General features: G+C 49.1%; 41 protein-coding genes, 1 tRNA gene and 2 pseudogenes. 29 read left to right on the top strand and 15 right to left on the bottom strand.

The genetic code is table 11. The annotated features are described in order from the left end of the window. The 8 genes and pseudogenes from AAX04_RS12290 to AAX04_RS06735 form a co-directional block, all read left to right on the top strand. Positions 1–243: pseudogene (locus AAX04_RS12290) on the top strand (transposase); the annotation flags it as partial. A 242-nt stretch (positions 244–485) separates the two neighbouring features. After that, positions 486–1,163 (top strand): deoxyribose-phosphate aldolase, encoded by a 678-nt coding sequence (gene deoC / locus AAX04_RS06765; protein ID WP_066795934.1) that lies wholly within the window; start codon positions 486–488, stop codon positions 1,161–1,163. Between the two features lie 69 nt (positions 1,164–1,232). Next, the gene (locus tag AAX04_RS06760) at positions 1,233–1,811 is read left to right on the top strand and encodes a hypothetical protein (RefSeq protein ID WP_066795931.1); all 579 of its coding nucleotides are present in this window, start codon (positions 1,233–1,235) and stop codon (positions 1,809–1,811) included. 89 nt (positions 1,812–1,900) lie between these two features. Next, a tRNA-Met gene (locus AAX04_RS06755) sits at positions 1,901–1,977 on the top strand. A 65-nt stretch (positions 1,978–2,042) separates the two neighbouring features. Beyond that, the gene (gene speE, locus AAX04_RS06750; protein WP_084761246.1) at positions 2,043–2,978 is read left to right on the top strand and encodes a polyamine aminopropyltransferase; all 936 of its coding nucleotides are present in this window, start codon (positions 2,043–2,045) and stop codon (positions 2,976–2,978) included. 45 nt (positions 2,979–3,023) lie between these two features. Continuing rightward, positions 3,024–3,584, top strand: coding sequence for a 30S ribosomal protein S4 (locus tag AAX04_RS06745; RefSeq protein WP_066795928.1), 561 nt, complete (start codon positions 3,024–3,026; stop codon positions 3,582–3,584). A gap of 47 nt (positions 3,585–3,631) precedes the next feature. Next, complete coding sequence (locus tag AAX04_RS06740; RefSeq protein ID WP_066795926.1) at positions 3,632–6,196, top strand: Ig-like domain repeat protein; 2,565 nt, start codon at positions 3,632–3,634, stop codon at positions 6,194–6,196. Between the two features lie 65 nt (positions 6,197–6,261). Next, positions 6,262–6,924, top strand: a complete 663-nt coding sequence (locus AAX04_RS06735; protein ID WP_066795923.1) for a hypothetical protein — start codon at positions 6,262–6,264, stop codon at positions 6,922–6,924. 46 nt (positions 6,925–6,970) lie between these two features. Here AAX04_RS06735 and AAX04_RS06730 read toward each other — a convergent pair whose 3' ends face one another. The 3 genes from AAX04_RS06730 to AAX04_RS06720 all read right to left on the bottom strand — a co-directional run bounded on the left by AAX04_RS06730 (position 6,971) and on the right by AAX04_RS06720 (position 10,172). Then, positions 6,971–8,389: a radical SAM protein gene (locus tag AAX04_RS06730; RefSeq protein ID WP_066795920.1), complete on the bottom strand. Its 1,419-nt coding sequence runs from the start codon at positions 8,387–8,389 to the stop codon at positions 6,971–6,973. Positions 8,390–8,395: 6 nt separating this feature from the next. Continuing rightward, positions 8,396–9,901 (bottom strand): radical SAM protein, encoded by a 1,506-nt coding sequence (locus AAX04_RS06725; RefSeq protein WP_066795918.1) that lies wholly within the window; start codon positions 9,899–9,901, stop codon positions 8,396–8,398. Between the two features lie 85 nt (positions 9,902–9,986). Then, entirely contained in the window at positions 9,987–10,172 is a 186-nt protein-coding gene (locus AAX04_RS06720) for a hypothetical protein (RefSeq protein ID WP_066795915.1), read from the bottom strand. A 90-nt stretch (positions 10,173–10,262) separates the two neighbouring features. Between AAX04_RS06720 and AAX04_RS06715 the strand changes: the two genes are divergently transcribed. From AAX04_RS06715 to AAX04_RS06700, 4 genes are all read left to right on the top strand, one after another. Next, positions 10,263–10,658 carry an NAD(P)-binding domain-containing protein gene (locus AAX04_RS06715; RefSeq protein ID WP_084761244.1) on the top strand — a complete coding sequence of 132 codons (396 nt, stop codon included), beginning with the start codon at positions 10,263–10,265 and terminating at the stop codon, positions 10,656–10,658. Between the two features lie 137 nt (positions 10,659–10,795). Next, on the top strand, positions 10,796–11,404 hold the full coding sequence (locus AAX04_RS06710; RefSeq protein ID WP_084761243.1) for an NAD(P)-dependent oxidoreductase: 609 nt from the start codon (positions 10,796–10,798) through the stop codon (positions 11,402–11,404). A gap of 30 nt (positions 11,405–11,434) precedes the next feature. Then, on the top strand, positions 11,435–12,364 hold the full coding sequence (locus tag AAX04_RS06705) for an MBL fold metallo-hydrolase (protein WP_066795912.1): 930 nt from the start codon (positions 11,435–11,437) through the stop codon (positions 12,362–12,364). Between the two features lie 50 nt (positions 12,365–12,414). Further along, on the top strand, positions 12,415–13,677 hold the full coding sequence (locus tag AAX04_RS06700) for a mandelate racemase/muconate lactonizing enzyme family protein (protein WP_066795909.1): 1,263 nt from the start codon (positions 12,415–12,417) through the stop codon (positions 13,675–13,677). Positions 13,678–13,718: 41 nt separating this feature from the next. Here the strand turns inward: AAX04_RS06700 and AAX04_RS06695 are convergent, their stop codons facing one another. Then, positions 13,719–14,837 carry a VIT1/CCC1 transporter family protein gene (locus AAX04_RS06695; RefSeq protein ID WP_066795906.1) on the bottom strand — a complete coding sequence of 373 codons (1,119 nt, stop codon included), beginning with the start codon at positions 14,835–14,837 and terminating at the stop codon, positions 13,719–13,721. Between the two features lie 85 nt (positions 14,838–14,922). On the opposite strand from AAX04_RS06695, the gene AAX04_RS06690 reads away from it, so the two are divergent. Both AAX04_RS06690 and AAX04_RS06685 read left to right on the top strand, forming a co-directional pair. Next, positions 14,923–16,362 carry an acetate--CoA ligase family protein gene (locus tag AAX04_RS06690; RefSeq protein WP_084761242.1) on the top strand — a complete coding sequence of 480 codons (1,440 nt, stop codon included), beginning with the start codon at positions 14,923–14,925 and terminating at the stop codon, positions 16,360–16,362. Position 16,363: 1 nt separating this feature from the next. Beyond that, positions 16,364–17,068 (top strand): acetate--CoA ligase family protein, encoded by a 705-nt coding sequence (locus tag AAX04_RS06685; RefSeq protein WP_066795903.1) that lies wholly within the window; start codon positions 16,364–16,366, stop codon positions 17,066–17,068. A gap of 178 nt (positions 17,069–17,246) precedes the next feature. Here AAX04_RS06685 and acnA read toward each other — a convergent pair whose 3' ends face one another. The 3 genes from acnA to AAX04_RS06670 all read right to left on the bottom strand — a co-directional run bounded on the left by acnA (position 17,247) and on the right by AAX04_RS06670 (position 25,033). After that, entirely contained in the window at positions 17,247–19,928 is a 2,682-nt protein-coding gene (gene acnA / locus AAX04_RS06680) for an aconitate hydratase AcnA (RefSeq protein ID WP_066795900.1), read from the bottom strand. Between the two features lie 311 nt (positions 19,929–20,239). Beyond that, a complete protein-coding gene (locus tag AAX04_RS06675; protein WP_066795897.1) occupies positions 20,240–22,660 on the bottom strand; it encodes a valine--tRNA ligase in 2,421 nt (806 codons plus the stop codon). Positions 22,661–22,765: 105 nt separating this feature from the next. Further along, positions 22,766–25,033 carry a DEAD/DEAH box helicase gene (locus AAX04_RS06670; RefSeq protein ID WP_066795894.1) on the bottom strand — a complete coding sequence of 756 codons (2,268 nt, stop codon included), beginning with the start codon at positions 25,031–25,033 and terminating at the stop codon, positions 22,766–22,768. A 310-nt stretch (positions 25,034–25,343) separates the two neighbouring features. Here AAX04_RS06670 and AAX04_RS06665 point away from each other — a divergent pair, with 310 nt between their 5' ends. From AAX04_RS06665 to cyaB, 4 genes are all read left to right on the top strand, one after another. Then, a complete protein-coding gene (locus AAX04_RS06665) occupies positions 25,344–26,387 on the top strand; it encodes a 50S ribosomal protein L3 (protein WP_084761241.1) in 1,044 nt (347 codons plus the stop codon). A 1-nt stretch (position 26,388) separates the two neighbouring features. Continuing rightward, complete coding sequence (gene rpl4p / locus AAX04_RS06660; protein WP_066795892.1) at positions 26,389–27,222, top strand: 50S ribosomal protein L4; 834 nt, start codon at positions 26,389–26,391, stop codon at positions 27,220–27,222. A 1-nt stretch (position 27,223) separates the two neighbouring features. Further along, positions 27,224–27,484 carry a 50S ribosomal protein L23 gene (locus tag AAX04_RS06655; protein ID WP_066795889.1) on the top strand — a complete coding sequence of 87 codons (261 nt, stop codon included), beginning with the start codon at positions 27,224–27,226 and terminating at the stop codon, positions 27,482–27,484. Between the two features lie 67 nt (positions 27,485–27,551). Continuing rightward, positions 27,552–28,097, top strand: a complete 546-nt coding sequence (cyaB, locus tag AAX04_RS06650; protein WP_066795886.1) for a class IV adenylate cyclase — start codon at positions 27,552–27,554, stop codon at positions 28,095–28,097. Between the two features lie 400 nt (positions 28,098–28,497). Here the strand turns inward: cyaB and AAX04_RS06645 are convergent, their stop codons facing one another. Next, positions 28,498–28,986: a hypothetical protein gene (locus tag AAX04_RS06645; RefSeq protein WP_066795883.1), complete on the bottom strand. Its 489-nt coding sequence runs from the start codon at positions 28,984–28,986 to the stop codon at positions 28,498–28,500. 614 nt (positions 28,987–29,600) lie between these two features. On the opposite strand from AAX04_RS06645, the gene AAX04_RS06635 reads away from it, so the two are divergent. Both AAX04_RS06635 and AAX04_RS06630 read left to right on the top strand, forming a co-directional pair. Beyond that, complete coding sequence (locus tag AAX04_RS06635) at positions 29,601–31,412, top strand: ribosome biogenesis/translation initiation ATPase RLI (protein WP_066795877.1); 1,812 nt, start codon at positions 29,601–29,603, stop codon at positions 31,410–31,412. A 43-nt stretch (positions 31,413–31,455) separates the two neighbouring features. After that, positions 31,456–32,031: a hypothetical protein gene (locus AAX04_RS06630; RefSeq protein ID WP_066795874.1), complete on the top strand. Its 576-nt coding sequence runs from the start codon at positions 31,456–31,458 to the stop codon at positions 32,029–32,031. Here the strand turns inward: AAX04_RS06630 and cdd are convergent. Beyond that, positions 31,986–32,372 (bottom strand): cytidine deaminase, encoded by a 387-nt coding sequence (cdd, locus tag AAX04_RS06625; RefSeq protein ID WP_066795871.1) that lies wholly within the window; start codon positions 32,370–32,372, stop codon positions 31,986–31,988. The genes AAX04_RS06630 and cdd overlap by 46 nt on opposite strands. Positions 32,373–32,775: 403 nt before the next feature. Here cdd and AAX04_RS06620 point away from each other — a divergent pair, with 403 nt between their 5' ends. The 3 genes from AAX04_RS06620 to AAX04_RS06610 all read left to right on the top strand — a co-directional run bounded on the left by AAX04_RS06620 (position 32,776) and on the right by AAX04_RS06610 (position 34,972). Beyond that, on the top strand, positions 32,776–33,558 hold the full coding sequence (locus tag AAX04_RS06620; RefSeq protein WP_156519735.1) for a hypothetical protein: 783 nt from the start codon (positions 32,776–32,778) through the stop codon (positions 33,556–33,558). Positions 33,559–33,654: 96 nt separating this feature from the next. Then, positions 33,655–34,347, top strand: a complete 693-nt coding sequence (rpiA, locus tag AAX04_RS06615; protein ID WP_066795867.1) for a ribose-5-phosphate isomerase RpiA — start codon at positions 33,655–33,657, stop codon at positions 34,345–34,347. 49 nt (positions 34,348–34,396) lie between these two features. Then, on the top strand, positions 34,397–34,972 hold the full coding sequence (locus tag AAX04_RS06610; RefSeq protein WP_066795865.1) for a UbiX family flavin prenyltransferase: 576 nt from the start codon (positions 34,397–34,399) through the stop codon (positions 34,970–34,972). Between the two features lie 67 nt (positions 34,973–35,039). On the opposite strand, the gene AAX04_RS06605 is transcribed toward AAX04_RS06610, so the two are convergent. Next, entirely contained in the window at positions 35,040–35,612 is a 573-nt protein-coding gene (locus AAX04_RS06605; protein WP_066795863.1) for a phosphoribosyltransferase, read from the bottom strand. Positions 35,613–35,904: 292 nt separating this feature from the next. Here AAX04_RS06605 and AAX04_RS06600 point away from each other — a divergent pair, with 292 nt between their 5' ends. The 3 genes from AAX04_RS06600 (at position 35,905) to aspS (ending at position 39,448) form a co-directional block, all read left to right on the top strand. Next, the gene (locus AAX04_RS06600; RefSeq protein WP_066795856.1) at positions 35,905–37,287 is read left to right on the top strand and encodes an MFS transporter; all 1,383 of its coding nucleotides are present in this window, start codon (positions 35,905–35,907) and stop codon (positions 37,285–37,287) included. 304 nt (positions 37,288–37,591) lie between these two features. Further along, a complete protein-coding gene (locus tag AAX04_RS06595; RefSeq protein WP_066795854.1) occupies positions 37,592–38,125 on the top strand; it encodes a DUF309 domain-containing protein in 534 nt (177 codons plus the stop codon). A gap of 30 nt (positions 38,126–38,155) precedes the next feature. Continuing rightward, the gene (gene aspS, locus AAX04_RS06590) at positions 38,156–39,448 is read left to right on the top strand and encodes an aspartate--tRNA(Asn) ligase (RefSeq protein WP_238377824.1); all 1,293 of its coding nucleotides are present in this window, start codon (positions 38,156–38,158) and stop codon (positions 39,446–39,448) included. 165 nt (positions 39,449–39,613) lie between these two features. On the opposite strand, the gene AAX04_RS06585 is transcribed toward aspS, so the two are convergent. Together AAX04_RS06585 and AAX04_RS06580 are read right to left on the bottom strand one after the other, a co-directional pair. Further along, positions 39,614–40,690 carry a Gfo/Idh/MocA family protein gene (locus AAX04_RS06585; RefSeq protein ID WP_066795851.1) on the bottom strand — a complete coding sequence of 359 codons (1,077 nt, stop codon included), beginning with the start codon at positions 40,688–40,690 and terminating at the stop codon, positions 39,614–39,616. Between the two features lie 223 nt (positions 40,691–40,913). Next, complete coding sequence (locus tag AAX04_RS06580; RefSeq protein ID WP_066795848.1) at positions 40,914–41,726, bottom strand: hypothetical protein; 813 nt, start codon at positions 41,724–41,726, stop codon at positions 40,914–40,916. 1,062 nt (positions 41,727–42,788) lie between these two features. Between AAX04_RS06580 and AAX04_RS12285 the strand changes: the two genes are divergently transcribed. Then, positions 42,789–43,019 (top strand): hypothetical protein, encoded by a 231-nt coding sequence (locus AAX04_RS12285; RefSeq protein WP_066795845.1) that lies wholly within the window; start codon positions 42,789–42,791, stop codon positions 43,017–43,019. Positions 43,020–43,026: 7 nt separating this feature from the next. Here the strand turns inward: AAX04_RS12285 and AAX04_RS06570 are convergent, their stop codons facing one another. Next, positions 43,027–43,338: a hypothetical protein gene (locus AAX04_RS06570; protein ID WP_066795843.1), complete on the bottom strand. Its 312-nt coding sequence runs from the start codon at positions 43,336–43,338 to the stop codon at positions 43,027–43,029. A gap of 1 nt (position 43,339) precedes the next feature. Then, positions 43,340–44,146, bottom strand: coding sequence for a D-aminoacyl-tRNA deacylase (locus AAX04_RS06565; RefSeq protein WP_066795841.1), 807 nt, complete (start codon positions 44,144–44,146; stop codon positions 43,340–43,342). A gap of 50 nt (positions 44,147–44,196) precedes the next feature. On the opposite strand from AAX04_RS06565, the gene AAX04_RS11915 reads away from it, so the two are divergent. Beyond that, positions 44,197–44,346 carry a hypothetical protein gene (locus tag AAX04_RS11915; RefSeq protein WP_156519734.1) on the top strand — a complete coding sequence of 50 codons (150 nt, stop codon included), beginning with the start codon at positions 44,197–44,199 and terminating at the stop codon, positions 44,344–44,346. 66 nt (positions 44,347–44,412) lie between these two features. On the opposite strand, the pseudogene AAX04_RS06560 reads toward AAX04_RS11915, so the two are convergent. Continuing rightward, positions 44,413–45,018: pseudogene (locus AAX04_RS06560) on the bottom strand (amino acid permease); the annotation flags it as partial. 294 nt (positions 45,019–45,312) lie between these two features. On the opposite strand from AAX04_RS06560, the gene AAX04_RS06555 reads away from it, so the two are divergent. Continuing rightward, positions 45,313–46,194 (top strand): DUF89 domain-containing protein, encoded by an 882-nt coding sequence (locus AAX04_RS06555; protein ID WP_066795838.1) that lies wholly within the window; start codon positions 45,313–45,315, stop codon positions 46,192–46,194. Positions 46,195–46,486 lie beyond the last annotated feature (292 nt).

The following is a 46,486-nucleotide window of genomic DNA, read 5'->3' as shown; positions in this document are numbered from 1 at the left end:
ATTAAGAATGGTGATAGGGGTCATGAGAATTACAACCACAAGGTCTCAGTATTCAGGAATTCGATCATTGAGAGAATAACCCTAAAGACACCACTGTACAGCATAGAAACCAAATACGTAAACCCAAGAGGAACAACAAACTCAACAGAACACGATGAGTTAATGAGAAAGCATGGGCTAGACAAACACACTGCATCAGCACACCTAACAGCCCTAAAAGGACTCAAGCATCAACAAAAATGAGTAATACAAATAATCAAGAAAACCGAAACTGCCCCCAACCCTGGGTTAGTGTTTTTAAAGATTAGCACGGTTTTAGGCGCCCGGAGGTTGATGAAACCCGGCATGGCTGAACCTTGATGTGGTTAGGGTTATCTGAACCCCCAACAAGCAGCTTATGGATGAGGAAATGGTGGATGGATTAGGCATTGCAGACCTCGGTGGCTTCGTGTAATGCTTAAAGGCCACTCCAGGGGGTATTGGTGATGAAGGTTCCTAGTAGTAGGGAGGAGTTAGCCAGGTTAATAGACCACACGATACTTAACCCAGCCGCAACCCCAATGGATGTGGAGAGGTACTGCAGGGAGGTTATTGACTACGGGTTTTACAGCGTTGTGGTTAACCCATTCTACGTTAACCTGGCCAGACAAATATTGGGCAATAGGGCTAAGGTTGGTGTTGTCGTGGGCTTCCCCTTCGGGGCAAGTAAAAGCACCGTTAAGGCTGAGGAGGCGGAGTTGGCCATACTGGACGGGGCTGATGAGGTGGACATGGTCATGAACATAGGCGCCTTCAAGGCAGGTATGCTTGACCTTGTTAAGAGGGATATTAGGGCGGTAGTTAAGGTTGCGCATGAATATGGCGTGGTGGTTAAGGTAATAATTGAGACGGGTTACCTAAACAGGGATGAGAAGGTTAAGGCGGCTAAGCTAGTTATGGAGTCCGAAGCCGACTTCGTTAAGACAAGCACAGGCTATGGGCCCGGGGGTGCAAGTGAGGATGATGTTAGGCTACTTTACGAGGCTGTGGAGGGTAGGATTGGCGTTAAGGCTGCCGGTGGCATTAGGAATGCGCAGCAGGCCATTGCCATGATTAGGGCTGGGGCCAGTAGAATAGGGACGAGCCACGGGGTTGAGGTAATTAATTCATTTAAAGCTGGTTAAAAACACAGCGGCCAACTGCTAGGGTTAATTGAGAAAAATGCTTTAAACCGTGAAGCATAAGATTAACTTATGATTAGTGAGGATTTGCTAATAATAATGCTCACGTTGAGGCTGAGGGGTAGGGTTGGTAGGTATTACCTAGTTAACCTACTGGGGTTAGGGGAGGGGGTGGTTAAGGATAGGTTAAGGGAGCTTAAGGTAATGGGTCTAGTGGAATCCTCAAGGTCAGGCTCAACGCTGACCAGTGAGGGGTTGAGGAGACTGAATGAGGAGCTCAACGGCTATGGGGTTACTAACATAGAGGAGGTTGACTTAACCCCAGTCTTCAACAGGAGGTATAGTTACTGCGTAATGGGCGGCCTAATTAAAATGCCCAATAGGCTTAACATAGTTGAATTGAGGGATGTCGGCATTAAGAACGGCGGTGACGCAGTCCTCATAATGCACGTGAACTGCGAGACAGTGGATATACCATTAACCGGCTTAACTATCAACAAGTTCAGCCCGGAATTGTCAGCTAGGATAAGGTCCAGGTACCCGTGTGGCTCTTACGTTGTAGCCGTGTGTGGGGGAACCATGTACGGCTCATTAAAGGGCCTCATTGAGGTGGCTAAGTCCGCCTCAGCCAACGTGGCAATGGCTAATTAAAGCACCACTGATGCGTTTAGTTTCAAACAACCCTATAAGCATGTTGATGCGGAGAAACCCTTATAAACTAGGTTCTTCATGAGAGCCTTAGCGGCGTAGGGAAGCCTGGTATCCTGCGGGGCTCATAACCCCGAGGTCGGTGGTTCGAATCCACCCGCCGCTACCATAACCTAAAGCCTAGGTTAATGCTTAATAAGGGGTGGCTAAACTAACCCCCGGCGACTGGGAGCAATGGGCGACGTTTTAGATCAAATAAGCAGAATGGGCACGTACTTCATAGAGTTTGAGACACCCTTCAGCTGGCACCTAAGGGCCGTTAATAGAGTCCTGTACTCAGGCGAGTCGAAGTACCAGAGGATAGCCGTTGTTGAGTTTAAGGATTTAGGCAAAGCCCTAGTCCTAGACGGTAAGGTGCAGAGTTCACTATTCGACGAGTACGTTTACCACGAATCACTGGTCCATCCGGCGATGGTGCTTCATGGGAATCCCCAAAGAGTCCTCATAATCGGGGGTGGGGAGGGGGCCACGGCCAGGGAGGTTCTTAAGTGGGATACCGTTAAGGAGGTTATGATGGTTGACATTGATGAGGATGTCGTTAACGTGTCCAGGGAGTACCTGCCTGAAATGCACGGGGGTTCATTCAGCGACAACAGGTTTAAACTGTTGATTGGCGACGGTAGGAGGTTCCTTGAGGAAAGTGGGGATAGGTTCGATGTCATACTCGTGGACGCCACAGACCCACTTGAAGGGGGGCCCTCATATCTACTTTACACCGTTGAGTTCTACAGGTTAGTTAAAAGTAGGCTAACCCCCAACGGTGTCTTTGCCACCCAGGCAACCAATACGGCGTACGCGTTGAAGGTGTTGGCCGTTATATACAGGACCATCGGCTCTGTGTTCAGTAGGGCTAGGGTTTACCAGTCTTACATGCACTCCTACGATGCACCCTGGGGATTCGTGGTGGCCAGTGATGCCTCAGATGCGCTTCAACTAACCCCGGCAATGGTTGACGATGCGTTGGCCAAGCATGTTAGAGGTGGCACCAGGTACTACGATGGCTTAACACACGTCCACATGTTCACGCTGCCCAAGCACATTAGGGCCGCCCTTGAGGATAGGAGCATTAAACCCGCCACGGATTCAAACCCAACCTTCATGCCCATGTAAGGACGTTGGGAAATATTTATATACCATGCCCCGGCATCGGGCTTAATGGGAGATCCTAAGAGACCTAAGAAGAAGTACATTGAGGGTAAGCCGAAGAGGCTGTGGAACAGCGAACTGCTTATGGGCGAGCTTAGGTTAATTGGCGAATACGGCCTAAGGAATAAGAGGGAGCTTTGGTTAGCTAGGGCACTGCTTAGGCGCATTAAGCATAGGGCTAGGGAAATACTCTCAGCGCCCCCTGAGGTTAGGGAAAAGGCCGAGGCGGAGCTTAAGGATAGATTATTTAAGATGGGGCTGATAAACGACACGTCGATACCACTGGACTCAGTCCTAGCCCTAGACGTGACTGCAGTTCTTGAGCGTAGGTTGCAGACGCTGGTATATAAGAGGGGTTTAGCTAGGTCACTTCATGAGGCCAGGCAGCTCATAGTCCACGGCCACATAGCCGTAAACGGCGTTAGGATTAGGTCACCAGGCTACCTGGTGCCAAGGGGCCTTGAGGACGGCGTAGGTTTAGCACCGACCTCACGCATATTCAAGGCTAAGGTTGCCCAGCCAGGCCAGGGTAACCAAGCCGCTGCATCTGAGCCCCAGCAGACTCAGTAGACGTTGAATTGAATAACATTTAATAATCCACTCATGATGAACCTCCAATGGTGAATATGGAGAAGCTGGCCCTTATCGTATTTGCGCTCGCAGCCTTCGCACTGATTGGTACCTTAACTGCCCGCTCCAGTCAATTAGCCACAACTAACTCAACTTCAACAAGCCCCATAAACGTGACTCGGCCAGTTAATGCAACAAAGCCCAGGTTAAACATGACCCTGGGCGTCAGCTTAGTTTACCTATCCTACGAGAACTGGGTTAATTACCCAAGCAATGGCCTCATTTCAACACCATTAAACTACTTCACGCTTCTGGTTAATGCCTCAATAGTGAACTCAACGATACCGTTCAATGGCAGCGCAACCCTGAATGTTCGGATAGGCAACGTCTACACATACTCTGTGTCCTTCAACTTAACCACCGCATCCTATAGGCTCATTAATGTGCCTGTTTACTCAATACCATACGGCAACTACTCCATTAACGTAACCTTAGGTGTGCTTAACTTCACCGTCAGCAGGATCTACCGTCTAATAATGTATAAGCCCAAGATAATTGGGGCCTACATAACCCAATGTGGCTTAACAACCCCAATAGCCAACAACTCAATTATCAACATGCCTTACGTATCACCTAAACTGAATATTATCGTCTACTCGGCTGAACCGGTTAAGCTAAGCCTAGTCAACACCATTGGGACCTACTCCTCGGTGGGCGAGATAACCATTAATGGCCTGCAGGTTGTTGAAGAGCAGTTAGCCTTCATTAATGGGACTGTCTCAGCGGAACTAACACTCAATGGGCAGGTGTACTCATCTTACCTCACCCAGCTCAGTTCATCAAGGCCCTGGTTTACCGTTAACGTCACCTACGGTGAATTAGATGTAAGCGTGGGTAATGGGTCCATTATACCCGTGGTGACTGGCCATATGGTTAACGTTGTTGGGGTTTACATGAGCAACTTAACCATGAATGTAATGGTTAATGGCCAGTCATCCTCAGGTAGCTTCCTTACGGTTAGTAGTGGCGCCTACGATGTTAAGGCCTACTTTAACTACGGGTATTGCACAGTTGGGTCGGTGGAGTTTACCGTTAGGGCTTATCAACCAACCGCCGTGGTTAGTACGCCTAACTCAACCATACCCATTGGGGTTGAATCAAGGGTTTTGATTAACGTGACTGTACTAGCGCCGATAATTAGCGAGAGGATTTACGTAACACCTCTATTACCCCAATTCCCAGTCAGTATCATTGGGGGCTCCGCTTACCTCCGCGGTAATGGGACATTTAGCATCTCCATGCTGGCGCTTCAACCAGGTCCAATACCCCTCAACGTAACGCTAATCATGACTGATGATGGTGGCTTCTTGTACAGCTTCAACAGTATTATACTGCTTAATGTGCTTAAGCCTGAGTTAACCACTAAGCCCCAGTTCCTGAACATAACGTATGGTGAAACCGTAAACTTAACCATAATCCTAACCGCCGGTGGGCTTAGTTTACCCAGGCAGGTTGTGCAGTACCAAGTCACGTTGAATGGGGTAGTGATTTGGTCGGGGGCCGTGACGACAAACAACAGTGGTGAGGCCTCGATTAACTTTAAGCCTAATGTAACAGGGGTTTACGTGATCTACACCACCTACTCGCCATCGCAGTCCTTCTCAACCTCAAGCCAGGTTAAGGTTATTGTTGAGCCGGTTACCGTTACCATAAGCTACCTGGTGAATTCAACGATTGTGTATGGGCAATTACTAACGGTAGCCGTTAACCTAAGCCCAAGGATAAGTGGCTCGGTTTACGTCTACATTAATGGTTCATTGGCCGGCTACATCAACGTCATTAATGGCTCCGGCCACATTTACATTAAACCCGAGGAAGCCGGTTACCTAAACTTAACCCTCTACTACCCAGGTTCACAAAACTACCTACCATCAATAGCCAAGTCATCGGTCATAGTACTTAAGGCACCGTGCAGCATCAGGGTGGGGGTGTATGGTACATTCATAGTCGGTGATGAGGTGTTTATTGTGGGAAACACCACAGCCCCCGTTAACACACTCCCCGTGAGTATTAACAATACATTGATGACCGTTGATGTAGTCAACGGCTACTTTAAAGCAACCTACACACCAAGGTACCCTGGGCTATACGTCATAAACATTAATTGGCCTGGCAACAGGAATTACTTATCATGCGGGTTTAGTGGAGTAATAAGGGTGTCTAAGGCTAACCCGACTATAATAGTTAGGGTGCTTAACAACGGTTCCATATCACTAGGCAGTTCAGTGATACTACTGGTTATAGTTAAGGCTAAGCACCCATTCCCAACCACCTCAAATGCATTGGTGTTTGTTAATGAGAGTGGTAGGTTGAGGGTATTTAACACGCAGCTGGTAAATGGGTCAATGTTAAGGATTGGTGCTGATAGGGTTGGCCAATGGTCCATATACCTGAACTACACGGGTAATGAGTGGTTAAACCAAGTCATCGTTGGACCCGTGGAGGTCTCAGTCATACCAGGGTTAATGGGTGTGCCGTGGTATGATTTCACAATATACGCCTTAGCCATAATAATGGGTTTCATAATATCACTACTCATGCGCAGCAGCTGAGTATTAACCTACCGCAGGGTCTCAATTAGAATGTTTAATAAATAGGTTAATTTAACCTAGTTACTGTGGATTATAAATCAATTCCGGATGAAACCTGTCCTATAGTGCACTTAGACACCGCCCACTTGGTACTGCATATTCTCTACCGTAGAATATCCATATGCAATTCCCTAGGTTTAAACTGCATGGGCTTACCCATATTGTCAACCTCAACCTTAACCATGAGGGGTTGTAGTAGGGAATCCGTGTATAGGCTTTTTAGGAGGCTACTGAGGATTAGGGATAAGTTAGGTAAGAACATTAAGCTGCTTGAGTTAGGTGGCATTAAGGCTTACCTAAGGTTCTCGAGGAGTAAGGGTAGCATATACGTTTATGATGGTTACATGGTGAGTAAGGATGACTGTGATAAGGTGGGTAAGTGCGTAATGATCAACAACGTCTCCCTACTATACATGTACCTGATGATTAGGTTAACCGGGAGGAACATGGCGCTTCTCAACATACCTGATGCCTTAATATGGGTGAGTAAGGTATTCGGTAAGGACACCGTGGTAAGCATACTGGACCTTACCCATGACTACATTGAGAACGGTGTATTGTCGAGTAATGTTGATGTGATACTAGGCTTAATCAACATGCTTGGGTTAAGGGTAACCATGCAGCAGTTCGAGAACGCGGTACTCCCAGCCAAGAGGATACTGCATCTAATGAGGGAACACGAAACCTAACAATACTCAGGTGTGAGGTTATTTAAATTTTTAAATTAAAAATATCTTAATCCTCCTCTCTCCTCATTAACCTATCCATGAACCACGGCACCACCGAGTTCTTAATGGCCGTTATTATGGTTGATAACCTTCCGCTAAGCAGCTCCCTGGCTATGAAGCTGAGTCTCATGTAGAATACCCTATAGGCGTATTGAAGCATCTTATCGGCCTGCTGCCTAGTGAACCTGTAACCCCTCATCACGGCCCTAAGCGTTGTGTAGTGCTCCCAATTCCAATCCTCAATGAGGTTCTCGTTAACCGCCTGGTAGTACAGTGGGGTGCCTGGGTAGGGTGTTGCTACTGTGAATTGGGCGTATGATGGATCCAGTTTAGCGGCGAATTTAGCAGTCCTCTTCATATCATCGATGGTTTCCCAGGGGAACCCAATCACGAAGGAGGCCACGGCATTGGCCTTAAGTTCATGAACCCATTGAAAAACTCTAATAGCCTGATCTATGGTTATCCTCTTGCCAATCCTGTTTATAGTATCTTGGCTGGCTGACTCAACCCCGAAGTAGAGCGCCGTGCACCCATGGTCCATTAAGGCCTTCATCATCTCCCTATCCATCGTATCAACCCTTGAACCGCAGGAGAAGTTTACATTAAGCCCCCTCTCGTCAAGTTCCCTAAGGAACTCGTAGACGAACCTTTTACCAAGGGTGAACTCGTCATCAGTGAACACTATTGTCCTCGCCTTATACCTATTCACGGCATCCTCAATCTCGTCGGCGACATTCTTAGCTGACCTATACCTGATCATCCTACCCCAGTAGTATGATGTTGAGCAGAAGGAGCACCCATAGGGGCATCCACGGCTGGCCATGACGTGTATTATCCTAATTGGCTTACCGAATATCGTGTACTTATCCATGGGTAGTAGGTGGCGTGCTGGGAATGGTAACTCATCCAGGTTCCTTATTATCGGCCTATCCCTAGTCTTAACAACCTCCCCATTCCTGTCCGTGAACACTATGCCCTTAACCTCCTTAAGCGCATCCCTATCCATGCCAACCTTCTCAAGGGTATTAACGAGCTCCAGCGTGGTGTACTCGCCCTCACCCCTAACAACAACATCGACGCCGTGGCTTAAGGCCTCATCGTACATGAAGGTTACGTGCGGTCCACCCATTATGACCGGTAAATCCTTATCATACTCCTTAATCGCCTTAACAGTGTCGTAGGCCTTATATACCGTGGGTGTTAAGGCCGTTAAGCCAACTACGTCAGGCCCCCAGGCCTTAACCTCACTAATGAATGAGCCTAAGTCAATGCCCTCGGTGGGTGAGTCAATTATCCTGACCTTATGGCCAGCATTCTCTAGAACTGCGGCTATCCAGGCAAGGCCAAGTGGTGGTGCCTTAAGTCCAAGTACCTTGTATAGCTCAAGCTTATCAATGCCTGGTGGGACTGCCAGGAGCACCTTCATTGGGGGTCACTTAAACCTTAAGCCCGATACCTTAACCTTAATCTTAGCCCACTCCTCAGCCTCCTCCTTAAGCCTCCTCCACTCCGAGGAGTTGTATATGCACCCTGGGTCTGGGGCTAGTACATCGCCGAAGTAGCCGTATGCCCTAGCCCTACAGCCACCGCAGATTAACTTATATGGGCATTTACCGCAGAAGCCCTTTAACCTATCCCTATCCCTGAAGTTCTCCATAAATGGGTCCATCCATATGTCCCAGAAGGACTTAGTCCTAAGGTTACCCACGGGGTAGGGTAGGAACACGCATGGGGTTACCGTGCCCTCAGGCTCAATGGCGGCGTAAATCCTCCCCGCACCACACCCACCTATGAACTCCGTTAACTCCCTGGTTATTGGGTCATTAGCAACCACGAAGTGTGTTGGTGCAGCGTCCTCATTGTTGCTTAACTGGTTCACAACCCTCCCATAGTATGGCGCAGTGCTCACAATCTCCATGTTCCTCCTCTTCATCTCCCTGTAAATGTGCCTTAGGAACCTCTCCCTCTCCTCGGGATCTAGGTCAATTTCAAGGTTTTCACGGCCCCTACCCACAGGTACAAAATTGAAGAAGACAACCCTCCTCACACCTATCTCCTGGGCTAGGTCAAGCACCTTATCGACCTGGTCAACATTAGTCTTCGTGACTGTGAAGGCCAGTGCCACGCTGAAGCCGAGCTTAACCGCATTCCTAAGGCCCTGGACAGCCTTAGCCCATGCCCCTGGCACACCCCTAAACTTATCGTGAACCTCAGGGTCCGCTGCGTCTATGCTTATCTCCACGTACCTTAACCCAGCCTTCTTAGCCTTCTCAGCGAACTCCATGTTGGCGAACATTAGGCCATTTGTGGCCACGGCCGAGTAGAACCCCCTCCTGTTCATTTCATTTAAAACATCCCAGAAGTCCGGGTGGATTGTTGGTTCACCCCCAGATAGGGCTATTGCTGGCACACCAGCCTCGTCAAGCTCCTTAACCACCCTAAGCTTCTCCTCAAGTGTTAATTCATTGGGCAGTGGCTTGCCGGCGTTTTGATAACAGTGAATGCACCTGAGGTTGCATAGGTTGGTGAAGTTCCAAACTATGAAGAATGGTGCAGGGAGTTTTTGTGGTGTTGTTACGCCGAATAGGGCAATGCCCCTAAGCGTGGTTACAATGCCCCTTCTGACCGCTGGGTCGCTAAGTAGCTGCTTAACCTCCTCCTCATCTGCGTGGAAGTAGCTCATTGACAGTTTAACCATGGCCTTGAAGAATGGTGAAACCATGTGGGCGATGATTGGGCATGGCTCATTACCAGCGTAGGCGGCCATAACCCACTCAAGCAGGGGTTTCCTCCTACCATTAAACTCCACCTCCTTCATCAACGCCGACAATGCATGCCTAACAGCGCCCCTGTTTAGAATCCTAATAGCGGCTATCAACGCCCCAGTACCACTCCTCCTGGATAATTCATCATCGATCTTATCCGTGATCGACGACATAGGTTTATGGGCTCGGTGAAACTAATTAGCCTGTTGATACGGTAAGCCACTTAACCCTTAATGAGGTTTTTAAGTGAAGCAGTGCTCACCGACTCCTCCTAACGCTGATAATCACGAATATTAGGAAGGCCACTAGCATGACTATGACCACTAGGTCTATTATCAACGCCGCCTCAACATGCAGGTTGAATGGTAATGCGAAGAGGGCCAGCACCAGGAACATTATGGACAAGGTATACGCCAGGCGGGCCACCGCTGGATCCAGCTCCATGGTGGTGACGCTTAGCTTGGTAAATATACTTTATGCATCCTAACAGCGATGGTGCGATAAGTTTAATTACGATTAGACGCCTTATGGATTATGGTAACAGTTGGTGTGATAGGCCTAGGTACCATGGGTTGGAGGATAGCCAAGGTACTAAGGGAGGATGGCCTACTCCGCGGCGTTTACAATAGGACACCTAGTAAGGCGAGGGCCTTCGCCGAGGAGTTTAAGGTTAAGGTTTACGGTAACCCAGCTGAGTTGGCTAGGGATGTGGATGTCGTCTTATCCATAGTTTCAGACGACGATGCAGTTAAGGCTGTGATGCTCGGCGACAGTGGAGTGCTTAATGGGGTTAAGGGCAGATCCCTAGTCATCGAGATGTCAACCATATCACCATCAATAGAGTTGGCTAAGCTTATGACCCCTTCCCGTCCCAGTGGGACGGGGTTTCACTGCTGGGGTCTTGGGCGTTACCCCCTCTTTGGGGGTTAATGGTTTCGTTCCTGGGGTGGTGATGAATGGTGGGGTATCGCCCCACCGGCTCATCTGACGTAGGGAAAACCCCCTCTCGGGGGCACCACCCCGAGCACTAAAACTCTAACGGAGCTGGGATTAATAAACCTATCGCTATGAAACCCACGCAGTGGGGTAACCCCACCCTAAAGGGTGGGGCTTGTCTACTCGTTGTCAAGGGGAGGGGTGGTTTAATGGTTGATGCACCGGTGATAGGCACGTCAGTGTTGGTGGAGAGACGCCAAGCCGTGGTTCTGGTGGGTGGTGAGGATGAGGCCTTCGAGAAGGCCCGTGAGGTGGTTAGCCACTTCGCCAGCTCTGTGGTTCACGTTGGGCCAAACGGCTATGGACTATACGCCAAGCTTGTGAATAATGCGTTATTGGGCTCATACGTAGCCGCCCTGGCTGAGGTGGTTAACCTAGGTGAGGCAATGGGGCTCAGCGGTGATGTAATAACGGATGTGTTGGTTAAGTTATCCAGCGCCAGGTCCCCCACATCAGAGCTTAAGGTACCTAAGATGATTAAGGGGGACTTCAGCGTCCAATTCGCAACCAAACACATGAGGAAGGACCTCGATTTAGTTAGTAAAGAGGCCAGTAGGCTGGGGGTCCCCATACCGCTGGCGTCGCTGTCCCTTCAACTGTATAGGATCGCCGAGGCCATGGGGCTTAGTAATGAGGACTTCTCAGCGGTAATCAAAGTACTTGGCAGGGTTAAGGGTTAACGTTTAATAGCTTACTTAGGCTTAGCAGTAATGGTTGAGGTTATTGTTAAGGAGCTGACCAGTGGGGTTAACCTAGTGGGCACGTACTACGGTGATGTGGAGCTTAACATGGTTTATGTTAAGGGTTCTGGGGTATTGCTGGATACAGCCACGATCGGCATAATTGAGGATGTAGTTAACGCCATTGGGTTGCCTAAGGTGGCCATAGTGACGCACCCCCATGAAGACCACGCCGGTGGGAGCGCGTACCTAGCCAATAGGGGGGTTAAGGTGATTGCCCATGATGTGGCGAGGGGCTTCCTATACAGCAACCTGGTGAACGTTGACTCATTCTTTCCACTTAGGTATAGGAGGTGCTTTGACCAGGAGTTGGTAGAATCCCTAATAAAGGATTTTAGGGCCAAGATTGGTTCACCTGTTATCCACGAGTCGTTTAGGGGTGTGTTGAGGATTAATGGTGTCGAGTGCCTAGAGGCCTTCGGCCACACATCGGGTACGGTGGTTTGCATCGCCAATGGGGTTATGTTCACTTCGGATGCGGTGCAGGGGTCAGGGATAAGGGGATCTAAGGTAACCGACTCCATACCTCAAGTTTCATCGATTGACGATTACCTTAACACACTGAATATGCTTAAGAGTATTAGCGTCAAGATGCTTGTACCTGGGCATAATTACTTACCCCCCGCTAAGAGGGTCCTCGAGGGTGATGAAATTAAGGAATTCATAAACACATCCATGAATTCCATAAATAAGCTATTGAATTTAGGTAGGCTTATACTTGAGGAGAGGCCAATGACTATTTGCGAGTTTGCAAGTGAGTTAATACGTGAATATGGTGTTAAGAGGGGGCTTTACCTACAGGCCTTGATAACGGCGGAAGCCATACTGAAGTACTACAGGAGGCGGGGATTACTAAGGGTGATTAAGGAGGGTGACGTAGCCCTATACGCAATAAGGTAATGCCCTGGGTAATGAATTAATGCATTAAAGGGGTAGTGGGGGATTATGGTATGCGGGAGTTAAAAATAACCGACCTTAAGGTTGCTACTGTTCAAGCTAACTTTGAATGGACCTTCGTTAGGGTTTACGCAGGTGACCTTTATGGTACAGGTGAAGCCGGCCCAGCCCCTGGGCTTAAGGATATGGGGCAGCGTTTTAAGAGGCTGCTCCTAGGTGAGGATGCGCTTAAGATTAGGCGTATTGAGCAGAAGGTTAGGTGGGCTACGTTACATGCTGGTACGACAACATACCACCTGGCCTCGGCCATAAACATAGCACTATACGACCTGGTGGGTAAGTACCTTAACGTCCCAATTTGGCGGTTATTAGGGGGTTATAGAGATGAGGTGAGGGTTTACGTTGATGCCCATGGTGGCAAGGGCCTTGAGGCCATGAACTCCCTACTGCTCCCTGAACAGTTACCATGGCTCAGTGGGGCTGAGGTTGAAACAGGTAGGTTAGTTACATCCAATAACCCTATACATGGAAGGTTATCCATGGAGAAGTGGAATGAGGACTACAGCCCAGAGGCATATGCGGATAGAGCCAGGAGGATGGTTAATGAGGGTTTCACGGCTATTAAATTCGACTTAGACGTTCCAACACCGTACACAGACCCCAGGTTGATAATGAGCGGCGAGTTAACGCTTAAGGACATTGACTACCTGGCGTCCATAGTTAAGGCCATTAGAGAGGCCGTGGGCGATGGCGTTGATATAATGTTTGACCTTCACTGGAGGTATAACGTCAACACTGCCATAAGGATATGTAGGGCCATTGAGCAGTACAGGCCGAGGTGGATAGAGGATCCAACACCAGCTCAAATAACCGTAAGCAACCTTGATGAGTTTAGGCTAATTACCCAAAACTGCAGTGTACCTATTGAAACTGGTGAGAACATGTACACGGTTAACCAATTCAAGGATCTGCTGAATGTCGGGGTTAGGGTTTGGGCTCCTGACATAGTTAAGGCTGGTGGGGTTAGTGAGGGTGTTAGGATAGCTGAGTTAGCATCCATGTACGACATAGAGTACTCACCCCACAACACCGCATCACCAATAGGTACCATGGCCCACGCCCACGTAGCCTCGGTTGCAAACACGTTTGGTGTACTCGAGTTCCATGGTCATGATGTTCCATTTTGGGGTGAGATAATTAAGCCTAAGAGGAGGATAATTGAGAATGGTTTCATAAGGCTTGGTGATGAACCTGGGCTAGGTATTGACCTAGACCTAGACGCCATGAGGAGGTATTGGCCGGACCTGGAATTATGATTAACAACACACCATGTTTAGGTGGGTGGTGAATACTGCACTTAAGCTACGGATGCCCCAAGTAAGTGCGCCAGTGAACCCACTAGGTATGTTACCGTTAATGCCAGTAGGCTTAACCCCACGTTCCTAGCAACCGTACTGCCTATCCTGGCATTACTTGAAACAGCGGTGAATACGCCCGACGCCGTTGTGGCTACAACCATGAGTACTATTGAGGTTGCCAGGGCTACGAATCTACCGGCCACCAACCCAACGGTGGGGAATGGTGCAATCACTAGCGCTGCACCCACTATGTATGATATGCCTGTGCTTACGGCCGACTTAATGGCGTCCTCGGTTGAGCCAGTGTACCCAAGCTCCTTCGCTATAACCATGTCCAGTGCTGCATCCCTATTCTCACTAAGTTCGCTGGCTATCGCCAGTGCTTTATCCTCAGGTACACCACTACTTCTAAGTATGTCACGTACCTTATCCCTAACGGCCTCAATGGGCAGTAGTCTTAGGGTGGTCTTAACCTTATTAACCTTGTAATCCATTAACTCTGATTGGGCTTTAACAGACATGTAGGCGCCGATGGTCATGGACACTGTACCAGCAACCCCAACGATCAGGCCGGCTACGGCTATGAGTAGAGGGTTAGTCACCACTGGCACTAACCCGGCTAATGCGGCCATAACCTCAACCAATCCATCGCTCATGCCGTATATGAAGTCCCTTATATTGTTAAAACGGGTGCTCATTTGGGTGGCCTCCTCTATGAAATAATCCTCATGGATAACCTCATCCCTAATTATATCGTCTAGGCTGGGATCCCTCATGGAGTCTCTGGCATTTACATACCTAGCTATGGCCTCATCCTCCTCCCTCTCCCTAAGCCTAACAACCACGGCAAGGCCAAAAATCACCCTAAGCAGCAGGTAGAAGATCACCTTAAATATGGGTGTATGGGGATTCTTAACTGCTTGACCCGCCCCCTTAGCCTTCGACGCCCAGTACTCGGCATGCCTCAACTCGGTTGAGGCTATCTCCTCAAGGGCGCTCCTCCTCTTGGCATTCCTCTCAACACTAGCTAGGGCTTTGTATATGTGGTAGTCGGTTAATTCATCCCTATAGAATTCTAAGTAATCCACACCACTGGGCCTGGTGCTGGCTTGGTTCATTAACGGGGTCCCTAACCCCCTTTAATAATAAACCCTTCGCATTGCCGGGAATATATTTAAACTGCTGGTGCTTATATAGTGCTATATGGCTACCGAGGTATTGCGTGGTGAATCAGGCCTTAGGGGGAGTAATATTGATGCATTATTCCACCCATCATCAGTGGCCGTGGTTGGTGCAACACCCAAGCAGGGTCACGTAGGCTATGTCATAATGGTTAACCTACTGGGTAAGTTTAAGGGTAAGGTATTCCTAGTTAACCCAAGGTACGACTCCATAAACGGCGTTAAGTGCTATAAGGGCCTAACCGACGTGGATGATGAAGTGGACTTAGCCGTCATAGCAGTCCCGGCCCCCGTGGTTCCCCAGGTGGTTGTGGATGCGGTTAAGAAGGGGGTTAAGGCTTTGATAATAATTAGCGGTGGGTTCAGTGAGGTTGGGGATGAGGGTAGGAGACTTGAGGATGAGGTTAGGTCTATAATTAAGGACTCTAAGGTTAGGGTACTTGGGCCAAACTGCATAGGGGTTTATAACGCGGAGAATGGGCTTGACACCTTCTTCCTACCCGAGGATAGGATGGGGAGGCCGCCCAAGGGTCCAATAGCGTTGATAAGCCAGTCAGGGGCTGTGGCTGCGGCTATACTTGACTGGGCGTCTAGGAGGAAGCTTGGGATAGGTCTCGCTGTCAACTACGGTAATAAGATTGATGTGAGTGAATCTGAGCTGCTGGAGTACTTCGCCGGCAACCCGAACGTGAAAGTTATCACAATGTACATGGAGGGTTTGAAGTACCCTGGGGAGGGTTTAAGGTTCCTTGAGACCGCTAGGAAGGTTGCTCAGGTTAAGCCTGTTATTGTTTACAAGGCAGGTAGGACTAAGGCTTCCGTGCATGCAGTGGCTAGTCACACAGCAGCCTTAGCTGGGGATTACGAAATCTACAGGGGTGCCTTTAGGCAGGCAGGCTTGATAGAGGCTAACAGCGTTAGGGAGATGTTTGACTTAGCCAAGGCCCTGGCCACACAGCCATTGCCGAGGGGTAAGAGGGTGCTGGTCCTCACGGATAGTGGTGGTATGGGTATTCAGGCAGTTGATACATTATCCACGCTTGGCCTTGAGGTCCCTGAGTTACCCGAAACAATGCAGTCAATGCTCAGGAAATACTTGCCACCCCTAGCCATAGTCAGGAACCCTGTTGACGTCACTGGGAGTGCCACCGATGAGTACTACAAGATAGTCCTAGACTCCATCTTACCCACCAGCTACGTTGACATGGCTCTAATAGTCGCTTTAATGCAGATACCAGGGCTAACACCAAACCTGGTCAACTACATAATTGATGCTAAGAGGTACGGTAAACCCATGGTCGTGGTATCCTTCGGTGGAAGTGCATTAATGGAGAAGTTCAATGATGCTCTGGAGAACAGTGGAATACCGGTTTATGCAACACCGGACAGGGGGGCCAGGGCGTTGTGGGCCCTGGTTGAGTATAGTAGGATTAGGAAGATGCTTAGGGAAGAGGTGGAGTGACATGACCCACGATCTGGTTGTTAAGGCCCTGTCGGAGGGTAGGTTTAAGCTACTTGACCACGAGGCCTACCAGCTACTTGAGGCCTACGGCATACCGACACCAGGGTACAGGGTTGTGTCTAATTATGAGGAGGCCATTAAGGCGGCAAACGAGGTGGGTTACCCAGTGGCCATTAAGGTGATTTCCCCAGACATAATGCATAAGACTGATGTCGGCGGTGTAGCATTGAACATAAGCAGTGATGATGAGGTTAAGAGGGCATGCCAGGAGGTGAGCAGTAACGTAAAGCGCCTGGCACCCTACGCCAGGGTCTTCGGTTACCTGGTTCAACACATGGTTCAAGGGGGCCTTGAGGTCATTGTCGGTGGTTTAAGAGACGGCATCTTCGGGACTGTGGTGCTGTTCGGCATGGGGGGTGTTTTAACGGAGCTGTATAGGGATACGTCAATGAGGATTGCGCCCATTACTGAGGATGATGCCTTAAGCATGGTTAAGGAAACCAAGGCGTACCAGTTGATAATCGGTTACAGGGGTATGCCGAGGAGGGATATTTACTCACTGGTTGACATAATGGTCAAGTTCTCCAGGCTAATCGTAGATAACCCACAGATATCTGAGGCTGACCTAAACCCAGTCATAATGCTTGAGAATGGCAAGGGTTCGTATGTTGTTGATGCAAGGTTCATGTTAAAACCACATAATTAAAAAGGTCCCTCGAAATATAATGAAAGCATCTGTGAGTAATTATTAGCCATGGTTATTTAACTCAGTTTAAGCCATAGTTCCTCGGCCATCTTGAAAGTCTAGGTATCTTCAGCATTATTTTAAACACATAGGCTATTAGCTCCAAACCCGAGGAGAATTGTGCTTATCATTAATTGTTTCAGTAGCCTAATGCAATTTTCCTAAGCATGTAGGGTAGTATGCCACCGTGCCTGTAGTACTCAACCTCAACCTCGTTATCCAGCCTGGCCACTGCATCAACCTCCTTAACCTCACCGTTGGGCTTGGTTATCCTAATCCTCAGCTTCTTCCTTGGTTCAAGCCCCTCCTCAATACCCAATACATCAACCACCTCGTTGCCTGTTAACCCAAGGCCCCTCCAGCTTACTCCCTCGGGTAGTTGAATTGGCAACACCCCCATGTCCACTAGGTTACTTCTATGAATCCTCTCAAAGCTCTCCGCTATGACAGCCTTAACGCCCAGCAGTAGAGTTGCCTTAGCCGCCCAATCCCTACTGCTCCCTGAGCCGTACTGCTTACCTGCGAACACAATCAGTGGGACGCCCTCGGACTGGTACTGCATCGCAACTTCGTAGACTGTAGCCACCTTACCATCCGGCCAATGCACTGTGTAGCCTCCGTCCTTATTGACCATGAGGTTCCTGAGCTTGACGTTGCTGAACCCGCCCCTAACCATGACCTCGTGGTTACCCCTCCTTGAGCCGTATGTGTTGAACTCACTGGGCTTAACACCCCTCTCCATTAGGTACTTGGCGGCTGGGCTGTCGAGTGGTATTGAGCCTGCCGGTGAAATGTGGTCTGTGGTTATTTTATCGCCGAGGAGTAGCAGTATCCTAGCCCCCTTAATATCCCTCAGCGGTGGTGGTTCTGGGGTTATGTTCTCGAAGAATGGCGGCTTCCTTATGTAGGTTGAGGATGGGTCCCACTGGTAGAGTAAGCCACTTGGGGCCTTAAGCCCCTCCCACAATTCATCACCCTTATATACGTCTGCGTACCTTCTCCTATACAATTCCGGCGTCACCATGCTTTTAATCACGGAGTTAACCTCATCCATGCTTGGCCAGATATCCCTCAGGTACACTGGCCTACCATTTGGATCGTAGCCGAGTGGCTCATTATCGAAGTCTATGTCTATCCTACCGGCCAGTGCATAGGCCACCACGAGCATTGGAGATGCTAGGTAAGCCGCCTTAACCAGCGGGTGTATCCTACCCTCGTAATTCCTGTTACCGCTCAAAACAGCGACGGTGTATATGTCGTTCTCCCTAATCGCCTTAGCCACGGGTTCGGGTAATGGGCCCGTGTTGCCTATGCATACCGTGCACCCATACCCAGTCACGTGGAACCCAAGGGCCTCAAGGTAAGGCATTAAGCCGGCTGCCGTTAGGTAGTCCGTGACTACCCTTGAGCCTGGGGCTAGGCTGGTCTTAACCCAGGGCTTGGTTCTAAGCCCCTTCTCAACAGCCTTCTTAGCCATTAAACCAGCCCCAATTAGGACTGTTGGGTTGCTAGTGTTCGTGCAGCTGGTTATGGCGGCTATGACGACTGCCCCATCGCTCAACTTAACCTCAATGTCATTAATGCTGACTAGGCTACTCCTCTTACCACCCCTACTGTTGGCGTACTCATCAATAAGCTTGGAGACCATTGCCTTAGCGGACTTGAGAGGTATCTTCTCATCTGGGTTCCTTGGGCCAGCTATGACTGGTTCAACCTCACTTAGGTCAAATTGATAGTTTTCGCTGAAGGCTGGGTCATAGTTGTCGGTGTAGAATAGGCCGACGTGTTTAAGGTACTCCTCGACAAGCTTAACGTGGGTTTCATCCCTACCCGTTAGCCTTAGGTAGCTTAGGGTTAATTCATCAACGGGGAATAGGCCCGTGGTTGCACCGTACTCAGGCGACATGTTGGATATGGTTGCCCTATCCCACGCCGGGAGCGCCTTAATGCCTGGGCCGTAGAACTCAACGATCTTACCAACCACATTCCTCCTCCTAAGGAATTCTGTTATGTTGAGCACAATGTCGGTTGCCGTGACGCCCTCCCTGGGTTCACCAATCAACTTAACCCCAACCACCTGGGGTATCGTTATGTAGTGTGGTTGCCCAAGCATAACGGCCTCAGCCTCAATACCACCCACACCCCACCCAAGAACCCCAATACCACTAACCATGGTGGTGTGGCTGTCCGTACCGAGTACTGTGTCCGGGTAGGCTGAGGCATTGGCAGTATTGACGAAGACTACCTTGGCCAGGTACTCAACGTTGACCTGGTGTATGATCCCCTTACCAGGTGGCACAACCTTAAAATTGCTGAAGGCTGATTGAGCCCACTTCAGGAACACGTACCTCTCCCTATTCCTCTCAAACTCAAGCTCCATGTTCAACCTTAAGGCGTCAGACACCCCAAAGTAGTCCACCTGGACTGAGTGGTCTATGACAAGGTCCACGGGTATGAGTGGGTTAATGACCTTGGGGTCCTTACCCAACCCAGCCACCGCATCCCTCATAGCGGCCAGGTCAGCCACAAGTGGAACCCCTGTGAAGTCCTGTAGGATCAACCTTGCTGGTATGAATGGTATTTCCTTGGGGTACTGGGCCTTAGGATCCCACTTAAGCAGGGTCTCCACATCCTCAACCTTAACCACCTTACCATCGTAGTTCCTCACCACGCTCTCCAGCAGTATCCTAATGCTTATCGGTAACCTAGACACCTTAAACCCAAGCTCCTCAAACCTATTCACGTTCCAAATCCTCAACCGGCCCATGGGTGAATCCCACTCCTCCTTAACCTCCCTAATTTCACGCTCACCAAGGCTCATGATTAATCGGACGAATGGGAAGCTTAAAAAGCATTACCTGTGTGTAAAATAAGGAAAACAGCGTATCTATATTAAACTCGGCACGTTCAAAGGTATTTCATAGTGGTTAAACGCATTAGATACGAATGTCGAGACTAAGTTAGTGGGCACCCGCAGGATTTACAAAAATGAGTTATGCCGCAATGTCTCCTAATCAAGCGCCATGAGGTGTCGGTAATGTGAATGATTCATGGGTTAAGTCAAGGGTTAGCTAAGGAGAGACCAGTGTGCTTTGAGGGTCACCACGTAGAAATGGGTCTTACCGGTAATGCCTAACTCTTAGGCATAAGTATGTAGATGCCCTCACCTATGTTAACAGCCTCGCTGGGTGGTTTAGTGAAGCTGAAGCTGACCTTATGCATGCTCTCAAGCTCCCTCTTCAACGGTTCAAGTTCAGGTTGTGCGTAGACCACGGCGTTGAGCCTCTCGGCTAGGCTTAACCTCATCTTGTTCTTAAAGCCCCATATTGAACTGTTGAGGTTCATAAACAATCTAAGCGCCTTACCCATTGCCTCATCGTAGCCCTCAGGATCATTAATGAACTCGCCATGTATGCTCCTACCATGTATGCCCCTCCATATTGCATCGGTTATGAATGGCATAATTGGGGCAAGCATCCTCAGCGAGTAGTCGAGGACCCTATGCAGCGTGAACCAGGCACCCCTCTGCTCAGCCTCTGTGAACGCCCCATCGCGATTGTAGGCCCTGGACTTAACGGCCTCTATGTAGTGGTCAGCGAAGATGTGCCAGAGGAATTCGTAGATGGCCATTGTTGGCTCGTAAGTGTCGAAGCCGCTTAAGCCATCAATGTAAACCCTGGCAACCCTATTAAGCTCATTGAGGATTAGCCTATCTAAGTAAGTCAACTCGTACCCATCATTCACCTCAGGGAATTGTGATATGAATCTAGCTATGTTCCACAACTTAGTGGTGAAGTCCTTCCCAGTCTTAACAACATGCTCACTGTACCTGAAGTCGTAGCCAAGCCTACCGGCCACGGCGGCCCAGAACCTAACCGCATCGGCGCCATACTTCTCGGCTGGTGCTAGTGAATCTATTACGTTACCCTTGGACTTATGCATTGCCTCACCCTTCTCATCAAGCCCCATACCATTGATCCTGACGTACCTGAACGGCGGCTTGCCGAATAGGTGCATTGCCCTGAGGACTGAGTAGTATAGCCAAGTCCTTATTATCTCATAGCCCTGGGGCCTAACTATGCCATCTGGGTAGGCGGCGTTGAACAGTGACTTATCCCTAGTGTACCCTGAGGCATACATCCACGATATTGATGAATCGAACCAAGTGTCCAGTATCCTATCTTCACCTATCAGCCTACCGCCCCTGCACTTCTCCTTAACCTCACTCGGTGGTTCATCAACCCACGGCCTATAGTACCTGCCTGGGTTCGGTAGTATGGGCCTTGCGTTGCCTTCATCATCAACGCAGTACCAGATGGGTATCTCAGTGCCGTAATACCTCCTCCTGCTTATCGGCCAGTCAAACTCAAGTGAATTAACCCAATCAGTGAGCATCTTCTTGTACTCCGGTGGGGTGAACTTCATGTCCTCAATAACCTTGAGCAGCTTATCCTTGAACTCAAGCTGCTTGACGAAGTACTCCCTGGTCACTATTATCTCAATGGGTGTCTTACACCTCCAGCACACGGGCACGGTATGCCTAAGGGGCTCCCTCTTAACCAGTAGACCTGCCGCCTCAAGATCCTTAACAATCCTCTCCCTAGCCTCCCTAATACCTAACCCATCGTACTTGCCAGTGCCCTTTAACTTACCATCCTGGGTGACCACAATCCTAATGGGGAGTCTCAACTCATTCACTATGGCTAAGTCCCTTGTATCGCCGAAGGTGCTTATCATCTCAACGCCAGTGCCGAACTCCTTCTTAACCGACTGGTGGGGTATTATCGGGACCTCCTGGTTGAATAATGGGACAATTGCATGCATACCCCTCAACCTACCGTACCTCTCGTCCTCTGGGTTGTACGCCACGGCTACCGTTGCGGCCAGTAGCTCAGGCCTTGTGGTGGCTATTATCAAGTCTTCGCCGGTCTCCTTAACCTTAAACTTAATGTAATTCAGGTGCGTATCCTCCTCCCTATACTCAACCTCAGGCTCGGCTAGTGCCGTCATGCACCTTGGGCACCATATGGTTGGCCTCTCGGCCTCGTATATTAGGCCCCTGTTCCACATCTCTATGAAGGTCGCCTGGGTCATTGTCCTGTACTCAACGCTATCAGTCCCGTTTGGTATGTACTCGGCTGATATGCCCCACCTCCTAAGCACCTTAACCCACTCCCTCTCGTACTCGTCCAGTTGAGCCTTACATAGCCTGAGGAACTCCTCTCTGGGCACGTCCTGCATCCTCTTGCCAAGCCTCTTCTCAACCTCCACCTCAACGGGTAGGCCATTCCTGTCGGCGTACCAGGGGAAGATGACTGTGTAGCCCCTCATCCTGTGGAACCTGGCTATCATGTCCATTTGGGCGTAGGTGGCGAATTGACCTATGTGGGGCCTACCACTCATGTACGGTGGTGGGGTGTCTATCACAAGGACTTTGCCTTCACGAACCCCCTGCCCCTTACTCAACCCAGAATCCCGCTCCCTATCCCAGGTTTCAAGTAGCTCAAGTTCCCTCTTCAAATCCCACGACTTCTCCTTAAGCTTAGGCTCCATACCAATAATAATCCCCAATTACCGGCTTGGGTTCGATTTTAAGCTTTACGTTGACAAGCAGCGAGGGCTTAATAAACATCATTTAATTATACCCAACTGGCCGTGTTAAAGTATGTGGTCGAGTAAACCACCCCTAGCGCCCTTACCCTGCCCACTAATGGCTGCTTCGGTGAATTTAACCACCTTACCCTCATTAACCAATTGCCTAGCCTGCTCCAATATGGAGCTGGCCACCCTTTCACCAATACCATGCACCCTGGTTAACTCGCTTAAATTAGCCTTGGCAAGGTCCTCAATGGTCCTGTAGCCGGCGTTGAATAGGGCCCTTGCCCTAACCCTACCAACCCCCTCAAGGTTAACCACTAGTTCAAGCAACTCACCCCTAACCCCATACCTAACCCTGTACTTAAGCGCCCTAAGCCCATTAACAACGTCACCACCTAATTTAAGCGTCCTAGCTAACTCCTGGAGTGCACTCACTAGCCACTCCGCCTGGTCTGAGAGGACCCTTAAATCACCAGGCTGAACATCGTATAGCTTCATTATCTGGTCTTCGCTGTTTTCGTTAATCCAATCCAGGAGGGCCATGGCGGTCTTGAATTCTGACAGGAAGTCCTCGTAATCCTCGGGGTAGTTGAGCAGCTCATCCTCTTCACAGGGTTTTAGGGGTATTGAGCCCCACATTGACGCCGCCCGCTGGGCCAATTCATCCAACTCGCCCCTCTTGACCTTAACCTTAGGTACCTTGGGTGATTTAACTATGAGCATAAGTGAATACGCATCCAGGTCTATACCGGCCCCCAGTTTGCCTAGGCCAAGTATGAAGATGTGTGCCGTGTCTGGGTCTAGGTAAACCCTGTTAACCACCGAGCCAACCTCAGTGGCCTCAAACTTATCTCCACTCTTAACGATGAAGCCGTAGTCCACTAGTTCATCAACAATCCTACTAATCATCCTTTTAATTGAATTAACCTGAATGCTGCTAAACATGCCCTGTGAACCAGCGAATGTACCTGAGACAAACCTGACTAGGTCATCCAGTGTTTCAGCGTATTGGCTGGCTATGGCTGAGAGTATGTGGAACTTCAGCGATGTGGTGTTCATGAAGTTTGACCTAACGTACTCGGGCGGCGACTTAATGTACTTGTCAATTATGTAATCAACCTCATCCTTACTTGAGGCAACCACTATGGCCTCGCCGTATGGGTCTAACCCGGGCCTACCTGCCCTACCAGCCATCTGCTTATACTCCATGACCGGTATCTCAATGAAACCGAAGCCCGGTTCGTAACGCCTATACTCGTTTATAATAACCCTACGTGCAGGTAGGTTAACACCCGCCGCCAGGGTCGTTGTTGAGGCGAGGGCCTTCAACACCCCCTTCCTGAAGCCATCCTCAATTATCCTCCTAACCTCAAGTTCAAGGCCGGCGTGGTGGAAGGAGACGCCGCACTTTATCAGGTTGGTTAATTCATCAGCCAGTATCCTTGATGACGAGGCCTCCCTAACATCCTCAGCCAGTTTACCAGCCTCCTCGGGGTCAATGTACCTGACAGGTGATGAGCATATGTACTCGGCCAGCTTCCTGGCAATCCTCACAGCCCCCTGCCTTGAGGATGAGAAGACCAGCACCTGCCCACCCTCGTTGAGTGTGTCCATGGTTAGGTTGATTAATGGGTCACCCTGCCCACCAACACGCCTCTCACCATCATTAACGAAGGTCACGACACCCCTGTAGTAAACACCCTCCCTCAGGTTTACAGGTCTCCAGTCTGACTTAACCAGCCTTGCGTTGAGCCACTTGGCCAGTTCCTCGGGGTTGCCTATTGTTGCGCTTAGGCCTATTAATTGGGGTTTTAGGTTAAGCATCCTTAACTTGGCCACTATGGACTCTATTATCGGCCCCCTCTCCTCATCGTTCACGTAATGTATCTCATCTATTATTAACTGGCCAACGTCCCATATCCAACTGGGCTTAAGCCTAAGTAGGCTATCCAACTTCTCGTAGGTGGTTATCACCACGTCGTAGGAGTTCAACCACCTATCCTCACTATTGTAATCCCCAGTGGATGCAGCTACCCTAATGCCCAATTCACCGTAGGCCTTAAAGTCGTTGAGCTTCTCAAAAGCCAACGCCTTAAGCGGCACGGTTATGATAGTCTTCTTATCGTTGGTCAGTACGTTGTTGACCGCAGCCACCTCGGCCATTAGGGTCTTCCCGGACGCAGTGGCCGACACCATTAGCAGGTTCTCGCCGTTAAGTAAACCAGCTCTAACAGCCTCCTCCTGTGGTGGGTAAAGGGTCCTAATGCCCCTCTTACTCACCAGGAATTCCTTAAGCACCCCCGGTATCGGCAAATCCTCAACATTCACTGGGAGGGTTAATGCCCGTTGATTAATATGCCTTATTACTTAACTTAAACTTTAAGCTAATACAGTACACTAATGAAACACCCATGCCTAATGCACCCCTCCCCCATTAACAGCGCCTCTTCAGCATACCTTAAGCTCCATCCCATCGGTAACCTTAAACCCCATCCAATAGGCCCCTTTCACATAACCAGCGGCTAAGGTGTTTTCCGTAATTGCCGTAATGGTGGGGGATAGGCGCCGTGGCTAATCCTCATCATCTATAAAGCTTAAAAAGGCCACGTTCATTAGCCCACCGCTAAGGTGTGTTGTAGTGGGGTTGAAGATTCATAGACCTAGGAGGGGATCCATGGCGTATTACCCTAGGAAGAGAGCCAGGGACATAGTGCCTAGGATACGTAACTGGCCTACCGTAGACCTAGGTAAGCCAACGCTACTGGGCTTCGTGGGTTACAAGGTTGGGATGGTGCACGCCACAATCGTTGATGATAGGAAGACAAGCCCATTCTTCGGTAAGGAGCTTGTGGAGGCCGCCACCGTCATAGAGACACCCCCACTTTACGTGGTTGGCGTGAGGGCGTACGGTGTTGACCCCATTAAGGCCGAGTTCAGGAGTATTGGTGAAGCCTGGTTCAACGTACCTGATGAGGTTAAGAAGTACCTCAGAAGGAGGATACCCACCCTGCCTGAGAAGTTTGACGTGGATAAGGCTATTGGGGAGTTGAACAGCATGGTTGATTTAATAAAGTACGTTAGGGTGATAGCCATGACGCAACCCTACAAGGCTGGCATAGGTAAGAAGACGCCTGAAGTCCTGGAGATACCGGTAGGCGGGGTACCGGCCATTGATGAGGCTCTTAAGTACGCCCTGGGGTTGTTAGGTAAGGAGGTTAAGCCAATGGATGTGTTTAAGCCAGGTCAACTGGTGGATGTGGTAGGGGTGACTAAGGGTAAGGGCACCCAGGGCGTCATCAAGAGGTTCGGCGTTAAGGAACTGCCCAGGTGGCATAAGCATAGGAAGGGTTCGAGGAGGACTGGTACAATAGGCCCCAAGCCAGCCGTCATGTTCACCCAACCCAGGATGGGGCAGTTGGGCTTCCAAAGGCGTACCGAGTACAATAAAAGGATTCTTAAGATAGGCGACAATGGAGCCGAGGTGACGCCAAAGGGTGGGTTTAAGCACTACGGCATCATCAAGAGCGGTTACATCCTCGTTGAAGGTTCAGTGCCTGGTGTAGTCAAGAGGCTAATAGCCCTAAGGTACCCAATCAGGCCACCGCTTAACTACGATATTAGGCAGGTTCAGGCACCCAACATAACGTGGGTAAGCACAATGGGTATTAGCGGGGTGAGTTGAGGTGAGCATAGACCTATCCCCACTGTTAAGGAACCTATACGAGGTCCCTGCTAAGGCTAAGCTACTCAACCTCAACGGGGAGATAATTGGGGAGGTTGAGCTACCGCCCCAATTCAAGACGCCTATAAGGCCGGATGTGATTAGGAGGGCGGTGTTAAGCGCATTGACGGCTAGGCTGCAGCCCAAGGGCACGGACCCGGAGGCTGGCTTAAGGTCGTCTGCGGTTAGCTTCGGGACTGGGTTGGGTATAGCCAGGGTGCCTAGGATTAAGGGCAACCTATGGCCGAGGGCCAGGATAGCCCCAAACGTAGTTAAGGGTAGGAGGGCCCACCCACCTAAGGTTGAGAAGAGGCTTTGGGAGAGGGTGAATAGGAGGGAGAGGTTGCTGGCCATTAGGTCTGCCATAGCCGCCACGGCGATTAGGGAATTGGTTGCGGCCAGGGGGCACGTTATAGGTGACGTTAAGGCTATACCACTGGTCGTCGTGAACGACTTCGAGAACGTGGGTAAGGCCTCAGAGGCTAAGGCAGTCTTCAAGGCCCTCGGGTTATGGAGTGATGTGGTCAGGGCTCAACGTAGGGTTAGGATTAGGGCTGGGAAGGGTAAGATGAGGGGTAGGAGGTATAAGGAGCCTAAGAGCGCCCTAGTGGTGGTTTCAAGGAAGGACGCACCCGTGATTAAGGCAGTCAGAAACATGGCCGGCGTTGATGTAATCTACGTCGACAACCTAAGTGTGCTCCACCTAGCCCCAGGTGGCGCGCCGGGTAGGTTAACCCTGTGGACCCAGGGGGCCATTGAGAGGCTGGGGAGAGAGGGCTTATTCATGGGTGAGTGACATGTCAACCCAACCGGTCATAGTTAGGTTCGTACTAACGGAGAAGGCTATTAGGCTGGCTGAGAGGGAGAACACGCTAACGGTCATAGTGCCAAGGGGCGCCAGCAAGAAGGTGATTAAGGATTACATCGAGAAGGCGTATAAGGTTAAGGTCGTGGGCGTCAGGACACTGATAACGATGGAGGGGGAGAAGAAGGCGTACGTCAGGTTGGCCAGTGAGAACAACGCCGTTGAGCTACTCACCAACCTAGGCCTAATGTAACTGCCCCATCAATTAATTTGTAGGATTTAGCCGTAGTTTTATAAAGATAAGCACCCATGGTTAACGCATGCTTGAGGTTGAGGTTAAGTTCAGGGTAAGGGACGTTAAGGGCCTGGTTAATAGGCTTAGGGGGTTTGCAACCCACATCGGCAGTAACGTTGAGGAGGATCACTACTTCAATCACCCATGCAGGGACTTCAGGAGCACTGATGAGGCAGTTAGGGTTAGGGTTTATGGGTCGGGCAGGGTTACGGTAACCTACAAGGGTCCTAGACTTGGGGGTGAGGGTAAGGTTAGGGTTGAGTATAACGTCGACGTTGACTCGGCGGATAACGTGATCAATATGCTTAAGGCGCTCGGCTTCAGGGAGGTTGCGGTCATTAGGAAGGAGAGGGATGAGTACACCTACGGCAACTACACCATATACGTCGATAAGGTTGACAGGCTAGGGGACTTCCTCGAGGTGGAGACCCTAACCAACGACCAGGGTATAGTAGGCGAATTGGTCAAGGGGATAGTGAACTTCACGAAAAGAATGCTGAACATAGGTGAAGACGCAATAGAACCCAAAACCTACCTGGAACTAATAATGAGCAAGGTTAATCAAGACTAAGACGTCAACCTTCAACTCTCCCCTTGAGATCATCACAGCGTATTAAGGCAGCATGGTTCACGTTAATAATCACGTTAATAAGTTTGAAGGAGGGCTAATTTTAAATACCTTAACTGGGTTAATTAAACTCACACTATGCCCACCAACTTCTCAACATACTTCCTAAGTTATTCTACACATTGCGGCAGCTTAAAGTAGTGCCCCTATTGCGTCAGGTGCCTCATCAATGTACCTGTTGTAGAGTTTTCTAGCTAATTAAGTAGTTTGTTGATCCCCTTAATAGTTAAGTCCTCCTTATCAATGAGCTCAAGGGGCATTTTCTGCTTCACCTCCATGGGCAGCATGTTGAAGTATTGACTGTGTTGATAAGCTTGGTGGGCTTGAGTTTAGTCCACAGTAACTAGTCTACTAGTTTTTTACCGTACTTCCCGTAGACCTTACCACGTATGGCGGCTGCGTAGTAAAGTGCCTTCATGGCGTTTTCAGGGTCCTTCTCCCGGTACTCATCGTAAAGCTTCCTAGCAAGCCTAAGCAATTCATCAGCCTCCTCGGGCGTTAAATCCTCACCCTTGTCAACAAGTTCAAGTATCCTCCTCCTCTCAGCCTCAGTGAGCGGGTTAGTTGTGGTGGAGACGATACCTCTAAGTGCCATTTTCCATGCATCAACATCCTCAATAATACCCCTCTTATTCAATCGCTCAATCAAGCTAACCATGAAGTCTTTCATCAGCCAGTTCAACTTATCCTCAACCCTACTTAGCCTATCCTCAACCCTGGCAAGCCTCTCCCTCAAATCATTAACACTCCTCACTAGGCTAACAACAATGCTTAATACACTAATAACCACACTCAGTACTGCCGCCAAAAGCCCAATAGTAAGGTAGTCCACACCCAGAGCACCAAGTGCTCCTCTGTTCCATATTTTATAAGGATTTTTAGTCAAACCAATATCCCTAAAATCCACCATTTTTAAGAGTCTTCAATTCTCCTTTGAGGTCCTCCGGTTCTTGTGTTTTTAGGGTTTTTAGGTTTTTCTTTTTATTTTGAATTGTCACCATTGGAACAGGGTTCCGGGGTTCATTGTATGGTTCATCCGTGTTCCAATGGTTTTGATGGTAGAATTGAATGGTTGTTTCAATTGAAAGGTAATGGAGGAATTGAAATAGTGTTCCAATGGTTTTAAGTCCAATGCAAAATGGGCGAGTTGCATGAAACATGCAAAAGCAATGAGGAACTAATTGAAACTAAACCTATGAGGCGCACCAGTTAAAATGCATGGTAACGGTATGTTAACTTTAACTGGGTGTAAGGTTAGGGTTAAATTTAATTCTGCTTTCCTGTTGTTAGGTTAGGTTTAATTTTTGGCTCCTAGGTGGCTTTAGTTTAGTGATGAGCACGCTGGTATATGATGGGTGATTAGGGTCAGAGAAACTGATGTCCATGATTTTAATTGGGTACAAAGTGTTAAAAAGCTAAGAATTCGGGGGTTCGGGTGTTGTATCAATGCCTACTAGGATAGCTGTTGTTGATAAGGATCTTTGCCAACCTAGGAAGTGTAGTCAGGAGTGTATTAGGTTTTGCCCCGTGGTTAGGACTGGTAAGAGGGCTATTTACTTCGATGAGCAGTTGAATAGGCCTGTGATAACGGACCTGTGTACAGCGTGTGGTATATGCGTTAGGAAGTGCCCCTTCGAGGCGATAACCATAATCAACCTACCCTCTGAGCTTGACGAGGATTGCGTTCACCAGTATGGGCCCAGTGGCTTTAAGTTGTTTAGGTTGCCCATGCTTAAGCAGGGTAAGGTAATAGGTGTGCTTGGGCAGAATGCCCTCGGTAAAACAACCATAGCCAACATACTGGCTGGCTCCCTAATACCAAACCTCTGCACAGGTGGCGGTGGTAAGGATGATGTGGTTAGGAGGTTTAGGGGGACTGAGCTCCAAACCTACTTCACAAGGCTCTACAGCAATCAATTGAGGGTTATCCACAAGACCCAGTACATAGAGTTGATACCAATGGCGGTTAAGGGTAAGGTTAGGGATGTCTTAATGAAGGTTGGTGGCGATGAGGGTAAGGTGCTTGACGTGGCCGGTAAGTTGAACCTAACCCACCTGCTGGATAGGGATGTCTCAGTGCTTAGTGGTGGTGAGCTTCAAAGGCTAGCCATAGCGGCCGCCATGCTTAGGAGTGGAGACGTCTACATCTTCGATGAACCCACAACCCACCTGGACATTACCGAGAGGCTTAGGGTGGCTAAGGCTATTAGTGAATTGGCCTCGGGGGGCAGGTACATAGTAATCATTGACCATGACCTAGCCGTCCTAGACTACCTAGCCGACCTGGTAGTCATCCTCTACGGTAAGCCAGGGGCCTATGGGGTTGTTTCAAGTGTTAGGGGGGCTAAGGAGGGGATTAACGAGTACCTCAAGGGTTACTTAACCAACGAGAACATGATGATTAGGAGGGAGGCCATAACCTTCAAGGCAACCCCACCACCCAGGGAGGTTAGGAGGGAGAAGGTTATGGTGGAGTGGGATAGGTTAACCAAGGGGCTCGGTGACTTTAAGCTAATTGCCCAGCCTGGGCAGTTAATGAGGGGTGAGGTTGTGGGTGTCCTGGGGCCTAACGGCATCGGTAAGACAACCTTCGCAAGGCTCCTTGTCGGTGAGCTTCAACCCGACGAGGGGGTTGTCATGCCGTACGGCCAGGTTAGGATAAGCTACAAGCCCCAATACATTAGGGACGTTGCCGTCAAGTACCCTGACCTCACGGTCAACGCATTGATAAGCAAGGTGGCGGGGCCGGATTATAGGGAGAAGCCCCACTGGCCGGACTTAGCCAACAGCCTACTGCTAAACCCAATAATGGATAAGGGGCTGGGCGAGCTGAGCGGTGGGGAGTTGCAGAGGGTTATGATAGCGGCCGCCCTGCTTAAGGATGCGGAGCTCTACGTCCTTGATGAACCAATGGCCTACCTGGACATTGAGCAGAGGATTAGGACCGCCAGGGTTATTGCAAGGTTGGCTGAGGAGAGGGAGTCAACGGTGCTCTTCATTGAGCACGACGTAACCATGCTAGACTACGTCAGCACCACGGTAATGGTCTTTGAGGGTGAGCCCGGTAGGCTAGGCATAGCAAACCCACCCACGGGTCTTAGGGATGGCATGAACACCTTCTTCAAGGCGCAGGACATAACATTCAGGAGGGATGCACGCAACGGTAGGCCTAGGATAAATAAGAGGGGTTCGGTGATGGATAGGGTGCAGAGGGAGGTTGGCGAATACTACTATTACATGCCGGAGAAGGAAGAGTAACGGGGCCAATAGGGTTAATAACTGGGCCACCCATGGTTAAGCAATGGAACTTGTAATGCTCGTACACGGCTCAAGGGACCCAGAATACCTAAACTCAGTGAGGGAATTCAGCCAACTCCTGGGCGTGGGCCACTCACTAATGCTCAACGGTGAGACCCACGGCAAAGGCTTAACGTTCCCATTATTCATCGAATACGGTGACGACTACGAGAGGGCCCTCGCTAAGGCCAACTTGAAGGTGAAGCCCCTACTGGAGTGGCCTGGTTTCATAGAAACCTTAAGGGAGAACGTAAGTGGAGCCATTGTCATGCATGGATCAAGGAACCCCCGCTTCAGGGAGGAATTGAGCGAACTGGTTAAGGCTGGCCTTAAGGTTTACCTCCTCGTGGGGGAGCCCAACATCAGTAGTATCGCCAATGAGTGCCCCAGTGAAGTCTACCTACTCTTCCTATTCAGGGGTGTAATATTCAACAGAGCGGCTGCTGAGGTTAAGGCTAATTGCGGCGATGTTGAGGTTAAGGGGCCCCTGTACCGTGAACCCTGGTTCATAAGCTACCTTAAGGCTAACCTCAGTTACTTAAGTTTAAACGGCATTGGAAGCAGTTCACCCAACTTATGAACCCTAACCTCACCATTGGGTGACGTAACGACGACTGTCTCAACGTTGAACTCGCTCATAACCTGTAGGCATGCACCACAGGGGTAGGTGAACCCATCCCTATTCGACACAATGACCACGGTCTTAATGTCCCTATGTCCCTCACTAACAGCCTTAAATATAGCCACCCTCTCGGCGCACATTGATAGGCCGTAGGAGGAGTTCTCCACATTAACCCCAGTGAACATTTCACCACTGCTCGTTATGGCCACTGAGGCTACCTTAACCCCGGAGTAGGGTGAGTAGGAGTTTTTAAGATAATCCTTAGCCAATTTAATGGCTTTTTCAATCAACTCATCCATAAGGTGATTGGTCTTAACCCAGGCTTTTTAAACGTGAAAACTTAGAGAGGCTAGGGGTTCGTGAGCTTCGGCCTCTATCCCAGGGGTTACTTGAACTCTCAGTATCAACGCCTAGAACCTTAATCGGTACCTAGTTGAATATCGATAGATATGAGAGATAGCTGCAAAGGTATTAAGGCGTTATATATTACCTTTTACCGAAAAACTTAAAAGCCAATCATCATTAAAGCGGAATGGTACTATGAAATATGTAAGAATTGCGGCGATACTTGAGCCGGTGTTAATGCTAAGTGGCGGGGCCTTGTTGCTGGTAGCGTCCTTGAAAGCCCAAAAAATGCTAGTGTCACCGTTGGAGGTTGTATCAAACCACTTAATCCGCATTTTAATTTATTGCCTAATATGTTTGTCGATTAGTAGGCTTAGGCTGTTTTACGTAACCATATCGGCGGTTACCTTACCCATACTACTCTATGCGTACGCAACCGTAGAACCCATGAGGTTAATCGCCTTACTCTCAGCGGCAGGCATCTCGTTCTTAATGTTATTCTTAATATTAGACATGATTATGGAGCGGATAGCAGGCATTAAAAGTGATAATGAGCCCCACGGTTACGGTAGAGGGACTAAGTTAGTCTGGGCGTTAACAGGCAACATCTTCACCATATTAGGGGCTATATTTACCATCTTATTCACCTTAGGCCTCCTGAGTGCCCTTAAAGTCTCCACGTGGTTTAACATTAAGGTACTTGATTCAGTTGGGAATGTAATCGAAGCAGCCCTAATGATGCTTGTGGGTCTCTACTTTAGGCACTACGTGGGGAGGATTCTAAGGTTTATAGTGTCCCTAGACCCGGTAGGCCATGACGTGTATTACGATGAGCATGGTCTTTTCCGTGACTCCCCAGGCACACCGTACCTAGTTAAGTGGAGTGAGGTGCAGCGGGTTGAGGTAATTTCGGTTTCTGAAATATCTAAGAAATTTACCGCCAGGGTTCGCTGGGTTCTTTGGGCCTTCATAAACGGCTTCCCCTTCAAAGTACACGGCCGTTCCACTAGGGAGAGGGGGAGAATTCTAATTGTGAGGAAGGATGGAACCAGCATGGTTCTTGATGATGTAGTGGCCCCCAGCGGCCTAATTCCCATATTTAAAGGCTTCATGGAGGAAGACTCGGCGGGAAGGACTTAGGAACCATCATAATCGATGTCTTTTGACCACTAGGAAGCGTAAGGTGGTGGGATTAACGTGGGTTTAGGTTAAATTAGGTAGACTAGGGGGAGTTTCATGGATCCCAAGCTAGCTGCGGCTAGGGCTGCCCTTAGGTATGTTAGGGATGGGTACGTTATTGGAGTTGGGTCTGGGTCAACGGCCTTAACCTTCCTAACCGAGTTGGCTAAAGTTATTACGAGTGGTTCCTTAATTAACGTAAGGCTAGTGGCCACCTCAACTGAGACTGAGTATGAGATTGTTAAACTGGGTTTAGGCGACCTGCTCAGGTACCCGTGGCAGGTTAACGCCATTGACGTGGCTATTGACGGCGCCGATGAGGTTGATCCAGGTAAAAACCTAATCAAGGGTGGGGGTGGTGCGTTGACTAGGGAGAAGATAATTGACTACTGGGCTAGGGAATTCATAGTGATTGTCGATGAGACGAAGCTAGTGGGTAAGATACCAAGTACCCATCCAATACCCATTGAGGTTATACCATACGCCTGGCCTATAGTTAAGGCTAGGCTTGAGGGTAAGTACGGCGGCTCGGCAGTTTTAAGGTACTCTCCTGGTAAGAGGGGGCCTGTGGTTACTGATAACGGGAACTTCATAATCGACTACAGGCCTGGGGTTACCCTAAACCCAACTGAGGGTGAGGTTGACATTAAGCTCATACCGGGTGTCGTTGAGGTTGGGTTGTTCAGCGGCTCAAGGGTGAGTAGGGTCATTGTAGGTAGGGCTGATGGCACGGTTACTGAGATTGCGTGAAGCCAGCTAGTGACTAATTAATAAATAGCTAAGTTAGGCCGCCTTAACCATGAGGAGGGTGGTGGTTGCCATAACGGGTGCCTCGGGGGTTATTTACGGGGTTAGGTTACTAGAGTCCTTAAGCAGGGTAAGTGATGTTGAGGTTCACCTAGTGGTTTCTAAATCAGCCTTAAAGGTCCTTAAACATGAATTAGACCTGGGTCTAGATGACTTGGTTAAGCTGGCCCATAAGGCTTATAATGACGATGAGCTTGATGCACCGATAGCCAGTGGTTCCTTCGGCTTTCAGGCAATGGCCATAGCCCCATGCTCAATGAAGACCCTCTCCGCCATAGCACACGGCTACACCTCAAACTTAGTCACCAGGGCCGCTGATGTGGCGCTTAAAGAGAGAAGGAGACTAGTGCTCTTGATTAGGGAGGCTCCCTACAGCCTCATCCACATTAGGAACATGATGCTTGCCACCGAGGCTGGGGCAATAGTGATGCCCGCTAGCCCACCATTCTACGGTAAGCCAAGGACAATTGATGACTTGGTTAACGCCGTGGTGGGTAGGGTTATGGTGCTCATGGGTATTGAAAATAACCTATACCCTGTGTGGGATGACCCCCCTCCCCACCCTTAAGGGCGGGGTTTCACTGCTGGGGTCTTGGGCGTTACCCCCTCTTTGGGGGTCAGGGGTGAGCTTAATGTTAAGGCGAGGATTGCCTAACGGCCATGTCGAGGATTAGTCTCCTTATCCTAGCCACAATACCCTTATCCCTAACACCACTCAACGCCGCCTCAGCCCCATCCCCAAGCTCCCTAATGGTCTCCCCAAGCTCCCATGGGAATATGACCCAGGCCGTTGTTTCACCGGCATAGTAATTCGGCTTAAACCTAGTCCACGGCTTAATCATCAGGGTGGCTGTCCTAATGTCGAGGGCACCCTGCCCCTTGAGGTAATCATAAGCCGCTGATAATGTTGCCCCAGTGTCCGATATGTCATCCACGAGCAGTACCCTTAAGCCCCTTACGCTGATCGGTATTGGCTGGGCTATCGTTGCCTCTTCGCCTCGCTTACCAATGCCCTTATACAACTTAACCTCCACAGAAGACATGTTACCTATGCCTAAAATATCCTCAATTATCTTGGCTATCACAACCCCACCCCTGGCTATGCCAACAACCACATCAGGCCTATAACTATCCTTAATTATTGATTCAGATACCTTAATGGTCAAGTCCATTATATCATCCCAGGTTAAATACTTAAACTCTACCATTAAAATCGTTTTACTTAGCCACTTATAAACCTTACTCCCACTATAACCTTTTCAATTCACCGCATTATTAGGCGTTACATCGTTAAGTTAGGTGATTGAATAATTAAACGCAATGACCTACAGCCAACAGGTGGTCATTTAAGTTTACCAACTTCATTAGGCAACTGGTCGTGTGATCTCCAATAGCGCATGGGTAATTCACCATTAGTATCTATATAGTTATTTACCATATAAATAGGGTTAGTGTTTTACCGGCAAAAACCCTATTAAGGCTCCGGTTACATGGATAATGATGGTGAGTAGAACACCATTTGAGCCGCTTGACTGGTCAAGGCCAACTAAGGCGCACGTTAAGTTGCTTTTAATATCTGGAGCTGGCTTCTTCTCCGACGCCTATGACCTCTTCGCCATATCGGTAGCCTTGGTCTTCCTTAAGCAGGTTTGGTCATTAACGTCAGCTGATATAAGCCTAATAGCCTCAGCCGCATTGTTCGGCGCAGTCATAGGCCCATTCATATTCGGTAGGATAGGTGACATCTTCGGCCGTAAGTACATTTACGGTGTGGAGGCGGCCTTATTGGCGGCTGGGGCCGTGGCGTCGGCCTTATCAATAAACCCAACAATGCTTTGGGTAACCAGGTTCATACTTGGACTTGGCGTTGGTGGAGATTACCCAATCAGCGCAACGTTAATGAGTGAGTATGCGCCAGCTAAGAGCCGTGGCTTATTTGTGGCTGGGGTGTTCTCCATGCAGGGTTGGGGTATTGTAACCGCAGCCGTATTAGGGTTATCCCTCCTACACTTAAACGTAAACCCAGACCTAGCCTGGAGGATTCTACTTGGTGTTGGTGCAGTATTCCCGGCCCTGGTCATTTACTTTAGGCGTAGGGTTCATGAAACACCCAGGTTTGAGTACTTCGTTAGGAGGGATGTGGAGGGCGTTAGGAAGGCTATTAAGGATGTGTTGAGGTCCGATGTTAACATTAACGCTGAGGTTAATGGTAGTGATGGTATTAGCCTATCAAGGTACATATTGGTAATCCTAGGCACTGCAATACCCTGGTTCGCCCTTGACGTATTCTTCTATGGAGCCAACATATTCGGGCCTTTTGTAACATTAGCCCTAGGCCTCGCCAACAGCTCACTGGCATCAATCTACACTCAGCTATACGTCGCCTTAGCCTTCCTCGTCCCAGGTTACTACGTGGCTGCCCTACTGGTGGATAAGATTGGTAGGAAGTTAATGCAGATAATGGGCTTCTCCATAGTGGCCGCTGCATACTTGATAGCAGCCCTCATTCTAAGGAGTGGCATTACAGATCCCATGGTTATACTGGCGCTTTATGGTATTGCCCAGTTCTTCACAAATGTTGGACCCAACGTAACCACGTTCATAATACCGGCTGAGGTCTTCCCAACAAGGTACAGGACCACGGGTCACGGTATTGCTGCAGGAAGCGGTAAGCTGGGTGCTACGTTAGCCGCGCTCCTCATACCAATCTACTTCCCAATAACAAGCAGCACCTTAAGTGCAGCCGCTAAGCTTGCCATAATGTCTAAATTGCTGCTAGTGCTTGTAGCCTTCGCTGTGGTAGGTATAATATTCACGTTACCCATAAAGGAGCCTAAGGAGAAACCCCTTGAGGTTTCCTCAGGGGAAGTACGGATGAATTAGCCGTTCCCCTTTTTACTACGTTCCCTAGCAACCATGCATGGTAACTAAACTAAAGTGAGCTACCGGTTTTTAATTGGGTTACTGTCTGAGCGCTTACTATGGTTTACTCTACGGTGGGCTGGGAGTAAATAGTGCTCTTTTATGATAGGTTCAGTGAGGAAACATTGCGCTGGTCCTTAGTAAGCCACCATAAAACCAAACATAGATTGCATCCTACTGATGAGTCCTCTTTACCTGTTTGTTCATGGTTCAGAGGGCATTGCTGAGATACGCATTTTAACTAAGCTGATGCTAATACCTCCTCATGAGGGTTTTGATTTACTTAAGTAATACCAGGGGCTATGAGCCTAAGGATAGGGTAAACTTAATGAAGCAGTTAAGGTCTATGGGTATTAGGGTAATTAACGTTAGGGTAGCCACAAGGCACCTTGAGGTTGATGCGAGCACAGATAACGTGGATGAGGCGGCGCATACACTAGGTCTCTTAATTGGGCCTGTCCTTGAGGTGGTTAACTTAACCATGGAGCATAGATACGATAACCCATTTAGGGCCTACGTTGACCTATTCAACGGTGAGAGGTTTTGGGAGGCCCACGAGGCTCTTGAGCCCATCTGGAGGGTTGGTAGGGATGTTAATGTGCAGGGCTTGATAGTTGCTGCGGCGGCCTTTGTGAAACTTCAGGAGGGTTACATTGAACCCTTCCTGAGGTTAGCTAATAGGGCCTTATCCATGTTAACCGCCAGCGCCGTGGATTGCATTGACCTAGTTAGCTTTAGGGCTGGTTTGAAGGATGCCCTAGGGGTCATGAGGCCATTTAGGGCTAGGTGCATTAATTAACGCTTAAATATGCCGGTGAATAAGCTTGACGTGGCTATTTACAGGAAGACCCATTGGGTAGGTGAAATAAAACCTGAGATGGATGGTAGGGAGGTTACGTTATCGGGTTGGGTTTGGGATATTAGGGACGTGGGTAGGATAAAGTTCATTGTGCTTAGGGATAGGGAGGGCATGGTTCAAGTCACGGTTAAGCGTTCATCAGTTAGCGAGGAGACGTGGAATGCTGTATCTAGGTTGGCTAAGGAGGATGTGATTAGCGTCAGGGGTGTGGTTAAGGCTAGTAAGGTTGCCAGGGCTGGGGTTGAGGTTGAGCCCATCGAGGTTAAGTTACTTAACAAGGCTAACCCGCTCCCAATAGACATCTGGGGAAACGTGGATGAGACCATGCTTGACTTGAGACTTAGGTACAGGGTAGTGGACCTCAAGCGCAGGGTCAATGTAATGCTCTTCAAGGCCATGAGTGAGGTTGTTAGGGCGATGCGCAATGTGCTTTACAGCCACGGCTTCATAGAGGTCTTCACCCCGAAGATAATAGCAACCAGCACCGAGGGCGGTGCTGAGTTATTCCCAGTCCAGTACTTTGAACGCACAGCCTACTTAGCCCAAAGCCCCCAGTTGTACAAGGAGGAGTTGACGGCCAGCCTTGAGAGGGTTTTTGAAATTGGGCCGGCCTATAGGGCTGAGAAGCATGACACAACGTACCACGTAAACGAGTTCATATCCGTCGACGCCGAGGCCGCCTTCATGGACTACAGGGACGTCATGGGGGTACTTGAGGATGTGGTCATAGAGGCCTATAGGGCCGCGGCACCAATCCTCAGTCAAATGGGCCGTGAGGTGAAGGTGCCGGTGAAGCCCTTCAAGGTCATTACTTATGATGAGGCCTTAAGCATGCTTGATAAGGAGGGTGTTAAGGTTAAGTGGGGTGACGACATACCTAAGGAGGGTTTAGAGAAGCTGAGCAGCTTGATCAAGGAGCCCTTCTTCATAATACACTTCCCAACCATGCTTAGGGCCTTCTACACAAAGCCCATTGAGGGTGATGAGTCTAGGAGCGAGTCCTTCGACCTGGTTATAGATGGGATGGAGGTTACCTCAGGGTCCACCAGGATTCACGACAGGAAGCAACTTGAGGAGGCCATGAAGGCTAGGGGGCTTAACCCAGAGAACTTCGCAATGCACCTGGAAGCCTACGACTGGGGTATGCCACCGCATGCTGGCTGGGGGCTTGGCCTATACAGGCTAATGATGGTGATGGCTAAGGTGAGGAACATTAGGGAAGTCATACTGTTCCCAAGGGATAGGTACAGGTTAACACCTTAATGGGCAGTGAAATTAAGCACAAAACAATAATGGAGGCTTATTAACCTTTAAAGTGGAGTTGCTTAGGAAGGTGCTCAACCTTGATTAGTGGGTAATTATTAAAGATTCTAGCTTACCAACTTTGGTTTGGGAATCTCTTTTATGCTACTTGATTTTCACGTTAACTTAGATCTCAGGTATGGTTACCCTTACCTCACTGCCCTTACTAGCTGACTCATATATGGCGTCTATTATTGAGTGTATTATCACGCTTTGGTAACCCGTGGTTGGCGGTTCCTTACCCTGGGTTATTGAGTCGATGAATGCCCTAACCATCTCCAGGGACATGTCCACGTTACCCAGCACGGGCTTGGTGTCGTAGAGGAAGTTGCTAGTCCTACTGTGCAGTGTCATTTCGGTGACTGCCTCGTGGCCCCTACCCTCCAATCCGCCCTTGTTGCCGAGAACCCTGTATATGCCGACCTCACCCACGTGGGATACGTTGGCCGCCCAACCAACCTCAATTATCATGGAGACGCCATTCTCAAACCTGATGAAGCCCACGGCGTAGTCCTCAAGCTCAAACTTGCTTGGGTCCCATGAACCCCAGTTGAACTTAACCTCCTCAGGGTTCCTGCCGAACTTAGTGTACGTTGCACCACTCACGGTTACTGGCCTTAGGAAGTTGAGTAGTGAAAGTAGGTTATCAAGTATGTAGCACCCTATGTCCAGTAACGCACCCCTACCACCCGACAACTGCTTATCTATGAAGGTCGGTGAACCAGGTATGCCCCTCCTCCTAACCAGGTAGCCGTAGGCTAAGTATGGTTCACCAACCATCCCAAGGCTCATGGCCTCGGCCCCGAATTTAAGCGCTGGGGAGAATCTTGACCAGTAGCCGACCATGAGCACCTTACCCTTAGCCTTAGCTGTCCTAACCACGTCAACAACCTCACTTAGGTTGGCTCCAAGGGGCTTATCAACAAGCACATGGACACCCTTACTAAGAACATCCTTAGCGACCTTAGCGTGGAGGCCTGTGGGGGTTACGATACTTACCGCGTCCGGGTTCTCCCTCTCAATCATCTCCATGTAGTCAGTGTAGTACTTCACCTTGAATTCCCTACCAACCTCCTCAGCCCTCCTTTGGTTAACATCTGCAACCGCCACAACCTCGACGTTGGGTAGTTTGGTGTAGGGTATTAGGTGCCTACCCCTACCGTGGCCACCAACCCCAATCACCCCAACCCTAACCTTATCCATGCGTAGGCTACTGCGTCTGGGTTTAAAGTATTGAATGTGGAAACCTTATTAAAAACCGGTTAACCCTAGGGGTTGATGATGAGGCGCGTGAGGTAGGATTTAATGACGGCTTCCAGGCTACTGACCATCAACAGGCTAACCTTAAAGGTGTAGTCAAGTGTCTATTCAAGGGTGGCTTAAGATTACGCCACAAGCCTTAACCTCACCTTTAAACACCACATCTCTATTGGCTCACTTCCTCGAATTCATATTCGCCGTGGTGCTTAACCAGCGTTATGCCGTATGCCTTAGCCGCATTAAGGAGCCTCCCTAGGCTCTCCCCCTCCATTGAGTACGCCACTATTGGTATTATCAACTTGCCCCCTGGCGCCCTCTCCCTATACCTATCAACCTTCCTGGCCAAGTCCCTAATATCCCTAGACCTCAACGTTGTCTTTATCTCTATTAACAGTACCTTATCCTCAGCCTCCACGAAGCCGTCGAACTCAGCCTCGCTATCAAGTCTAAGCCTCCTTACCCTATCCACGGCGATGCCATACCTCTCCCTTACCCAGCCTGGCAGATAGTGCCTTATATCCTGCTCCACAAGTTTACCCACAGTCCTCGATAAGCCGCCTAAATCCCTCGATACACCCCTAACAATCCTTGTTAGGTTCTCATGGTTTTTCCTTAATTCGCGTATTTCCTCCCATATTCTATGGTTCTCTTCCTGTAGCTTGTGTATTTCTTCCCACATCTTTTGTATATTCTCCCATATCTTCTGATTCTCCTCACGCAACTTACTAATCTCTTCCCATATTTTCCGAGTTTCCTCACGCAATTTGCTTATCTCCTCCCATATTCTATGGTTCTCCTCCCACAATTTACGCACCTCCTCCTTAAGCTCCTCCACGGCTTTTGTTAACCTGTTCACCGAGTCAGTTAACTGGTTAAGTGAGGCATTTGTGTTGACAATACCGAGTAGTCTCATGACCTCAAGCCTAAAGTTCTCATCCTCCCTAAGTAACTTAAGCACCTCCTCCTTGAAACTGCTCATCAAAGCCTCGATAGTATCCAAGTTTGGACTTTAAATACCTATTTTCCTTAGTGCAGTAATTTGAGTTCACATTGCCGTGCATTTTCTGGGTAAGGAGGTTGTTGCCCTTAACCATGCTGAAACCTGAGACTACGAGATATGACTCAGGGCTTAGCTAGCCTATGCTGAGACTTAGTATACTTTACAGTAATGGTAACGGTTAAGTTAGTAGGTGTATTTATGACTCCCTTCCCACCTTAGGGAGGTGGTTTTTTCATTGTGGGGGTCTTGGGTGTTATTCCCTCTGCGGGGTTGGTGGTTTTGTTCTTGGGGTGGTGGTGAGGGTGGGGTATCGCCCCACCGGCTCATCTGACGGAGGGAAGCAAACCCCCTCTCGGGGGCACCAACCCAAGCACCAAAACCCCAGCAGAGTTGAATTGTATAAACCCACCGCAATGAAACCCACACAGTGGTGCAACCCCACCATGAACGGCGAGGTTTGCCTCGTTATCAGGCATGAAGTTAACTATGACTTGCCTTAAATCCCTAAGTTTGTTAAATTAGCATGCTGCTTCATGCCTATGAACGTAGATGAATGATGATTTGGGTTTCACTGCTCCTCAATGGTTTTGATTATTCAAGATATCTATGTTTACTCAACACTTATTCTAGATCCTAGGGAGAGCAGATTGTACTATGTGAAGTATCCAAGACGAACCTGATGTAGCTTAGGCTGGTTAACAATAGTTAATGCCTTGAAGAAGCTACCCATTACTAGGGCTGTTTCGGTTTTCATAATCATTTTAAGTTTATAAAACTTAACCTTAGCGCCTTTATTAGTGCCCCTGGGTTTCCGAGATCCGTAGTGGCTGGGAACCCCCGGCGACGGGTGGGGAGCCGCTGCGGTGAGGGGGCCCAGGGAGACCGTCAAGAAGGAGACGGTGGGGATTTCATGAACCGCCGCCTCCGGAGAGACGGTATAGCTGAGGCCAGGAATATGTACATTACGTGCCTGGATGAGTGTAGGTCCTCATTGATATAGGGTATAGCATTACGCGCACTATTAGTAGGCTTAAGGAGAGTATGTTATGGATAAGCCCTAGTCAACCGTACTTGGCGAGACTAAGGATAATGTTTAGCCCAATTAGAGTCTTAGTGAAGCCAGCGCTTAAGCTATTACTAACGTTAACAATGCCGCGTAGGGCAGCCATAGGCAGGTTGATTAACTGGGCCAGGGTCGCCGGTAATGAATTGGTTGATGTGAAGGAGGATAACGGTGTAATCACGGTTAGGATAAGGATTAAGGGTAAGTGACTGCTAATTAGGGTCCCTCCTTGTTAAGGTTAAATATTGGTGGTATTGACAAAGCCTGAGCCTTAGCCTTTCTGGCTGTGCCAGTCACCCTAACGGTCACTGCGTAGTCTATGCTAAGCATGGCTGATCTAAACCAGGTTATGCACGGGGTTGGTACCTTGATGACGAGCCTATTGGCGTGTATGAATATTGGCACTGCGTAACACCCCTTAGAATCCCAATCAACCCCAGCAAGATCCCTAGCCTTAATTATCAACTCCCTGTACAACTGGGGTAATAGATCCACCCCCCTAGCCTCAATGACCATGTACCTCGGCATTTCACCTCCTCCTAACCACCGTGAGACCTAGCTTAACCAACTCATCCTCAACCATAACCCTCGACTCGCGGTCCAGGGACTTCCAGTGTATTATGCCTAACCTGGGTTTAACGCTATTCCTATCCACAGCCATTCTAACAATCTCCCTAGTCGGTTTAATGTACTTAGGCACCATGTGGCCCACGTCGTATTCACCATTGATTATATGCTCCATCAGTGTCGAATAGTGGAGGTCGCCAATGGACATAGCCACGTCCTTACCATCATTAATGAATCTACCCGTATCGTTGATTAAGTCGTAGATTAATGAGGCTAGGAAATCATGGGCCCTCTGATCCCTCCACTCAGTCTCAGTGGATCCAATCTCAGCGAAGATGGCCGGCTTATCGATGAATGGTCCGTGGTGGGTGGCCTCAAGTGAGGCGAAGTAACCATTCAACTCACCAATCCTCCTATAGGTCTCCCTGAAGAGGTTTGTTAAAACCCTCGGTTCGCTAATGGCCACAAGGCCTGGTTTACCGCCTAACTCAGCGTCACCCCAGTTACCGGGCGTGTGGAAGGTTATCAATGGCCTTGGGTTCCTCATCTCATGCCTACTCAGGAAGACCACTAGGTCAAGGTTATTGGCCCTAGCCCACTCATCAGCCTCATCAACGTAGACTATGTCCCTGTTTGAAATTAGGGCTAAGGCTAAGTCAGAGGTGTACTCATTACTATTAACCTCCTTAAACTTAATCATTCCATTGAGCGCCCGCCAAATACCCATTGAGGCTTCATCGAGCCTAGACACCACTAGCCCAATCTTCATCGACTAAGATGATGCAATGCTAATTAATAAAATTAATGCAAGGCGAGTTAATGGTTGCTGGCTTCCTCCTCGCTCTGAAGGTGGTCTCGGTCCTGGAGGTTACCACCCTTTTATCAGTCTCGCTGCTCTTGGATTCAGGTCGAAGGGCATGCACTAAGTTACCTACCCTTAGGGTAAGTAACCTTGACTTCATCTTTTAACCTGCGATTTTTAATACCCTTATTCAGGTGGTATTTCCCTGTACACCAGCGTTATGTCTATACAACGTGGAAGTTTGGTATTGATAAGCCCACCACCACCATGGCGGCTAAGGTACCTAGTAGGGCTAGGGTTCCTAGGGCTGTGGTTAACTTGAAGCCGGCGCTAGGCCTAACAATGTTAATTAGGATTATCACTATGAATGCCACTAGGGCTAGGGAGTAGTCAAACCAAACATTACTGGTGCTGAAGACTGTGTTGGCTAGGTTGATTAGGTTGCTTAGCCCATGTGTGTAGCCTATTACAAGTAGGACGTTGTTTATTGCCGTCACAGAGAAGAAGGCCGCCAGGGCGAAGAAGGGCGGCATGTTGAAGGCTAGGGCTACGCCCATTATTGAACCCAAGCCTCCGTGAAGTCTCCTGGTTATCCAAACGTAATCCCCACCAGTCCTAGGTATCCTAACTATGAAGTATGTGTAAAGCACCACGAGCGGTAAAGTGAGCAGGAACGTTATCAAGCTGGCTAGCCAGAGCACGGCACCGGGGATTACGTAAGGTGTGATGCCTATGAAGACCGCTAAACCAGCCCCCATGTTAGCCACGTTAAGCATTGCCGCATCCCAGAGGGAGGCCGACTTAACTAGGCCTGTGCTCTGCCTAACGAAGAGGGCCATGGGGAGTTAGGGGCATTAGCTAGGCTATAATAGCCCAGTGGTGCAGTTTAAGCAATACCCGCATTAATCCCCCTAAGATGTGAAGTGAGAAAGTAAGCACGATGAATAGTATGGCATAGTACGGCGTAGGGTATTGCAATTTTAAATAGCTCTAGACTTGAATAATTCTGGCAATAAATTAGTGGGCTTATAGTAATTAAGCTGGGTTAATGATTAGTTAAGGTTATTTAATTCCCTATAAACCTGAGAGGAAAGGTGTTTAAATCCCTTAATTCATAGCCCTGAGGTTGGTGAATGAAGCCGCATAGGGAATGCCCACTCTGCATTGTTAGTGTTAGGCTTAGTGAGGTTGAGGCGGCTAACATGAGTAATGAGGAGTCGCTGGCGGCTTCCAAACTGGTGCTTAATGCCTCTGCGGAGGCCTTTGAGGAGGAGTCTGAGTTGACCAGGATAGCCTCCAGGATATTCATCAAGGTTTCATCGACATACCCCCAGGTCACTGAGTACTATAGGGTCGCTAAACGCAGGAGTATTGATGCTGCTAAGGCTCAACTACCCTTAGTTAAAAATATGTTAAGGGGGTTGGAGGGCTATGAACTGTTTAAGGCTGCGGTTAGGGTCTCAATTGCGGGCAATTTACTCGACATGGGGGTTGCGTCTCATAAACCACCCAGTGAACTCCCCCTGGATTCATTAATGACCACGCCCTTCTCCAGGGATGACACAGGTGAATTATACAACATCTTATTGAAGGGTGGTTTAAAGGTAATCTGGCTCTTTGATAATGCCGGTGAGGCGATTTTCGATACAGTACTAATTGACCTGATTAGGGGGATGGGTAATAAGGTTATCGGAGTTGCCAAGGCTGATCCTGGCTTCCAAAACGACCTAACGATCAGTGATGCCGAGTATGCAGGTTTAAGTAGTCACTTGGATGAACTTGTCTCAACAGGCTACAGCGGCTCAAGCATCCACCTGGATAGGGTCAGTGATGAGTTCCTAAGTAGGCTTAGGGGGAGTGACCTAGTGGTCGCTAAGGGTATGGCACACTTTGAGTACATCTCAGAGGTTGACCTAGGTAAGCCTGTTGCCTTCCTACTAATACCCAAGTGCAGACCTGTGGCTGAGGCACTTGGGGTTGAGAAGGGCACCCTAGTGGCCATGTTAAGGGTTTAGTAATCACGGGTTGTTCTTCACCGAATTAGCTTAATGATGCCTAACCTTAACTGGTTAGGTAACCGTCTCTCCGGAGACGGTAGAGACTTGTTGTCTCCACCGTCTCCTTCTCGGCGGTCTCCCTGGGGCCCCAGGGACACCGCAGTGGCTCCCACCCCGTCGCCAGGGGTTCCCAGCCACTACGGATCTCGGGACCCCAGGGTCACTAATAAAGGGTGTTGGGGTTAGGCATTTAAATTTAACTGGGATTAACCATTAACAAAAATAAGCACTACAAATGATTATGAAAACC

The organism is Caldivirga sp. MU80 (assembly GCF_001663375.1).
Taxonomy (GTDB): Archaea; Thermoproteota; Thermoprotei; order Thermoproteales; family Thermocladiaceae; genus Caldivirga.
This window is presented reverse-complemented; position numbering and strand designations above follow the sequence as displayed.

Coding starts and splice junctions, on each gene's coding strand:
- deoC (WP_066795934.1), top strand. CDS start 486: ATGAAGGTTCCTAGTAGTAGGGAGGAGTTAGCCAGGTTAATAGACCAC.
- AAX04_RS06760 (WP_066795931.1), top strand. CDS start 1,233: ATGATTAGTGAGGATTTGCTAATAATAATGCTCACGTTGAGGCTGAGG.
- speE (WP_084761246.1), top strand. CDS start 2,043: ATGGGCGACGTTTTAGATCAAATAAGCAGAATGGGCACGTACTTCATA.
- AAX04_RS06745 (WP_066795928.1), top strand. CDS start 3,024: ATGGGAGATCCTAAGAGACCTAAGAAGAAGTACATTGAGGGTAAGCCG.
- AAX04_RS06740 (WP_066795926.1), top strand. CDS start 3,632: ATGGTGAATATGGAGAAGCTGGCCCTTATCGTATTTGCGCTCGCAGCC.
- AAX04_RS06730 (WP_066795920.1), bottom strand. CDS start 8,389: ATGAAGGTGCTCCTGGCAGTCCCACCAGGCATTGATAAGCTTGAGCTA.
- AAX04_RS06725 (WP_066795918.1), bottom strand. CDS start 9,901: ATGTCGTCGATCACGGATAAGATCGATGATGAATTATCCAGGAGGAGT.
- AAX04_RS06720 (WP_066795915.1), bottom strand. CDS start 10,172: ATGGAGCTGGATCCAGCGGTGGCCCGCCTGGCGTATACCTTGTCCATA.
- AAX04_RS06715 (WP_084761244.1), top strand. CDS start 10,263: ATGGTAACAGTTGGTGTGATAGGCCTAGGTACCATGGGTTGGAGGATA.
- AAX04_RS06710 (WP_084761243.1), top strand. CDS start 10,796: ATGAAACCCACGCAGTGGGGTAACCCCACCCTAAAGGGTGGGGCTTGT.
- AAX04_RS06705 (WP_066795912.1), top strand. CDS start 11,435: ATGGTTGAGGTTATTGTTAAGGAGCTGACCAGTGGGGTTAACCTAGTG.
- AAX04_RS06700 (WP_066795909.1), top strand. CDS start 12,415: ATGCGGGAGTTAAAAATAACCGACCTTAAGGTTGCTACTGTTCAAGCT.
- AAX04_RS06695 (WP_066795906.1), bottom strand. CDS start 14,837: ATGAACCAAGCCAGCACCAGGCCCAGTGGTGTGGATTACTTAGAATTC.
- AAX04_RS06690 (WP_084761242.1), top strand. CDS start 14,923: ATGGCTACCGAGGTATTGCGTGGTGAATCAGGCCTTAGGGGGAGTAAT.
- AAX04_RS06685 (WP_066795903.1), top strand. CDS start 16,364: ATGACCCACGATCTGGTTGTTAAGGCCCTGTCGGAGGGTAGGTTTAAG.
- acnA (WP_066795900.1), bottom strand. CDS start 19,928: ATGAGCCTTGGTGAGCGTGAAATTAGGGAGGTTAAGGAGGAGTGGGAT.
- AAX04_RS06675 (WP_066795897.1), bottom strand. CDS start 22,660: ATGGAGCCTAAGCTTAAGGAGAAGTCGTGGGATTTGAAGAGGGAACTT.
- AAX04_RS06655 (WP_066795889.1), top strand. CDS start 27,224: ATGTCAACCCAACCGGTCATAGTTAGGTTCGTACTAACGGAGAAGGCT.
- cyaB (WP_066795886.1), top strand. CDS start 27,552: ATGCTTGAGGTTGAGGTTAAGTTCAGGGTAAGGGACGTTAAGGGCCTG.
- AAX04_RS06635 (WP_066795877.1), top strand. CDS start 29,601: ATGCCTACTAGGATAGCTGTTGTTGATAAGGATCTTTGCCAACCTAGG.
- AAX04_RS06630 (WP_066795874.1), top strand. CDS start 31,456: ATGGAACTTGTAATGCTCGTACACGGCTCAAGGGACCCAGAATACCTA.
- cdd (WP_066795871.1), bottom strand. CDS start 32,372: ATGGATGAGTTGATTGAAAAAGCCATTAAATTGGCTAAGGATTATCTT.
- rpiA (WP_066795867.1), top strand. CDS start 33,655: ATGGATCCCAAGCTAGCTGCGGCTAGGGCTGCCCTTAGGTATGTTAGG.
- AAX04_RS06610 (WP_066795865.1), top strand. CDS start 34,397: ATGAGGAGGGTGGTGGTTGCCATAACGGGTGCCTCGGGGGTTATTTAC.
- AAX04_RS06605 (WP_066795863.1), bottom strand. CDS start 35,612: ATGGTAGAGTTTAAGTATTTAACCTGGGATGATATAATGGACTTGACC.
- AAX04_RS06600 (WP_066795856.1), top strand. CDS start 35,905: ATGGTGAGTAGAACACCATTTGAGCCGCTTGACTGGTCAAGGCCAACT.
- AAX04_RS06595 (WP_066795854.1), top strand. CDS start 37,592: ATGAGGGTTTTGATTTACTTAAGTAATACCAGGGGCTATGAGCCTAAG.
- AAX04_RS06585 (WP_066795851.1), bottom strand. CDS start 40,690: ATGGATAAGGTTAGGGTTGGGGTGATTGGGGTTGGTGGCCACGGTAGG.
- AAX04_RS06580 (WP_066795848.1), bottom strand. CDS start 41,726: ATGAGCAGTTTCAAGGAGGAGGTGCTTAAGTTACTTAGGGAGGATGAG.
- AAX04_RS12285 (WP_066795845.1), top strand. CDS start 42,789: ATGTTATGGATAAGCCCTAGTCAACCGTACTTGGCGAGACTAAGGATA.
- AAX04_RS06570 (WP_066795843.1), bottom strand. CDS start 43,338: ATGCCGAGGTACATGGTCATTGAGGCTAGGGGGGTGGATCTATTACCC.
- AAX04_RS06565 (WP_066795841.1), bottom strand. CDS start 44,146: ATGAAGATTGGGCTAGTGGTGTCTAGGCTCGATGAAGCCTCAATGGGT.
- AAX04_RS11915 (WP_156519734.1), top strand. CDS start 44,197: ATGGTTGCTGGCTTCCTCCTCGCTCTGAAGGTGGTCTCGGTCCTGGAG.
- AAX04_RS06555 (WP_066795838.1), top strand. CDS start 45,313: ATGAAGCCGCATAGGGAATGCCCACTCTGCATTGTTAGTGTTAGGCTT.